The following is a 57,069-nucleotide window of genomic DNA, read 5'->3' on the forward strand; positions in this document are numbered from 1 at the left end:
CCGCAGATGCACCAGCCCGACCGTGCTCCGCGCGACCGCCCCGTTCCCGACGATCTTGAACATCGCGGCGGCGGCATCACCGAGCTCGGGCACCAGCCGCTGCGGGTCGGAGAAGCGGGAGGTGCCGGCGTCGTCCAGAGTCGCGTTCATGGAAATGTCCCTTCGGTGTGCGGGCTTTTTCGCGCCCGCCTGATCGGCTCGTTCATTGCACTGACGACCCCGATCGGGGGAAGGTGACCGGCCGGAGCGGATTTCTTCGGAATCTTTTTCGCGCGTACGGCCCAGAACATGCGACGGCCCCCTTTCCGGTGGCCGGAGCCGTCGGAAAGGGGGCCGGAAGAGGGGATCAGTCCGCGGCGGAGCCGAGGTCGAGCCGGGCCAGCCGCTCGGGGTCGGCCAGGATGTCGATGGCGGCGATGCGGCCGCCCGCGACGGTGAAGCTCATGACCGAGAACGGCTTCCCGTCGATGGTGTTCACCAGGCCGGCCACGCCGTTGACCAGGGCGGGGCTCGTGGTGGCCGCGGTGGCCATGCGCTGGAACGTGGCGGCCTGCCCGGCCACGGCCTCGGCGCCGCGGAGGACCCGCAGCCCGCCGGCGAGCACGCCGCCGTCCGCGCGCAGCACGACGTCCGGGTCGAGCAGGGCCAGCAGTCCGTCGAAGTCGCCCCCGCGGGCGGCGGTCAGGAAGGCGTCCACCACCCGGCGCTGGCCCGCCGGGTCCGGGTCCGGCGGCGGGCTCGCGCCGCGGACCCGCTGCCGCGCCCGGCTGGCCAGCTTCTTGGCCGTCGCGGGCGTGCGGTCGACGATCGGCGCGATCTCCTCGAACGGCAGCCCGAACATGTCGTGCAGCACGAACGCCAGCCGTTCCGCCGGGGTGAGCGACTCCAGCACCACCAGCAGCGCCAGCCCGACCGAGTCGGCCATCAGCGCCTGCTGCTCGGGGTCGCCCTGGCCCTCCCGGCTGACGACCGGATCGGGCAGCCGCTCCTCCAGAGACTCCTCGCCCCGGCGCCTGCGCGCCCGGAGCATGTCCAGGCAGACCCGCCCGACCACGGTGGTCAGCCACCCGCCGAGGTTGTCGATCTCCCGGTCGTCGGACCGGGCCAGCCGCAGCCAGGCCTCCTGGATCGCGTCGTCGGCCTCGGCCAGCGAACCGAGCATGCGGTACGCGACCGCCTTGAGATGAGGACGGTGCTCCTCGAACCGGACGGCCAGAAAATCGGATGAATCCATGGTCACAGACCCCTCACAGACGACGTCGCAGCCATGACGAACCGGGCCCCGCGAAGGTGACCGCGCCACCGCCTGGATGTGTCGTTCCTCGCGCCACCCGCCCGCCTATGCCTTTTCGGCGAGACCGTCGAGACGTGCGCGGTGGTCCTGGGAGAGCTCCAGGCCGGCGGCGGCGACGTTTTCCTCTAGGTGGGCCAGGTTGGCGGTGCCCGGGATCGGGAGCATCACCGGGGAGTGGTCCAGGAGCCAGGCGAGCACGAGCTGGGTGGGGGTGGCGTCCAGTTCGGACGCCATGGTGGCGATCTCGGACTGTTCGCCTGACTTGCCCCAGGCAACGGGGCGCCAGGGGAGGAACGCGATGCCCGCGTCCTCGCAGGCCTTCAGTACGGGCTCGTGTTCGCGGTCCAGGAGGTTGTAGCGGTTCTGGACGCTGGCGACGTCGATGATCTCGCGGGCGCGGGCGAGTTCATCGACGGTGATCTCGGACAGGCCGATGTGGCCGATCTTGCCTGCGGCCTGGATCTCGCCGAGGGCCCCGAGTTGGTCGGCGAGGGGAACGGCCGGGTCGATGCGGTGGAGCTGGACCAGGCCGATGCGGTCCACGCGGAGGCGGCGGAGGGCGCTGTCGACCTGGGTGCGCAGCGCGGCCGGGCGGGCGTTCTGCGCCCACTCGCCGCCGGGGTTGTCGATGCCGACCTTGGTGGTGACCAGGAGGTCGTCCGGGTACGGGTGCAGGGCCTCGGCGAGGATCTCCTCGTTGGCGCCCCAGCCGTACATGTAGGCGGTGTCGATCAGCGTGACGCCCAGTTCGACGGCGCGGCGGGCGATCGCGACGGCGTTCTCGCGGGCGGGCGCGGGTTCGGCGGGCAGGTGCATGGCGCCGAAGCCGAGCCGCCGTACGGAGAGGTCTCCGCCGATCTTGAACGTCGTCGAGGTCATGGCGGCAACGCTAACCGATCTTGCCCGGGGTGCGGTCAGGAGCCGGCGCCGGTCGCGGCCTCGATCGCGGTGAGCCGTCCCTCCCGGACGGTGTAGAGGACGCCGGCCGCCAGCACGGCGTGATCGACGGCGGTCTCCCTGCGCCAGATCTGCCTGCCGGTCCGCAGATCGAGGACGGTCAGGTAGTCGTCCTCCAGCAGGTTCAGGAAGTTGGACTCCGACGATCTGATGGCCACCACGTGGCGGTCGGCGGCCAGGACCTTCGGGCGGGGCTCGCGTTCCCAATCCCACAGCGGCCTCCTGGCGGCGAGGTCGTGGGCCTCGACGCCGATCAGCTTGTTCTCGGTGAGCGCGATGTCGCCCGTCGGGAACGGCAGCCGCCCGCCGACGGTCCAGGTCCCGCCGACGGTCCACGACCCTTGCCAGAGCCGGGCCCCGTCCTTCTTGGCCAGGGCCAGGGTGCTCGCCTTGTGGGTGACGAGCAGGGCCGAGGAGGTGAAGGTCACGATCCCGACCAGGCCGTCCAGGGGCACCGACCAGCGCTGCTCGCCGGTGCCGGCGGCGAATGCGCGAATGTGGCGCGAGCTCTGCTGGACGTCGGTCAACGGTTCGTCGAGGACGAAGGCGGTGGTGTCGTCGGCCGCCAGAAGGCGCAGGGACCGGTCCGAGCGGACGGACTCCGTCCAGACGCGCCCCGACTCGCCGTCGACGCTGGTCAGCCGCCTGGAGGTCTGCACGTACGCCCGGCCGCCCGTCACGGTCGGGCAGCCGTCCCCGTCCACGGAACGCGACCAGAGCGTGCGTCCGGACGCCGGGTCGATCCCGCGCAGCCGTTCCTCCTGCTGGGTGTCGCCCTTGCCGTACCCGTAGGCGGCGATGATCGATCCACCCGCGAGCCGGTCGGGCGGGCATGACCAGCGGTCGTCCGCCTTCTGCCAGCGTTGCGCGCCGGTGACCGCGTCGCCGGCGTGAACGGCTCCGTCGCGGTAGAGCAGCAGCGTCGAGCCGACCACCCCCAGCACCTCACCGCCGTACCTCCAGCGCACCCGGCCGGTCAGCGCGTCGTAGGCGGTGTCGCGGCCGTAGACGAGCCCGTTGGCCACCAGCGGCCTGGTCACCCCGACCTCGGCGGACCAGGGCCGGAAACCGGCGGGGGCGCGCGCGTTCCCCGGGCGGCCGTTCTCGTCGCCGGACCGCGGCACGCACTGGACGGCGAAGGTCGTGATCAGGCCCAGGGCGAGCAGGGAGAGGACGGCCGTCCTGACCGCGCGGGCCCACCGGCCGGGTGGCACCGGCGGAGGCGGCCGCCGACGCTGCTGCGGGATCGGGGGCGACCGGGGCGGATCGTCCGATGGCGCGGGCGCGGGACGCGTTTCAGCGGCGGGTGGGGACGGCGATGGTTCCGGGGCGTACTCCTCGATCATCGTGTCGTGCGGTGCGCCGAGCCAGCCGTGCCCGCCGGGCAGCGCGGGGCCGACCAGCGCCAGGATCTCCCGCGGTGACGGGCGCTCGCCGGGGTCCTTGGCCATGCAGCGGGAGACCAGGTCGCGCAGCCGGGGCGGTACGGGGCCCATGTCGGGGGTGTCGTGGACGACGCGGTACAGCACCACGGCCGGGCTGCCGGTGCCGAACGGAGGGCGTCCGGTCGCGGCGAAGTAGAGGGTGGCCCCCAGGGAGAACACGTCGCTCACCGGCCCCAGCGGCTCACCGTCCCCGTCGGCGGCCTGCTCGGGCGACATGTAGCCCGGCGTGCCGACGATGCCCGCCGTAATCCGGCTGTGCTCCAGGGTGTGCACAATGCCGAAGTCGATGACGCGGGGACCGTCGGCGGCCAGCAGCACGTTCGAGGGCTTGAGGTCGCGGTGCACCAGCCCGGCGGCGTGCACCGCCAGCAGGGCCTCGGCCAGGCCGGCGGCGAGGGCGAGCGACGCCTCCACCGGCAACGGCCCGTGCCGCCGCACCGCGGCGGACAGGCTCGGGCCGGGCACGTAGGCGGTGGCCAGCCACGGCGGCTCGGCGTCCGGATCGGCGGCCACCACCGGAGCGGTGAACAAGCCGCTCACCGCCTTGGCCGCCTCCACCTCCCGGCGGAACCGGGCGCGGAACCGGGGATCGTCGGCCCGTACGGACAGGATCGTCTTGAGCGCGAGCAGCCGGCCGCTGAGCGAGCGGGCCAGGTAGACCCGCCCCATGCCGCCCGCGCCCAGCCTGGCGACCAGCCGGTACGAGCCGATCGCGTCGGGATCGCTCTCGGCCAGCGGCTCCATGGGGAACACACTTCCGGAATCCGGGCGATCACGGCAAGCGCGATTCCCCGGCGGCGCGGCTCAGAAGAAGGCGGGGCCGCGGCGGAGGAGGGTGTCGTACAGCATCTGCTGGACGGTCTCGCGGACGTGGTCGGTGATGTCGAAGACGGTCATGGGGTCTTCGGCGGAGGCGGCGTCGTACTCCTCCAGCGGCATCGGCTCACCGAACTGGATCATCCACTTGGACGGCAGCGGCAGCAGGCCGGCCGGGCCGAGCAGGGGCCAGGTGGGGGTGACGGGGAAGTACGGGAGGCCCAGCAGCCGGGCGAGGGGGCGCAGGTCGGCGATCTTGGGGTAGATCTCCTCGGCGCCGACGATGGCGCACGGGATGATCGGGACGTTGGAGCGCAGCGCGGTGCCGACGAAGCCGCCGCGGCCGAAGCGCTGGAGGCGGTACCGCTCGCTGAACGGCTTCCCGACGCCCTTGAAGCCCTCCGGGAAGACGCCGACGAGCTCGCCCTTGTCGAGGAGGCGGCCGGCGTCGGCGTGGCAGGCGAGGGTGTGGCCGGCCTTGCGGGACAGGTGGCCCAGCAGCGGGACCTGATAGATCAGGTCGGCGCCGAGGAGGCGCAGGTCGCGGTGCGCGTGGTCGTGCGTGGCGACCGTCAGCATGATGCCGTCGAGCGGGAGGGTGCCGGAGTGGTTCGCGACGATCAGGGCGCCGCCCTCGGCGGGGATGTTCTCCAGGCCGGACAGCTCGACGCGGAACCAGTGCTCGTAGAACGCGCGGGCCAGCGGCAGCAGGACCGAGTCGTTGAACTCGGTGTCGAAGCCGAACTCGTCGACCTCGTACTCGCCCGCGATGCGGCGCCGCAGGAACGCCAGGCCGGACGCCAGCCTGCGTTCGAACCCGGACGGCTCGGGGGCGGGCCGCGCCGTCTTCAGGGGGATGACGCGCGCGCCCTCGTCGTACTCCTCCCGCGCGTTCATCATGTGCCCCTCCGACCGATCAGCCGTTCGATGATCCGGAGGGGGACTCCGCGGTCCGGCACCTGGGCCGAGAGGAAGTCCGCGAACGCCGCCTCCGTCGTGTACTTGGGCCGCCAGGACAGCTCCCCGACGAGCCGGCCGGTGTCCAGCACGCGGCCGTACGTCAGCCAGCGCAGCAGTTCCGGCGAGAAGCCCGACATACCCGCGAAACGGCGGCCCATGTCTCCGGCGACGGAGATGGAGGGGGACGGCAGCGGGACGTACGAGCGGCCCGCCCGGCGCAGCGCCTGCGAGAGCAGCAGGACGCCGTCGCCCGCGACGTTGAACGTGCCGGGGTGGTCCTCGACCGTCATCCGGCGCAGCACCTCGACCCCGTCGTCCTCATGGACGAACTGCAGCCGGGGGTCGAACCCCAGCACCGTCGGGACGACGGGCATCCGCAGGTAGCGGGTCAGCGGGGAGTCGACCCCCGGCCCCAGGAAGTTGGCGAACCGCAGCACCGAGACCGTCAGGTCGGAGCGGCGCCGGCACAGCCCGCGGACGAAGCCCTCGACCTCGCACGCGTCCTTGGCGTACCCGGACGTGGGCGGCTCGACGGGCTCGTCGTCCTCCCCGAACACCGCCGGGTCCATCGGCGAGGACCCGTACACGGCGGCCGAGGAGCGCACGACGAGCTTGCGCGTGTCCGGCGACCGCTGGCAGGCAGCGAGAAGCTGCATGGTGCCGATGACGTTGAATTCCTTCACCTTCGACCGCGGTACCGACGGCGACGTCACCAGGTTCAGGTGGACGACCGTGTCGACCTCGGCGGAGGAGATGACCTTCGCGATGCTCGGCGTGCGGATGTCGACGCGCACGAACTCGGTGCGGCCGAGCGGCGTCGTGGGTGGGACCGTGTCCACGCCGATGACCCGTTCGATGCCCGGGTCGGCCTGCAGGGTGTTGGCGACCCGGGCCCCCAGGAAACGGGACACGCCCGTGACGAGGACGACACGGGCCGCAGCGGAGGGCATGGAAGACACTGTGCGCCCCACCCCTTACGGCTGAGTGGCCGGTGTGTTTACTTCTTGTTGCGCCGCTGGATGCGCGTCTTCTTCAGCAGCTTGCGGTGCTTCTTCTTGGCCATCCGCTTGCGGCGCTTTTTGATGACAGAGCCCACGGGACCTCGCTCGGCGTATCGGGTGTCGACAGGAGTCGGCCGTGCGGCTCTTCATGAACGCGCACGGGCCGGGGCCCCAGCGTACCGCTGCATTGGTCGCGGTCAGGCCCCCGGCCGCCGCTAAGGCGCGCGCCGCCTCCCGGACGGCGCCCTTTCCGGTGCCCAGGGTGCCGCGGACATCGGAGATGCCCCCGGCTCCCCGGACACCGCGAACGGCCGCAAGACGGCCGCCGACCGGTCCTCGTCCTCTCTCGTTCCCCAGCTCCCCGCGCGGATCGCGTGCTCCGCGCGGACGCCCCCTGCACGGCCGGACGCCGAGTGTCGCGGCGAGGTCATGGGTCATGGCCCCGCAGTACCCCGTTATCCGGCTTCGATGAACGCTTCGCGCAGATAGTCGTGAACGGCCTGCTCGGGTACCCGGAACGAACGGCCCACGCGGATCGCGGGCAGTTCGCCTGAGTGGACGAGGCGATAGACGGTCATCTTGGACACCCGCATCACCGCCGCCACTTCGGCCACGGTCAGGAACCTGACCTCACTCAGAGGTCGCTCGCCTGAGCTCATCGGACGCCCTCTTCCACACGTGCCGCGCACCGGCCCTTTGGGTGACTTTGATCACGCACGTGTACTTCCCCCAGCGTAAATCGTGTATCGGTAGTCGCAAGAGGGGAGTTCCACCCATTTGCGTATCCCGACCTGTCTGAAGGGCCACAGTGTGCTTTCGACGGGAACCCGCCGTACGGGCACGCAGCGTGGGGCTTGACGGTACGTGGCGTAGCGCGACGACCGGTTGTCAACCCAGATCAGGCGATGACCTGCGACTCAGGCGTCGCCAGGGGCTTCGCGAGCACACGGCGGCCACGGTACGGACGTTCCATAACATTCAGTGACAGACCGGGACAAACCTCTGCGCTCAGCCGAGACCGGCCCGGCTGAGCAGGTAGGCCGTCATCGGTCCGTAGTGGTGCGGCGATATCCCGTCGTCCAGCGGGACCACCACGTCGATCTTGCCCTCCGCGGCGCCCGCGAACAGGGCGGGGTCGTTACAGTCCGCGAATCCGACGGTGTCGATCCCGGCCTGGCCGGCCGCCCCGGCCCAGCCGTGGTCCGCGATGGCCAGATCCGGCCAATCTGTTGATTCGGCTGCGAGCTCGCGGAGCATCGCCTCCATCGGGAAGGGGTCGTGGGTGTGGTGCGTGCGCCCCTCCTCCCCCTCCAGCATCGCCACGCCCTCGGGCGCGTACACGATCCACCGCCGCTCGGTGTCGTGGTAGCCGGTGTCGACCTCGTACGCCCAGCCCGCCGCCGGGGTGAGGATCGGGCAGCCCGCGGCGCGCAGCGCGGCGGCGACCGCCTGGTAGACGGGGGTCAGCGTGGCCGGATGCCCGGTGGCGAGCACGACCTTCTCCCGCGCGCGCGCCGCGCGGCCGATGCGGTCGCCCATCGCCTCCAGCATGTCGATGGTGATGTCGGGGTCGATGGTGTCGTCGCCGTACAGGTGCATCGGGTCGGGGTCGACGCCGCAGCGCTCGACCATCATCGACAGCACCTCGCGCTCCGTCCAGGAGGGCTTGAGGTCCAGGCCGAACTGGTAGTACGGGTTCCGCGCCGCCATCCGCCTGTAGTGCAGGAGGTTGTTCTGGCGGGGCGTGGCCACGTCGCCGGCGATCATCGTGCGGACCAGCTGCTCGCGCAGCTCCTCGCGGGTGGGGACCGCCGCCGCGGCGTCCGGCGCCATCAGAGGTCCATCATCGGGTCGAGGCCGTGCTCCGGGAACACCGCCCGCCGGGTCGCCAGCACCGCCTGGTCGACCGGGTTGTCCGGGTCGAAGCCGCTCTCCCACGTCATGACCTCCACCACGCTCCTGCCATCGGTCATCCGGCGCGGTGCGATCTCCTCGGTCCGCCGCCGTACGAACTCGCGCCACTCCTCCGGGCACGGTGTCTCCGGGTCGATCGGGGCGCCCGCCGCCTCGGCCAGCAGGTGCGTCCAGGCCCGCGGGACCACCTGGACGAGCTCGTAGCCGCCCCCGCCGGTGACCAGCCACTTCCCGCCCGCGTGGCGGTGCGCGAGGCGGTGCAGCCAGGAGTAGGCGGTGCGCTGGCCGTCCAGGGTCAGGATCAGGTGCGCGAGCGGGTCGAGGGCGTGCGCGTCGCAGCCGTGCTGGCTGACCAGCACCTGCGGCCGGAACGCCTCCAGCACCCGCGGCACCACCGCGTCGAACGCGCGCAGCCAGGCCGCGTCGCCGGTGCCGGGCGGCAGCGCCACGTTCACGGCGGTGCCCTCGGCGCCGGGCCCGCCGGTCTCGTTGGGGAAGCCGGTCCCCGGGAACAGCGTGCGCGGTGTCTCGTGCAGGCTGACCGTCAGCACCCGCGGGTCGTCGTAGAAGGCCGCCTGGACGCCGTCGCCGTGGTGGACGTCGATGTCGACGTACGCGACGCGCTCGGCGCCGTTCTCCAGGAGCCAGGCGATCGCGACGGCCGGGTCGTTGTAGACGCAGAAGCCGCTGGCCGCGTCGCGGAGCGCGTGGTGCAGGCCGCCGGAGATGTTGGCGGCGTGCTCGGCCTCGCCCGTCCAGACCGCCCGGGCGCCGGCCACCGAGGCCCCCGCCACCAGCGCGGACGCGTCGTGCATGCCCAGGAAGACCGGGTTGTCGGTGTTGCCGAGGCCGTACCGCTGCTCCGGCAGGCCCGTCGCCCCGGCGTGCTTCACGGCCGCGATGTACGCCTCGCCGTGCACCAGCCCGAGCAGGCCGTCGCCGGCCGCCTCGAACTTCTCGACCCGGACGTTGGGGCGCTCCAGGAGGCCGTACTCGCGGGCCAGGGCCATGGTCAGCTCGACCCGTACCGGGTTCATGGGGTGGCCGGGGCCGAAATCGTAGGAGATGAGCCGGTCGTCCCACAGGATCTGCAGCCCGCAGTCCTCGAACGACGCGGGCGATGGGGGACTGCTCATGGGGCTCACGCTACCGTCCCCGCCCAGGTGGTGGCCGTGTCCTGGATCACATCATCTGATACGCGGACATACCGGCCGGACCCGGCCGGAGCCCCGTGCCGTCCGCCGAACCGCCCCGTTACGAAGTTGTCAGGTGAACTACCGGCAAAAAACGGGCATCCATGAAATACGCACGAAACATTGCGAGCCTCGGAACACAGGGGGGTCGATGGAAGCGCATCACCCGGTCGCCCGCTCGGCGGAAGTGGTCATGCCCCTGCCGAGGAGCGCGGAACCGGATCCGGCCGGCGGCGGCCACGGAACCGGCCACGGAGCCGGCCCTGGAACCGGCCATGAAACCGGCTACGACGCCGCGTTCGACGGGATGCCGAGCGTCCGGAGCCGGATGGTCGCGGGAGCGATCCGGATGGGGATGCGGCCGTTCGTCCACCGCGTGCCGGGGCACGCGCGCGGCATCCGCACGGCGCGCTCCACGGTCGACGCGGCCTCGCTGCTGCTGCGCCCGAACCAGCGGGTCAAGGTCCGGCAGGTGATCGACCCGCGGGTCGAGTCGGGCCGCAGGCGGCGCTCCGTCCGCGGCGAGTGGATCGTGACGCGCGACGCCGAGGACGGCGGGAACGCCGAGAACGCCGGGAGTGGCGGGAGCGCCGCGTCCGCCGGGCCGCGCGGCGCCGTGCTCTACCTGCACGGCGGCGGGTACGTGTTCTGCTCGCCCCGCACGCACCGCTCGATCACCGCGCGGCTGGCGCTGGACACGGGCCTGCCGGTCTTCGCGCCCCGCTACCGGCTGGCGCCCGAGCACTGCTTCCCGGCGCCGCTGGAGGACGCCCTGGACGCCTACCGCTGGCTGCTGGACCGCGGCGTCCCGGCCGCCGGCATCGTGATCGCGGGCGACTCGGCGGGCGGCCACCTGGCGGCATCGCTGACCGCCGAGATCTGCCGGACCGGCCTGCCCCGCCCGGCCGGGACCGTGCTGTTCTCCCCCTGGGTCGATCTGACCTGCGAACTCTCCATCCAGGCGCAGCGGCGCGCCCGCGACCCGTACATCAGCGCCCGCTCGGCGCGCCGGGTCGCCCGCCTCGTAGTGGGGCCGGCCGGATTCGACGACCCGCGGCTGGCCCTGCTCGCCTGCCCCTGGACGGACACGCCCCCGTTCCTCATCCAGGTCGGCGGGGCCGAGGTGCTGCGCCCGGAGGCCGAGGAACTGGCCCGGGCCCTGAACGACGCGGGCGCGGACTGCGAACTACAGGTATGGAAGGGCCAGATGCACGTCTTCCAGATCCTGAACCGCGTCCTGCCGGAGGCCGATGCCGCGATGCGCGAGACGAGCCGCTTCATCCGTTCCGCGGTGGCCGCCGATCCCGCCGGCACCGAGGCGGCCTGAGTCCTTCCGGCCCGCGGACTTGAGGCATCTCCGCACGGTCGCCTGGCCCTGAGCCGTGGCCGTGCGGAGCTGCCTCGCCAACCCGGCGCCCGCTCTCAGGTGCGCTGCCGCTGTACGGGCCCTTCCTCGGACGGGGTGCCGTCCGTGCGCCCGCGGCCCGCCGTGAGCATGCCGGCCACGGCGGCGAGGGCCGCGACGGCCTCGCCGATCGAGCTGATCGTCTTCTCGGCGTACCAGGCGGGGTCGTACATGTCGGGGATCGGGCCGAGCGTCCCGAGATCGACCATGTAGTAGAGGATCACGGCGCCGAACGCGCTGGCCGCGACCAGGAACGCGATCGCGTACGTCCACCGGCGCGCCCACGCCAGCACGAGCAGCCCGGCCAGCGCCGCCACGACGGCCTGGGCGCGGAACAGCACGTCGCCGGTGACGGCGCCGCCCTCGCCCACGAAGGCCATGTCGGGCGCGAAGGTCCAGTGGATGTAGGCGTCGGCGGCCAGGCCGGCGAACACGAGCACGCGGAGCAGGAGTCCCATACCTACATCACGGTCATAACGCACGATTCGGATCAACCGTTCTCAGTCGTGATCATTTGGGCGACCGTACCACCCGCGGATCAGCCGCCGGCCAACTCCCGGCCCCGGTTGCGGGCCGCCTCGATCGCCTCCAGCACGGCGGCGCGCACGCCGTGCCGCTCCAGCTCGCGGATCGCCGCGATCGTCGTCCCGCCGGGCGAGGTGACCGCCTCGCGCAGCATCACCGGGTGCTCGCCCGAGTCGCGCAGCATCACCGCCGCGCCCACCGCCGACTGGACCACCATCTCCAGCGCGGCCGCCCGCGGCATCCCCAGCAGGATGCCCGCGTCGACCATCGCCTCGACCAGGTAGTAGAAGTACGCCGGGCCGCTGCCCGACAGCGCCGTCGCGCCGTCCTGGAGCGACTCCGGCAGCCGCAGCACCTTCCCGACCGGCGACAGCAGCTCCTCGGCCAGCTTCAGATGCTCCTCGCCGGCGTGCGAGCCCGCCGAGATCACGCTCATCGCCTCGTCCACGTGCACCGGCGTGTTCGACATGACCCGCACGACCGGGACGCCGTCCGGCAGCCGCTCCTCGACGAAGCCCGTGGTGATCCCCGCCGCCATCGAGACGACCAGCGTCCCCGGCCGCACCCGCTGCCCGACCTCGGCCAGCAGCACGCCCATGTCCTGCGGCTTGACCGCCAGGATCAGCGTGTCCGCGGTCGCCGCGGCCTCCTCGTTGCGGACGATCTCGATGCCGTACCGCTCGCGCAGCAGCGTCCCGTGCTCCTCGCGGCGCACGGTGGCCTTCAGCTCCGACGGGTGGCGCCCGGCCCGCAGCACGCCGGACAGCAGCGCCTCGCCCATCTTGCCGGCGCCCAGAATCGCGATCATTCGTACACCTTGACGTGGGGATCCATCGACGCCGCCAGCCTAGCGGCAGGGCCCGCCGTCAGGACTTGGTGGCCACCGAGCGCATGAAGAAGCCGAGGTTGCGGGGGCGTTCGGCCATGCGGCGCATGAAGTAGCCGTACCACTCGTCGCCGTACGCGACGTACACCCGCATCCGCGCCCCCTGCGCGGCCAGCCGCCGCTGCTCCTGGGGGCGGATGCCGTACAGCATCTGGTACTCGAAGCTGTCGGTGCCGCGGTCGTTGAGCACCGCGAGCGCGCCCGCGATGTCGACCAGGCGCGGATCGTGCGTGGCGAGCATCGGGTAGCCCTTGCCTGCCATCAGGACCTTCATGCACCGCACGTACGACTTGTCGATGTCGGTGCGGCCGGTGAACGCCACCGACTCCGGCGCCGCGTACGCGCCCTTGCACAGCCGCACGCGCGATCCCTCGTACGCCAGCTCGGCGCAGTGCTCCTCGGCGCGCCGCAGGTACGCCTGGACGACCGCGCCCGTGTCGGGGAAGTCGCGGCGCAGCTCGTGCAGGATCCGCAGCGTCGAGTCGACCCGCTCGTGCTCCTCCATGTCGATCGTGACCGTGGTGCTCGCCGAGCGCGCGGCCGTGCAGACGCGGCGGGCGTTCTCCAGCGTGAGGTCCTCGTCGAGCGCCTGGCCGATCGCGGTGAGCTTCAGCGACACCTCCGCCCGCGGGCCGAGGCCGGACTCCGCGATGCGCTCCAGCAGCTCGACGTAGTGCTTGACGGTCGCGCCCGCCTGCCCGGCGTCCTGGACGTCCTCGCCGAGCACGTCCAGGCTGACCAGCAGCCCCTCGGCGGCGAGGTCGCCGGTGACCCGCATCGCGTCGTCGATCGTCTCGCCCGCGATGAAGCGGCGGACGACGTCGCGGGTCAGGGGGGCGGTCTCCATGAGCTTGCGTGCGCCGCCGCTGCGCGAGGCGGCCAGCAGGGCCTGACGAAGCACTTCCATCCCCTTCTCCGTACGGGACGGCTCCGTCCCGCTTCTTCAGGTTATGCCCCGGAGATTAGGAAACGGTGCCGACCTTGTTCGTGCCGCCGTACTGCTGGACGTACTTGTCGACCTCGGCGGTCTTCACGGCCTCGAACAGCGCCGCCGACTTCGCCTTGTCGAGCAGCACCACGCTCTGCCGCCCGCGCTGGGCGCTGCCCCGGTTGGGCGTGGTCAGGAACTGCACGTCCCCGGGCCGCACGCCGCGCAGGCTGAGCGCGAGCGAGCGCAGCTTGCCGGCGCTGACCGAGTCGTCCACGCTGATCGACTTGGTGAACGCCGACAGGAACCGGTCCAGCTTCAGCGGGTTGCTGACGGTGCCGCCGTCGGCGGCCTTCTGCGCCAGCGCGCGCAGGAACGCCTGCTGGCGCTTGATCCGGTCGAAGTCGCCGTTCGGCAGGTTGTAGCGCTGCCGGACGAACAGCAGCGCCTTCTCGCCGTCCAGCTTCTGCCGGCCGGCCTCCCAGCGCACCTTGTTGGCGGTGTCGTACACGCTCTTGTCGATGTTGACCTCGACGCCGCCGAGCGCGTCGGTCATCGACTTGAAGCCGTTGAAGTCGATCGCCCCGAAGTGGTCGATCCGGATGCCGGTCAGGTTCTCCACCGTCTCGATCAGCAGCGGCGGGCCGCCGAACGAGAACGCCGCGTTGATCTTCTGCGGCCCGTACCCGGGGATCTGCACCCAGGAGTCCCGGGGGAACGAGACCACGTACGCCTTGCTGCGGTCGGCCGGCAGGTGCAGCAGCATGATCGTGTCGGACCGCTGGCCGCCCGGCTTCCAGACCCGCGCGCCCTCGCCGGTGGTGCCGACCTCGGCACGGGTGTCGGAGCCGACCAGCAGCCAGTTCTGGGTGCCGGAGCTGTTGGGGCCGGGCCGCTTGCCGGTCGGCATCGCGCTGGGCAGCCGGTCGATGTTGCCGTTGTACGACGACTGGCGCTGCCACAGCAGGCCCGCCGTGCCCACCACGATGAGCAGCAGGAACACGCCCACCGCGGCCAGGACCCGCGGCCACCGCCGCTTGCGCGGCCGCGCGCCGCCGGGCCCGTCCGGGCCGCCGGGGCCACCGGGCCCGCCGTCCCCGAAGAGCGCGTCCGGGCCGTCCGGGCCGGAGGCGAAGAGGCCCTGCGGCTTCCGGCCGGCGTCGGCGGTTCCGGCTCCCGGGCCGCCCGCGCCCGGCGCGGCGCTGGCCTCGTGGGGACCCTGCGGCTCATGGGGACTCATGCCGCGCGACATTATCAGCCGGAAACCGCGGACCCCGCCGTTATTCGGCCAGTCATCAGCAAGGGGACGGTCACGACTCAGCCGGTGCGGCGGCGCAGCGTGGCGGCCCCCAGCAGCAGCGAGAGCAGCACGCAGCCGGCGATGACCGCGACGTCCCGGGCGAGCGCGCCGCCGAACTCCGCCTCGGCGGTCACCCGCCGCATCGCGTCCATCGCGTACGACAGCGGCAGCACGTTCGAGATCGCCTCCAGCCAGCCGGCCATCTTCTCGCGCGGCACGAGCAGCCCGCACAGCAGCAGCTGGGGCAGCACGAACGCGGGCATGAACTGCACCGCCTGGAACTCGGTCCGGGCGAACGCGCTGGCCAGCAGCCCGAGCGCCACGCCGAGCAGCGCGTTCAGGAGCGCCACCAGCAGCAGCGACCAGACCGAGCCGGTCAGGTCGAGGTCCAGCCAGGTGAGGGAGACGCCGAGCGCCACCCCGACCTGGACGAGCGCGAGCAGGCCGAACGCGAGCGCGTAGCCGAGCAGCAGGTCGAGCTTGCCCATCGGCAGCGTCATCAGGCGTTCCAGCGTGCCGCTGGTGCGCTCGCGCAGGGTCCCGACGCTGGTGACCACGAACATGATCACGAACGGGAACAGCCCGAGCAGCATCGGCCCGATCCGGTCGAACGCGCCGGGCCCGTCGAAGACGTACCGCAGCAGGATCATCAGCAGCGTCGGCACCCCGACCATGAGCCCGATGGTGCGGTGGTCGTGGCGCAGCTGGCGGAGGATGCGGCGGGTCGTGGCAAGGGTGATGGAGGGCGAGATGGAGAGGGGGATCGAGCGGCTCATGCCGGGCTCCCGGCGGTCTCGGCGATCAGGTGCAGGAAGGCCGCCTCCAGGTCGCGCTCGCCGGTACGGGCGCGCAGCGCCTCGGGCGAGCCGTCGGCGAGGATCCGGCCCTCGCGCATCAGCAGCAGCCGGTCGGTGCGGCCCGCCTCGTCCATGACGTGGCTGGACACCAGCAGCGTGGTGCCCCGGTCGGCCAGCTCCCGGAACAGCTCCCACAGCTCCTGGCGCAGCACCGGGTCCAGGCCCACGGTGGGCTCGTCCAGGACGAGCAGCTCGGGCGCGCCGAGGAGGGCGGCGGCGAGGTTGGCGCGGCTGAACTGGCCGCCGGACAGCGTGCCGACGAGCTGGTCGCGGGCGCGGCCGAGGCCGACCTCGCCGATCACCCGGTCGGCGTCGGAGCGGGGCGCGCCGAGCACGGCGGCGAAGTAGCGCGTGTTCTCGCGGACGGTGAGGTCCGCGTACAGGGCGGGCGACTGGGTGGCGTACCCGACGCGGCGGCGCAGCCCCGCCGAGCCGGCCGGCTCCCCCAGCACGGTCACCTCGCCGCCCTTGACGATCTGCACGCCCACCACGCACCGCATCAGCGTGGTCTTGCCGCAGCCGCTCGGCCCCAGCAGGCCGACGACCGAACCGCGCGGCACCGCGAAGTCCAGCCCGTGCAGGACGGGACGGCCGCCGCGCTCGACCCGGAGGTCGCGGACCGCGACCGCCGGGTCCGGGCCGGCGCGGCCGGATCCAGTAGAACTCATCATGTGTTGAATTTAGGTCGGCGGGGGGCCGGGGTCAAGGGCCCGCGGCGACTTCCCGGGCATGCGGAAAGGGCGCCCGGCCGGCGGCCGGACGCCCTCAGGCGGAGTGGATCAGCCCAGGTAGTGCTGGACGGCCGGCGACAGCAGCTCGACCAGCTCCTCGGACGACGCGGAGGCGATCGGCTCGACCCTCAGCACGTACCGGAAGATCATGACGCCGACCATCTGGCCGGCGGCGGCGTTGAGCCGCAGCATCGGGATCCCGTGCGTCTCGGCCGCGCGGCCGAACAGCGCCGACGTCACGAACTGGCGCATCATCGTGGCGGCCTGCTCGTTCGTCATCGCCGAACGCAGCATCGCGAGGATGGGCGCGCGCCGGTCCGCGTCCTCCCAGACGCTCAGGAAGACCCGGACCATCGTCTCCCCCAGCCGGTCCCGCGGCGTCGCCATGATCTTGGGCACCAGCTCGGACGGGTCCACCGGGAAGCGCATCGCCGCGACGAACACGCCCTCCTTGTTGCCGAAGAAGTGGTGCACCAGGGCCGGATCGACCCCGGCGGTACGGGCGATGGCGCGCAGCGAGGCGCCGTCGTACCCCTTCGCGGCGAACAGCTCGCGGGCCGCCGCGAGGATCGCCTCGCGGGTCTCGGTCGGCCCCGGCCGGCGGCCCGGGCCGCGCCCGCTGCCCCGCGCGGTCTCGGTCACGGCGCCGTCCCGCTCACAGCAGGCCCCGCGGCGAGACCTCACCGCCCGGCGTGACCTCCCAGGCCCGCGGTACGGCGCCCTCGGCGGCGGCCAGGTGCAGGCGGGCGAAGGCCAGCGCCTCGGCGAGGTCCTCCATCCGCTCCGCCCGGCTGGCGGCGCGGCGGGTGTTGACCTCCAGGCAGATGTGGCCGCGGTAGCCGTTCTCGGCCAGCCGCTCCAGCATCGGCCCGCACGGCTGGTTGCCCCGGCCGGGCACCAGGTGCTCGTCCTTGTTGGTGATCCCGACGCCGTCGGCCAGGTGCACGTGCCGCAGCCGGTCGCCGAGCGCCCCGGCCATGCCGAGCGCGTCGGAGCCGGACACGGCCGTGTGGGACAGGTCGAGCGTCACGAACGGGTAGTCCTGGTCGACCGGGTTCCAGTCGGGCAGGTACATGCCGGCCTCGGCGCCGCGCGCCTTGAGCGGGAACATGTTCTCCACCGCGAACAGGACGTCGGTCTCCTCCTGCATGCGGGCCAGGCCCTCGACGAACTCCCGGGCGTACTCGCGCTGCCAGCGGAACGGCGGATGGACGACCACGACGTCCGCGCCCAGCTCCTCGGCGACGTCCTTGGATTTCACGAGCTTGCCCCAGGGCTCGCGGCCCCAGACCCGCTGAGTGAGCAGCAGGCAGGGCGCGTGGATCGACTTGATCGGGACCTGGTGGTAGTCGGACAGGCGCCGCAGCACGTTCAGGTCCTGCGAGGAGGCGTCGGTCGAGACCATGACCTCGACGCCGTCGTACCCGAGCAGCGCGGCGATCTCGAAGGCGCTCGGCACCTTCTCCGGATAGACCGACGCCGTGGACAGCGTGACCGGCGCGTCCGGGACCCGGACGGCCGGGGCTGCGGCGCCGTTGTGCTGCGGGGTCAAGGCTCCCTCGCCAAAGTGATCGGCTCAGCGGACTTCATCGCGGGCTCCGTTGGGCAGGGCCTTCCGGCACCCTGCCCCGCCCGGCGGGGCGCACGCAACGGAAAGCCTATGCGCCCGGAGGCCCGGTGAAACCCGCGGGCGGCACGGATCCTGATTTCTTGCCCGCGGCCTTGACTACCCTGGGTCTCCGTGGCCGAGATCGCACCCGGGGCCGTACCGAGCCCGAACATCTGGAACTCGCCGCGCGTGTACGAGATCGAGAACCGGGCCGTCGACCCGGACGGGACGCTCGACTCGGCGATGCGCGCGATCCGCCCGTGGACCGGGGCGACGGTGCTCGACCTGGGCTGCGGAACGGGCTTCCACCTGCCGTTCTTCGCCCGCGAGGCGGCCCGGGTGGTCGGGGTCGAGCCGCATTCGGGGCTCGCCGCCGCGGCCCGGCACCGCGTCCGCGACGTCCCGAACGTCACCGTCCGGGTGGGGGCGGCGCAGGCGCTGCCGCTTCCGGACGCCTCGATCGACGTCGTGCACGTCCGCTGGGCCTACTTCTTCGGGCCCGGCTGCGAGCCCGGGCTGGCCGAGCTCGACCGGGTCGTCCGGCGCGGCGGCACGATCTTCATCATCGACAACGACGCCACCCGGTCCACGTTCGGCGGCTGGTTCCGGCGCGGCCTGCCCTCGTACGATCCGGGCGCCGTCGAGCGGTTCTGGGCGCGGCACGGGTTCCAGCGCGAGGCCCTGACGATCCGCTGGTCGTTCGGGAACCGCGCCGACCTGGCCGCCGTGCTGAACATCGAGTTCCCGCCCGAGCTGGCCGAGGCCGCGCTGCGCGAGCACGAGGGCACCGAGGTCGACTACGCCGTCAACCTCTGGTGGCGCCACCGCTGACGTTCCCGCGAGCGGTTCCGGCGGGGGCGGCGCGTGCCTTTTCTGGGTGATTGACCGAGAATGGTCCGCCACCGACATCCCGGACGCCTCGGGGCATCGCCGCGGGCGTACCGGCCGGAAGAGGAGGGCCACCAGCATGGGCCATGCCGCCAGGACGAGCCGTACCATCCTCACCGCCGGCCTCACCGCCACCGCGCTCGGCGCGGGCGCGGCCGGCGCCGGGCTGGCCGTGCAGCGGCGCGCCGTCCGGCGGCTCCAGCTGCGCCCCGACCCGTTCGCGGGCGAGCCGTTCGGCACGCTGCGCGGGCGTCCCGTACCGGTGCAGGCGAGCGACGGCACCCGCTTGTACGCCGAGGTCGACGGCGCGGACCGCACCGACCTGGCGGTCGTCTTCTGCCACGGCTGGACGCTCACCCAGGACTCCTGGCACTTCCAGCGCAAGGCGCTGCGCGGCCTCGGCCGGCTCGTCTTCTGGGACCAGCGCGGGCACGGCCGCTCCCAGGGCGGCGAGCGCGCCGGGTACGCGCTGGACCGGCTGGCCGCCGACCTCGCCGCGGTGATCGACCAGACCGTTCCGGCGGAGACGCCGGTGGTGCTGGTCGGGCACTCGATGGGCGGCATGACGATCATGCGGTACGCCGACGAGAACCCGGAGCTGATCGGCCGCAAGGTGCTCGCCGCCGGGCTGCTGTGCACGTCCTCCGGCGGGCTCGGGCAGGTCACGCTGGGGCTCCCGGCCGCGATGGCGCGCCTCACCCAGCGGGTCCTGCCGCGCGCGCTGCGGGCCGCGGGCGCCGGCTCCCCCGCCATCGAGAAGGTGCGCCACCTGGGCCGTACGGGCTCGATGCTGATGGAGGACATGGTCGCGTTCGGTCCCGAGGCCGGCCCGCACGCGGTCGCGTTCGCCGAGCAGATGATGGCCGACACCCGGATGGACGCGTTCCTCGGCTTCCTGCACTCGATGGTCACGACCGAGGTGATCAGCGACTGCACCGCCCTCGGCGCGGCCGACACGCTGGTCATCGGGGCCGAGCGGGACCTGCTCACCCCGGTCGCGCACAGCCTCAAGATCTCCGAGTGCGTGCCGTCCGGCCGGCTGGAGATCGTTCCGGCCGCCGGGCACATGGCCATGATGGAGCGCCCCGGCATCGTCTCCGACCACCTCGGCGACCTGATCGAACGCGCCCGCAAGGCGATCCCGGCGGCCTGACCCGTCACGTACGGTCAGCACCGCGCCCGTCCGGCCCGGCGGGCAAAAGTAAGCAACGTCACATCCCGGGAGACTGTCGGGGGCGGCCTCTACGCTTCGACGCATGGCGAAGGCGAAGACGGCGAAGCCGACCTACCGCTGCACCGAGTGCGGCTGGCAGACCTCCAAATGGGTCGGGCGCTGCGGCGAGTGCCAGGTCTGGGGCTCGGTCTCCGAGGCCGGCTCGGCCACCCCGGCCCGGGTCGTGGCGGCCGGCCCGGTCAGCTCCCCGGCGCGGCCGATCGGGCAGGTCGACGTCCGCTCCTCGCAGACCAGGCCGACCGGGCTGGACGAGCTCGACCGCGTGCTGGGCGGCGGGATGGTGCCGGGCGCCGTCGTCCTGCTGGCCGGCGAGCCCGGCATCGGCAAGTCCACGCTGCTGCTGGAGGTCGCCGCCCTCGCCTCCACCCCGCACGGGGCCGCGCCGCCCGACGCCGCCGCGGCGGCCAACGGGAACGGCGCCGCGCCCTCGGAAGGCCGCGGCTCCGGGGTGCCCTCCCCGAACGGCGACGGTCCCGCGCGCGCCCGCGGCGCCTCGGCGGGTGGCGCCGCGAGCGGCGACGGCGCGGCGGGCGGGCGGCGGCCGGTGCTCTACATCACCGGGGAGGAGTCGGCCGAGCAGGTCCGGCTGCGGGCCGACCGGGTCGGGGCGATCACCGACGACCTCTACCTGGCCGCCGAGACCGAACTGTCGGCCGTGCTCGGGCATGTCGAGGACGTCGAGCCCGTCCTGATGGTGGTCGACTCCATCCAGACGATCGGCACGTCCGAGGCCGACGGCGCGCCCGGCGGGGTGACGCAGATCCGCGAGGTCGCCGCCAACCTCATCCGGGTGGCCAAGGAGCGCGGCATCACCGTCGTCCTGGTCGGGCACGTCACCAAGGAGGGCGCGATCGCCGGGCCGCGGCTGCTGGAGCACCTGGTCGACGTCGTCCTCTACTTCGAAGGCGACCGGCACAGCCGGCTGCGGATGATCCGCGCCGTGAAGAACCGCTACGGCCCCACCGACGAGCTGGGCTGCTTCGACCTGTCCGAGGTCGGCATCGTGGGGCTGCCCGACCCCAGCGGGCTGTTCCTGACCCGCCGCGAGGAGCCCGTCCCCGGCACGTGCGTGACCGTGACGCTGGAGGGCCGCCGCCCGCTGGTCGCCGAGGTCCAGGCGCTGGTCGCCAAGTCGCACCTGCCGTCGCCCCGGCGCGCCTCGTCCGGCCTCGACACCTCCCGCGTCGCGATGGTGCTGGCCGTGCTGGCGCAGCGGTGCAAGATCTCCATGCACGAGCAGGACGTGTACGTCTCCACCGTCGGCGGCGTCCGGCTGTCGGAGACCTCCGTGGACCTCGCGCTGGCCCTGGCCGTGGCCGGGTCGACGGTGGAGCAGTCGCTGTCGAGCAGCCTGATCGCGCTGGGCGAGGTCGGGCTGGCGGGCGAGGTGCGGATCGTCCCGGGCGTGCAGCGCCGGCTGGCCGAGGCGACCCGGCTCGGGTTCAAGTACGCCGTCGTGCCGCGCGGTTCGCTGGAGCTGGGCGACGGCTCGCCGCTCAAGCGCGCCGACCCGCAGCTGAGCAGCTACGAAGGGATGAAAGTGATGGAAGTGGACAGTTTGAGTCAGGCGCTCCAGGTGGCCTTTACGGCCCCCTAACAGGCGTCCCGGCAGACTCTCGCGTCACACGGCTCACGCTTATGGCCAGGTGGGGAACCCGCGAAGGGCAGCCTCTCGGTAAACTGACGCCGTCCAGCGACCTCCGGGGGCCAGGTGCCAGCACACGACAAGGGTCATGACGAACGACGCCGCGCCACGCTCGCCGCGGTCGCCCCGGGCACGGCGATCCGCGACGGGCTGGAACGGATCCTGCGGGGACACACCGGCGGGCTGATCGTGCTCGGCTACGACAAGCTCGTCGAGGAGCTCTGCTCCGGCGGCTTCGAGCTCGACGTGGAGTTCTCCGCCACACGGCTGCGCGAGCTCGCCAAGATGGACGGCGCGATCGTCCTCGACGGCGACCACGCGCGGATCGTCCGGGCCGCCGTCCACCTCGTACCGGACTCCACCATCCCCACCGAGGAGTCGGGCACCCGGCACCGCACCGCCGAGCGGGTCGCCCGCCAGACCGGCTACCCGGTCATCTCGGTGAGCCAGTCGATGCACATCATCGCGCTCTACCTCGACGGCATCCGCTACGTCCTGGAGGACTCGGCGGCCATCCTGTCCAAGGCCAACCAGGCGCTGGCCACGCTCGAACGCTACAAGCTGCGGCTCGACGAGGTCTCCGGCACGCTCTCCGCCCTGGAGATCGAGGACCTGGTGACCGTGCGGGACGTCAGCGCGGTCGTGCAGCGGCTGGAGATGGTCCGCCGGATCGCCGACGAGATCGAGGGGTACGTCGTCGAGCTGGGCACCGACGGCCGGCTGCTGTCGCTCCAGCTGGACGAGCTGGTCTCCGGCGTCGACGTCGACCGGGAGCTGATCGTCCGCGACTACCCGTCGCAGGACGCCCGCGAGCGCGGCTTCGACGCCGTGCTGAACGATCTCGACCTGCTGTCGGCGAACGAGCTGCTCGACCTGTCCACGGTGGCCGAGGTCATGGGCTTCGCCGGGCCGGACGCGCTCGACCTGCCGGTCAGCCCCAAGGGCTACCGGCTGCTCGCCAAGGTCCCCCGGCTGCCCGGGCTCGTGGTCGAGCGGCTGGTGGAGCACTTCGGCGGCCTGCAGAAGCTGCTGGCCGCCAGCATCGACGACCTCCAGGGCGTCGGCGGCGTGGGCGAGTCCCGGGCCCGCAGCGTCCGCGAGGGCCTGTCCCGGCTGGCCGAGTCGTCGATCCTCGAACGCTACGTCTGACGCTCCGTCTGACCGGGGCCTGGTCGCCCGGTTTTCGCCCGGACCGTATTCACCCGCCGGCGCGGTCCGCCGTACCGGGCGGACGGGTAGGTCTCACGCCCGCAGCAGGAAGACCTGCGCAGGGCTCTTGACGTTCGCCGCGTCGATCGTGGCCACGTAGGTGCCGGGCCGGGCGGCCGGGCGGGGCCCCTCGCAGCCCTCGGCGGCGCGCCTGCGGTCCCAGGTGACGACGGTGACGTACGGGACGCCCTTCCGGAGCGTACGGACGCGGGAGCCGGAGCCGCGGGCGCAGGCCGCCGACGACCAGACCTTGTCGCGGCCCGAGGTGACCCGGATCTCCAGCCCGCCCGGCCCGACGTCGAACCGGCACGGCCGCGCCCCCGTGCTCACCGCGATCACCCGGAACCGCGGCTTCCGCCCGGCGCCGTAGGAGGCGCTCACGGTCGTCATCGTCACGGTCACGGCCTCGGGATCGCACCCGCCGCCCCACCCGCGCCTCGCGGACGCGGACCCGGACCCGCGCGGCCGGGACGGCGTCGCCGTCACGGTGACGGTCGGCGCGGCCGCCGGGATCGGCGGTCCCGGCGGCGGGGACGCCGGGCTGCCCGCCACGCCGCCGTGCCCGCCGCCGGCGCCGCACGCCCAGGCCAGCAGGCCGACCGCCGTCAGGATCCCGGCGAGCGCGACCGCGCGCCGCCGCCAGTACCGCTCGGCGTCCAGCTCATTACTCCGGGTACCCGAATCCATACGCTCAGTATGCGATCTTTGACGTCCGTTGCCATGCCGACCCGCCGCGCGGGGCACCCGCGGGGGAAGTCCCTACCACTTCCATGCCTCGCCCTTGCCCCGCCCATGCCAGAATGGCGGCCGACCATGGACTCCCCGTACACCGACCCGATCCTCGACTGGTACGACGCGAACGCCCGGGACCTCCCCTGGCGCGCCCCGGACGCCTCCCCCTGGGGCGTACTGGTCAGCGAGATCATGCTCCAGCAGACGCCCGTCGCCCGCGTCCTGCCCGTCTGGCACGCGTGGCTGGAACGCTGGCCGGAACCCGCCGCGCTCGCCGCCGAGGCGTCCGGAGAGGCCGTACGGGCCTGGGGGCGGCTCGGATACCCGCGGCGCGCCCTGCGGCTCCACGAGAGCGCCAGAGCGATCGTGGAGCGGCACGGCGGGCGCGTCCCCGAGTCCCACGAGGATCTGCTCGCCCTGCCCGGCATCGGCGCGTACACCGCCGCCGCGGTCGCCAGCTTCGCCTACCGGCAGCGGCACGCCGTCCTGGACACGAACGTGCGCCGCGTCCTGGCCCGGCTCTGCACGGGCGAGGAGTACCCGCCGAAGTCCCAGACGCGGGCCGAGGTCAGGCTGGCCGAGTCCCTCCTGCCGCTCGACCCGCCCACGGCCGCGCGCTGGTCGGTCGCGGTCATGGAGCTGGGCGCGCTGGTCTGCACGGCCCGCTCGCCCCGCTGCGCGGACTGCCCGGTCCTCGACCGGTGCGCCTGGCAGGACGCCGGCCGCCCCGCCTACTCGGGCCCGCCCCGGCGCGGCCAGACCTACGCGGGGACCGACCGGCAGTGCCGCGGCCGCCTCCTGGCCGTTCTCCGCGACGCCGCCGGCCCGGTGGAGAAGCCGCTGCTGGACGTGGTCTGGGCGGACGCCGTCCAGCGCGAGCGCGCCCTCGACGCCCTGATCAGCGACGGCCTGGTCGACCCGCTGGACGACGGCCGCTACGCCCTGCCCGCCTGACCCCCGGCCGTCCGGGCGGCGAGAAATCGGGTGGAACGGGCGCGTACGCGGTGGCTAGCGTTGCCCGGTGCGCGATCTGCTCGGCCTGCCCAAGGCCCATCTCCACGTCCATCTGGAAAGCACCGTGCGGTGGCCGACCCTCGCGGAGATCGGGCACGCCAACGGCGTCGAGGTCCCCGAGCATCTGGCGGCCGGCCACGCGTTCGGGGGCTTCGCCGACTTCTTCGTGCAGAACGACCTCGTCCGGGCCTGCCTCCAGAAAGCGGACGACTTCCGCCGCATCGCCTACGAATACTGCGAGGACGAGGCCGCGCAGGGCACCCGCTACGCCGAGGTCTCGTTCACGGCCGCCGGGCACGGCGAACGGCTCGGCGACCTCCGGATGCCGCTGGACGCCGTACTCGAAGGGCTCGCCCGGGGACGCGAGGACTTCGGCATCGACTGCCGGGTGATCCTCGACCACTCCCGTCGGCGCTCCGTGGAACGCGCCCGCCGCACCCTCGACCTGGGCCTGCGGTACGAGGAGGTCGTGGCGATCGGGCTCGCGGGGGACGAGGCGTTCCCCGGCGAACCGTTCACGGAGGTCTTCGCGGCGGCGCGCGAGAGCGGCCTGCACGTCGTCCACCACGCGGGCGAGGCGGAGGGCGCCGCCAGCATCCGCCAGGCCATCACGGACGGCCGCACGGAGCGGCTCGGCCACGGCATCCGCGTCCTGGACGATCCGGACCTGGTCGCCGAGGTGCGGGACCGGCGCATCCCGCTCGAGGTGTGCCCGTCCTCGAACGTCGCCCTCGGCTTCGCCCCTTCCATGGCGGAGCATCCGTTCCAGCGCCTCCGCGAGGAAGGGCTCGCCGTCACGCTGAACACCGACATCCCCTGCATGACCGGGATCCCGCTGGCGGCGGAGTACGCGCTCGTCCGGGACGCGTTCGGCTACGACGACGCCGTGCTCGCCGGGCTGGCGCGGGCCGGGGTGGACGCGTCCTTCGCTCCCCCGGACACGAAGGCGCGGATCCACGCGGAGATCGACGCCTGGCTCGCCCGCGCCTGACCCCGGACATGGGAAGGGCCCGTACCGCAGTGGTACGGGCCCTTCTCACAGGCGCTCAGCCGCGCAGGCGGGTCAGTCCTTGTCGGTCCTTGTCAGTCCTTGTTGAAGTTGACCGCGCCCTCGATCGGCGGCGGGCTGTCCGGCACGGTGGACGGCTTCGGCACGCCCTTGAAGGTGAACTTGGCGTCCTCGCCCGAGCCCTGGGTGCCGACGATGACGATCTGTCCGGACTTGACCTCGTTGTAGAGGATCTTCTCCGACAGCTGGTCCTCGATCTCGCGCTGGATGGTGCGGCGCAGCGGCCGCGCCCCCAGCACGGGGTCGTAGCCCCGCTCGGCCAGCAGGTCCTTGGCCTCCTGCCGCAGCTCGATCCCCATGTCGCGGTCCTTCAGCCGCTCGTCCACCTTGGCGATCATCAGATCCACGATCTGGATGATCTCCTTCGGCGTCAGCTGGTGGAACACCACCGTGTCGTCGACACGGTTCAGGAACTCCGGCCGGAAGTGCTGCTTGAGCTCCTCGTTGACCTTGGACTTCATCCGGTCGTACGAGCCCTGCTCGTCGTTGGCGCGGGTGAAGCCCAGCGACTGGCCCTTGGAGATGTCCCGGGTGCCGAGGTTGGTGGTCATGATGATGACCGTGTTCTTGAAGTCCACGACCCGGCCCTGGGCGTCGGTCAGGCGACCGTCCTCCAGGATCTGGAGCAGCGAGTTGAAGATGTCCGGGTGGGCCTTCTCGATCTCGTCGAAGAGGACCACGGAGAACGGCTTGCGGCGGACCTTCTCGGTGAGCTGGCCGCCCTCCTCGTACCCGACGTAGCCGGGCGGGGAGCCGAACAGCCGCGAGACGGTGTGCTTCTCCATGAACTCGGACATGTCCAGCTGGATCAGTGCGTCCTCGTCCCCGAACAGGAACTCCGCGAGGGTCTTCGACAGCTCGGTCTTACCGACACCCGACGGGCCGGCGAAGATGAACGAGCCGCCGGGACGCTTCGGGTCCTTCAGGCCGGCGCGGGTACGCCGGATCGACTGGGACAGCGCCTTGATGGCGTCCTCCTGGCCGATGACGCGCTTGTGGAGCTCGTCCTCCATGCGGAGCAGGCGGGCGCTCTCCTCTTCGGTGAGCTTGAAGACCGGGATGCCGGTGGCGGTGGCCAGGACCTCGGCGATGAGCTCCTCGTCCACCTCGGCCACGACGTCCATGTCGCCGGCCTTCCACTCCTTCTCCCGCTGCGCCTTCTGGCCCAGGAGCTGCTTCTCGGAGTCGCGGAGGGCCGCGGCCTTCTCGAAGTCCTGCGCGTCGATCGCCGATTCCTTCTCGCGGCGGACGTCGGCGATCTTCTCGTCGTACTCGCGCAGGTCCGGCGGTGCGGTCATCCGGCGGATCCGCATCCGCGACCCGGCCTCGTCGATCAGGTCGATCGCCTTGTCGGGCAGGAACCGGTCGCTGATGTAGCGGTCGGCCAGCTGCGCCGCCGCCACCAGTGCCGCGTCCGTGATCGACACCCGGTGGTGCGCCTCGTAGCGGTCCCGCAGGCCCTTGAGGATCTCGATCGTGTGGCTCAGCGACGGCTCGGCCACCTGGATCGGCTGGAAGCGCCGCTCCAGCGCCGCGTCCTTCTCCAGGTGCTTGCGGTACTCGTCCAGCGTCGTCGCGCCGATCGTCTGCAGCTCGCCGCGGGCCAGCATCGGCTTGAGGATGCTGGCGGCGTCGATCGCGCCCTCGGCGGCGCCCGCGCCGACGAGCGTGTGCAGCTCGTCGATGAACAGGATGATGTCGCCGCGGGTGCGGATCTCCTTGAGGACCTTCTTCAGCCGCTCCTCGAAGTCACCGCGGTACCGCGACCCGGCGACCAGGGCGCCGAGGTCGAGGGTGTAGAGCTGCTTGTCCTTGAGGGTCTCGGGCACCTCGCCCTTGACGATCTTCTGGGACAGGCCCTCGACGACGGCGGTCTTGCCGACGCCGGGCTCGCCCACGAGGACCGGGTTGTTCTTGGTACGGCGGGACAGCACCTGCATGACCCGCTCGATCTCCTTGTCCCGGCCGATGACCGGGTCGAGCTTGCCCTCCCGGGCCGCCTGCGTCAGGTTGCGGCCGAACTGGTCGAGCACGAGGGAGGTGGACGGCGTGGACTCGGCCGGCCCGCCCGAGGCGGCCGGCTCCTTGCCCTGGTAGCCGTGCAGCAACTGGATGACCTGCTGGCGGACCCGGTTGAGGTCGGCGCCCAGCTTCACCAGCACCTGCGCCGCCACACCCTCGCCCTCACGGATGAGCCCAAGGAGGATGTGCTCGGTGCCGATGTAGTTGTGGCCCAGCTGCAACGCCTCGCGCAGCGACAGCTCCAGCACCTTCTTGGCACGCGGGGTGAACGGGATGTGTCCCGACGGCGCCTGCTGGCCCTGGCCGATGATCTCCTCGACCTGCTGGCGGACCGCCTCCAGGCTGATCCCCAGGCTCTCCAGCGCCTTGGCGGCAACACCCTCGCCCTCGTGGATCAGGCCAAGGAGGATGTGCTCGGTACCGATGTAGTTGTGGTTGAGCATCCTGGCCTCTTCCTGAGCCAGGACGACAACCCGCCGCGCACGGTCGGTGAACCTTTCGAACATCTCGTCGCTCCTCACAGAGCGGTTGGGCAGAGTCCGGGATGTCCGAACCTGTCCTTCCGCAGGTGCTGGCACCTAAGTCAAACTAGCCCGCCCCGAGGAGGCCGCCCGGTCACTCCCACCAGGAGACGTTCCCCAGCTAAGCGCTGTTCAGTCTCATCCAACTACCGCCCCGGGGCGTCATGTTCCCGCTACGCCGCGAGCGAACGGGCGCCTTTCCGCAGGTGGTTCACGCCTCGTCACATGGACCACACCGGCACCGGGGGATCGCCGATGAGAACCTGTCTACCTCGCTCGGGCCGGTACAACCCACCTTTCGCTACGCCACAAGCGAACGGCCCGTTCTCCCTCAAGGGAGACGGGCCGGTCACGGGCGAGGCGTCTCAGTGGGCGGCCTCGTACTTCTCGATCACATTGGCCGGGATGCGGCCGCGCTCATTGACCTTGATGCCATGGTCCTTGGCCCAGGCACGGATCTCGGCGCTGCGCTCGCGGCTGGAGGCGCCGCGCTGGCGACGGCGACGGGTGGTGGCGCCGGCCTTGCGGGACTTCTCCACGAACGGCTGCAGAGAATCCCGCAGCTTCTTTGCGTTGGCGCTACTGAGGTCGATCTCGTAGGAGGCGCCGTCGATCGAGAACGCTACGGTCTCGTCCGCCTCGCCACCGTCGAGGTCGTCGACGAGAAGCACCTGAACCTTCTGTGCCATGGGGACAGACCTTTCAGCTGGAGCAAACTGCATTCGGTTGACAAAGATATACCGCGATCCTTGCCGATGACAATTCAACACTCGCGCTGAACTAGCTTCCCCCGGGGTAACGCCGCGTAATCAGCACCCCGCGGAATCCGCCGCGCGGGCGATACGCGGCGGCAAGGGGCGATACGCGCCGCCTCAGGACGCGAGCCCGCGCGGGCGGCGGGACGGTGTATCTATTTTGTCCCGCCGCGGGCCCGCGCCCGGATTTCGGGGTGACCGAGGTCACCTCGCGGCCGCTGACCAGGGTGGTCGATCTTGCATTGGACCGGTTTCCCGGCCCCGGGCGGCCGGCCGCGTAATTCGGCCGGTGACCACCTTAACCGGGACGGCATCACCCACCCCGCGGCCATCGATTAACCCTGACGTAACGGCACTAACCATGCCGTCTCGGCTGAATGAACGGCAGGCCGCGCCGCCCGGACGGGCATGGCGATCATCCCCGGCGAGCCCGGTCCGCGCCCGCACCGGCCCGGCGGGGACCGTACATGGATACCGTCCGGAGCGGCGCCGCCGAAATCCGTTGCCGCCGCGCGGTCACGGGCCGGAAGTGCTCCGTAGTCGGGTACGGCGCGGGCGACTCTACTGCATACCGATAACAGCGGATAAGTCCTCAATGTCGTTACACAAGCCCGGAGCCGCTCAGCGCGCCCCGCGCTTCACGACCGCGGTGCCGGCAAGGCGGTCGTGCAACGCCCGGCGCGCGCCGCCCTCGTACATCAGAGCCGCGTTCCCCACCCAGAAGAGACCGGCGATCAGCCCCAGCACGGGCACTGGCCGTACGCCAATAGGAAGCGCATAGAGCGCCGTCCGCAGCAGGGAACGGGCCGTCCCGAGACGATCCCGCCGTCTTAGTCCCGGTTCCGCGCCGGGATCCACTTCTGTTGAGGCCTCTATGTCTTCTGGCGCGGCGCCTATGTCTTCTCGTACGACTTGGATACCGGCGAACCTCTTGCCCAGAGTGCGGCCCCACAGGGCGAGTTGAATCCACTCGTACAAGAGCAGGAACGCCGCCACGGCGGGCGGTGCGGCCACATCGACATCGGTTCGCGGGACCACTTCCCGGACGACCACGACGACGGGCAGCCCCACCACGAGGGTGTCGACGATCCGGGCCAGCAGCCGCTGTCCCGGCTCCGCCAGGACCGTCCCCGCCGGCCCCGGCGGCGCCTCGGCAGGCTCCTGAGCCCGCCCCTGAGCCCGCTTCTCCGGTCCTTCCGGCCCCGGACCCTCCTCCGGCGGCTCCGGCCCGTCCCGTCCCGGCTCCGGCCGCCCGGCGGCCGCATGAGGAAGCCCGGGCCCTCCTTCGGGGTACCCGGGCTCCTCCTCGGGAAGCGGGCCGGACTTCGGTGCCTGATCCGCCGCCGCCATACCGCGCCCTTACTCCTCGTACTCGGTGTACTCGACCCGCTCGTCGATCACCAGCGTGCCCGCGAAGCGGTCGTGCACGGACTGGTGCAGAGGCTGGTCCCAGATCGCCCACAGGTGCGCCATGACGACGCCGATGGCGACCAGGAGCACGCCGTACGCGAAGTACTCCCACACCATCACGGCCAGCACCAGGAAGAAGAAGATGCCGAGCTGGTACGCCACATGGACGATCCCGGCGCGCCATACGGCCTGCGTCGTCGTCACGGCGTCGCCCGCGGGCCGTACCTGGACGACGCCCAGGTGCGTCACGCGCTTGCCGATGGTGCGCCCCCACATGGAGAGCTGCACCGCCTCGTAGATGAACGGCAGCACGGACATGACCGCGAACAGCGTGAAGATGATGGGCCAGTTCCAGACGCCGCCCTCGGTGTCGGTCTTGCTGCCGGCGCTGCCCAGGCCGATCGTCCCGATCGCGACCGGCAGGACGAGCGCGAACCCGAACACCGCGACGAGCGCGTTGTCGATCAGCCGCGCGCCCGCCCGCCGCATGATCGGCGCCAGCGGCAGGCTCGCGGCCTCGGCGACGTCGTCGTACCCGCCGCCGCCGTAGTAGTCGTAGCCCTGGTCGTACTGGCCGGGGGTCTGCTGCTGCCAGTTCTGCTGCTGCGGCGGCGGCGCCTGGTTCTGCCACTGCGGCGCCGGCTGCTGCGGCTGCTGCCACTGCGAGCCCTGGTAGGGAGGCGGCGGCCCGTACGAGCCGGGCCCCTGAGGCTGCCGGCCCGGCGGCGGGTACGACCTGCCGCGGCGGGGGGATCTACTCATCGGTCAGTCCTCCAGGCGAAGCAACATCCGGGTATTGCCCAAGGTATTCGGCTTGACCCTGTCGAGGTCCAGGAACTCTGCCACGCCTTCGTCGTAGGAACGGAGGAGTTCTTCGTACACCTCGGGGGAGACGGGGGTCCCCAGGATCGGGCGGAACCCGTGGCGGGCGAAGAAGTCCACCTCGAAGGTAAGACAGAACACCCTTTCCACGCCCAGTTCGCGCGCCGTGTCCAGCAGCCGGGCCACGATCTTGTGTCCGATCCCGTGCCCCAGCCTGGCGGGGTCGACCGCGACCGAGCGCACCTCGGCCAGGTCCTCCCACATCACGTGCAGGGCGCCGCAGCCGACGATCGCGCCGGTGGCCCGCTCCTCGGCCACCCAGAACTCCTGGACGTCCTCGAAGAGCTTGACGGTCGTCTTCCTGAGCAGGCGGCGCCCCGAACCCGCGTACAGGCCGACGAGCCGGCCGATCTCCTGAACGTCGGCGGTACGGGCACGCCTGATCACGACTTCCACAAACAACCCACGTTATAGGAGGTGACGGCCGGACCTTCGACTCAGCGTTCGCGTGCTGTGCCACAAAGTGACCCAAAACACAGCAATAACGACTGGATACATGCCGACACACTTCGCAAATCCCCGTGTTTCTCCTGTGATTTCCGGGGTTCTGGTTGGCATCGGGTTCCGACTCCGTTAGTGTCCTGCGCTGGCATCGGCCGAGCGGCGTCAGCGACCGCGGCCGGTGCGCGTCCGGTCCCCAGAGTCCGCGGCGGCCCGCTCCCGTTCGGCCGTCCCGGCAGGTGGACGAGGAAAGGAGAACCCGGTGGAGTCACCGCGTCCTGGATCCCTTCCGCGCCGCTCCCGGACGGGCCTCGCCCGCCCGGGCACGGCCCGCGCGGGCGCCCTCGCCGCGGCCGTCGCCGCCTCGCTCGTGACCGTCCCGGCCGTCCTGGCCGTCCCGGCGCACGCCGACCCCGAGCCGTCCACCAAGGAGCTCCAGGCCGAGGCGCACAAGCTGGCCGACCAGCTGGAGCGGCTCACCGAGCAGTACAACGGCCTGCGGGTCAAGCTCCAGCAGTCGCAGCGGGCGGCCAAGGTCGCCACCGACAACGCCAAGCGGCAGGAGGAGTCGCTGCGGGGCGTCCGGGAGAAGGTCGGCAGCCTGGCCGCGACCAGCTACATGCAGGGCGGCACCGACCCGACCGTCTCGTTCCTGGCCGCGCAGGACCCGCAGGCGATGCTCGACCAGGCCGCGACGCTGCGCTACTTCGCCGAGCAGGACGGCACCCGCGCCGCGAGCATGCTGAAGGCCATGCAGGCCGCCCAGCGCGCCCGCAAGTCCGCCGAGGACCGTTCCAAGCAGGTCGAGAAGCTGCGCGGCGACCTGGACAAGCAGCGCGAGAAGGTCACCACGCTCTACGAGAAGGTCCGCGGCAGGCTCGTCAAGAAGGACCCCACGCAGCTCGCCAAGCTCCCCGTCGTCGGCACCGGCAAGGCCGCCCAGGCGCTGCGGCTGGCAATGGGCAAGATCGGCCGCCCCTACGTGTGGGGCGCGGCCGGACCCAACAGCTTCGACTGCTCCGGCCTGATCATGTGGGCGTACGGGAAGGTCGGCATCAGCCTGCCGCACTACACCGGCAGCCAGTGGAACGCCGGAACGCACATCTCGCGCGACCAGATGCAGCCGGGCGACCTGGTGTTCTTCTACAACGACCTGCACCACGTGGGCATGTACGTGGGCGGCGGCAAGATGCTGCACGCGCCGCAGACGGGCGACGTGGTGAAGATCGCCCCGATCGGGGGCCGCCCGTTCGCCGGCGCGGTACGGGTCGCCTGAACGGACCCCGGCCCGGCGCGGGAGCTCGCGGGGGTGTTTCGGCGGGGGGCCTTAGCCCAGGGGGTCAGGGGAACAACGTCCGCGGCGACGCCTCGCAGAACGCGCCTGCCAGGGGACGGCGCCGCCGCAACGGGGGGACGGAGTCCTCGGTTTCGGTTCGGTTCATGTTCCACCCGCTTCCCTCCAGGCGGGCGGAGCGGGACGCTCCCGAAGGAGGCGGCCCCTAGATGAGCTGCCTACGGGCCGCCCACACAACGGCCTCGATAGGGGTGTTGACCTCGAGCCGGTCGCAGATGGTCCGCAGCCGGCGCCGCAAGGTCCGGGCGCTCAACTCCAGCTTGCGTGCCGCCACATCGGCTGTGACACCGCTGGCGATCTGCGCGAGCAGGCGGATCTCCTCCTCGTTCAGTCGCGAATCGTCGGTGACACGACGTGCGAGTGTGGCCTGTTCCACTCCGTCCTCCCTCGTCCGTGGTGATGACCGCGGGGATGCAGCCGTTCGCTACACAGGCACGGGTAGGCCTCGATCTGTACGCGTTGGTTGCCGGGTCCGGGCTCTCCGGACGTTGATCATCGGATCTCGCTTCGAAACGGTCACTTGGCCGGAGGTGGCCGATGGGCCCGTTGCCGGGCGCCACCGGGGAACTCCGGGTGACGATGCACACGTTGGCCAACCGAACGGAAACGCACCCCAGGGTGCGGAGGGCGCGCCCACGAGGACGTGGACGGCGACCCCGCTGGGAAGGAGAGCGCCTTGCCAGAGACGGGTCCCGATCGCCAGCCATCCGCACCCGTCCCCTCTCGACCGATCGCCCGACATCTTCGTTCCGGCCGTTGAACGAAGATCGTGAATCGTTTCAAGCTACGCTTCGGCTCGGAACGCTAGGCGGCCGGATCCGGCCCGTCAAGCGCCGGTTAGGCACTATGTGTACGCGTATACGTGCATGCTGTGACCCGTCACTGGGGGGTTACCGGCGGGAAACTCGATAACCTGCGAAAACAGACCCCGGGGCCGACGAGGAGTGAGTTGCCACAGACCAGCATCCGCGAGGTCGCGAGGCGAGCCGGAGTTTCAGTTGGGACGGTTTCGAATGTCCTAAACCGGCCAGACCTCGTGGCCGAAGCCACCCGTGACCGCGTTCGCGCGGCGATCCAGGAGCTCGGTTTCGTCCGGAACGAGTCGGCTCGCAGGCTCCGCCAGGGCCCCGGGCGGGCGGGCTCGGATCGCCGTTCGGCACCGCCGCGCCCCCGGGCGTTCGGCATCGTCGTGGAGGACCTCACCAACCCGTACGCGACCGACGTCGCCCGCGGCGCCGAGCTGACGCTCAACGAGGCCGGGCACGACGCGCTGTGGCTCAGCAGCGACTGGTCGGCCGACAAGGAGCGGCGCGGGCTCGACCTCCTGGTGGAGCACCAGGCCGCCGGGGCGCTGATCGTCCCGATCGGGCTGGACGCCGTCGGGATCGAGCGGCTGCGCGCGGCCGGCGTGGCCGTGGTGCTGATCGACCATGCCGCGCCCGAGATGTGCTCGGTGCAGGTCGACCATGTCGCCGGCGGCGACATCGCGGCCGCGCACCTGATCGAGCGGGGCCGCGAGCGGCTGGCCTTCGTGACCGGCCGCCCGCAGCCGCTGCCGGTCGTGGAGCGCGGCGAGGGCGCGGCCCGGTCGCTGGCCAAGGCCGGCGGCGGGGAGCTGTACACGCTGACACAGGAGGCGCTGTCGCCGACCGCCGGCCGGGCCGCCGCCGAGCGGCTGCTGGCGCTGTCGCCGGTGCCGGACGGGGTGTTCTGCGCCAACGACCTGCTCGCGATAGGGCTGACGAACGAGCTGCTGCGGCGCGGCGTGCGGGTCCCCGAGGACGTCGCCGTGGTCGGCTACGACGACATCGAGCTGGCCAGCAGCTCCGCCGTGCCGCTGACGACCATCCGGCAGCCGCGGCTGGCGGTCGGCGAGGAGGCCGCCGAGCTGGCGCTGGCCGAGTACGGCGAGGGCGAGTCGCACCTGCACCGGCAGGTGATCCTGACCCCCGAGCTGATCGTCCGCGAGTCCACCTGAAGCGAACCGCGATCCGGGAGTCTTCCCAGCCCCGGATCGCCTGGGCCTCTCCCGCCGCGCGGAAGAGGCCCAGGCGGCCCTCAGACGGCTTTTCCAGAGCGAAACACCCTGACCGGGGCCCCGCTTACTTATCGGGACGATCTCGTCCTACGGGGCCGTTCCGGCCCTCCCGCCGCCGTCACTCCGGCTTGACGAGCGGGAACAGGATCGTCTCGCGGATGTTCTTGCCGGTGAACGCCATGATCATCCGGTCGATCCCGGCGCCCATCCCGCCGGTCGGCGGCATCGCGTACTCCAGCGCCCGCAGGAAGTCCTCGTCCAGCTGCATCGCCTCCGGGTCGCCCCCGGCGGCCAGCAGCGACTGCTCCGTCAGCCGGCGCCGCTGCTCGACCGGGTCGACCAGCTCCGAGTACGCGGTGCCCAGCTCGGTGCCGAACCCGATGAGGTCCCACTTCTCGGTGAGCAGCGGCTCCTCGCGGTGCTGGCGCGTCAGCGGCGAGGTCTCCAGCGGGTAGTCCATCACGAACGTCGGCTGGACCAGCGTGTGCTCGACCAGCTCCTCGAAGATCTCCTGGACGAGCTTGCCCTGGCCCCACTTCGGGTCGTACTGGATCCCGCGCCCGTCGGCGTGCTTGCGCACGTCCTCCAGCGGCGTGTGCGGGGTGACCTCCTCGCCGAGCGCCTCCGAGACCGCCCCGTACAGGGTGATCCGCGGCCACTCGGCCCGCCCCAGGTCGACCTCGCGGCCGTCGTTGACGACCACCGTGGTGCCCAGCGCGGCCACGACCGCCTTCTGGTACATCCGCTGCGTCAGGTCGGCCATGTCGTTGTAGTCGAGGTACGTCCCGTACGCCTCGAGCATCGTGAACTCGGGGTTGTGCGTGGAGTCGGCGCCCTCGTTCCGGAAGTTCCGGTTGATCTCGAAGACCTTCTCGATGCCGCCCACGACCAGCCGCTTGAGGTACAGCTCGATCGCGATCCGCAGGTACAGGTCCATGCCGTACGCGTTGATGTGCGTCTGGAACGGCCGGGCCGCCGCGCCGCCGTGGATCGGCTGCAGCATCGGGGTCTCGACCTCGAGGTACCCCTCCTCGTGCCAGAAGTCGCGGACCGCCCGCACTGTGGCGCTGCGGATCCGCGCCATCTCGCGGGCCTCGTCGTTGACGATCAGGTCCACGTACCGCTGCCGGACCCGGGCCTCCGGGTCGGTCAGCCCCGCGTGCTTCTCCGGCAGCGGCCGCAGGCACTTGGACGTGATCGCGAACGAGTCCGCCATGATCGACAGCTCGCCCCGCCGGGACGTGATGATCTCGCCCTCGACGCCCACGTGGTCGCCGAGGTCCACCTCGCGCTTCCAGAAGTCCAGCTGCTCCTGCCCGACGTTCGCGAGCGAGAGCATGACCTGCAGGTCGCCCGAACCGTCCCGGAGCGTGGCGAAGCACAGCTTGCCGGTGTTGCGGATCAGCATGACGCGACCGGTGACGCCGGCTTTCTCGCCCGTCTCGGTGCCCGGCTCAAGCTCGGGGTATTTCTCCCGCACCTCGGCGATGGTCGCCGTGCGGGGGAAGGTCACCGGGTACGGGTCGATCCCGCTCTCGCGGAGCCGGTCGAGCTTCTCCCGGCGCACCCGCATCTGCTCCGGAAGATCGTCGTAGGTCTCGTCACTCACGCCGTCCAGGCTATCGACCGGCCGCCACCGCTCGCGTCGGTTATTCAGGGGGTGTTCCGCTGGTAGATCAGGCGGAGGCCGACGAGGGTGAGCCAGGGCTCGAAGACGTCGATGCTGCGGGACTCCTCCAGGACCAGCGGGGCCAGGCCGCCGGTGGCGAGGACCTTGACCTCGTCGGGCTCGGCGGACAGCTCCTCCGACATGCGCTCGACGATGCCGTCGACCTGGCCGGCGAAGCCGAAGATGATGCCGGACTGGAGGGCCTCGACGGTGTTCTTGGCGATCACGTTGCGGGGGCGGACCAGCTCGATCTTGTGCAGCTGGGCACCGCGGGACGACAGGGCGTCTATCGAGATCTCGATGCCGGGGGCGATGGCGCCGCCGACGTACTCGCCCTTGGCCGACACCGCGTCGAACGTGGTGGCGGTGCCGAAGTCGACCACGATCGCGGGGCCGCCGTGCAGGTGCACGGCGGCCAGCGCGTTCACGATGCGGTCGGCGCCGACCTCCTTGGGGTTGTCCATCCGGACCGGGACGCCGGTCTTCACGCCGGGCTCGACGATCACCGCCTGGACGTCGCCGTAGTAGCGGCGGCACATCTCCCGCATCTCGTGCAGGACGGACGGGACGGTCGAGCACAGCGCGATGCCGCTGATGTCGGTCTCGGCCAGCAGGGGGCTCTGCTGGACGAGCCCCTGGAGGACCACCGCGATCTCGTCGGCGGTGCGCCGCGGGTCGGTGTTGATCCTCCAGTGCTCGATCACCTCCTCGCCCTCGAACAGGCCGAGGACGGTGTGGGTGTTACCGACGTCGATGGTGAGCAGCATCAGGTCCCCGCTGGTCAGGAGAAGTCAAGGCCGATGTCGAACACGCGCGCCGAATGTGTCAGCGCGCCTACTGCAAGGTAGTCGACGCCGGTCACGGCCGCGTCTCGGGCCCGGTCGAGAGTGAGGCCGCCGCTGGCCTCCAGCTCGGCGCGGCCGGCGACGCGCCGTACCGCCTCGGTCATCTCGGCGTCGGTCATGTTGTCAAGGAGGAGCGCGGTGGCGCCGGCCGCGATCGCCTCGTCCACCTGGTCGAGGGTGTCGCACTCGACCTGGACGTGCAGCACCGGGTAGATCGCGCGGATCGCCCGGTACGCGGCGGTGACCGAGCCGGCCGCGGCGATGTGGTTGTCCTTGATCAGCGCGGCGTCGTGCAGGCCCATCCGGTGGTTGACGCCGCCGCCGAGGCGCACCGCGTACTTCTGCAGCTCGCGCAGGCCGGGGAGGGTCTTGCGGGTGTCGCGGACCCTGGCCTTGGTGCCCGCGATCGCGTCGGCCCAGCGGCGGGTCTCGGTGGCGATCCCGGACAGGTGGGTGACCAGGTTCAGGGCGGTGCGCTCGGCGCGCAGGACGGCCCGGGTGGGGCCGTGGACGGTCAGCAGGACCTGGCCCCTGCTCACCCGGTCGCCGTCGGCGACCTTGGCCGCGTGCTCGACCTCCAGCAGCTCGAACACCACCCCGGCCACCGGGACGCCGGCCACGACGCCGTCCTCGCGGGCGGTGAAGTCGCCGCTCGCGACGTCGCCGGGGCCGAAGATCGGCTCGCTGGTGACGTCCGCCTCCCCGTCCTCGGCCAGCGCGACCCGGACGAGGTTCTCCACAGCCTGTGGATCCAGCCCGGCGTCCCACAGCCTCCCCTCCAGTTCGGGGGTCATGGGGTCTCCTTCCGCACGTAGGTGGTGGTCAGGGCCGTGCCGGACATCCTGGTGACCAGGTGGCCGGCCCAGGCCGCGTCGTCGCGTTCGGGGAAATCCTCCCGCCAGTGGCTGCCGCGGGTCTCCTCGCGGCGGCGCGCGGCGGCCACGATCGCGGTCGCGACCGTGTGCAGGTTGGCGGCCTCCCACGCCTCCGGCCCGGCCGGCCCGGTCCGGGCGGCCAGGGCGGCCAGCTCGCGCTCGGCGGCGGCGAGCCCGGCGGCGTCGCGCAGGACGCCGACGTGCGCCGTCATGATCCGCTGGATCTCGCCGCGCGCGGCCGGGTCGATCAGCGGGCGGGCCGTGACGGGAACGGGGCCGCCCGGCGCGGCCGTATCGGCGGCGAGGGCCTCGGCGATGCGCTCGGCGAAGACCAGGCCCTCCAGGAGGGAGTTGGACGCCAGCCGGTTGGCGCCGTGGACGCCCGTGCACGCGACCTCGCCGCACGCGTACAGGCCGGGCACCGACGTGCGGCCGTACAGGTCGGTGCGGACGCCGCCGCTGGCGTAGTGGGCCGCCGGGACGACCGGGATCGGCTCGGTCACCGGGTCGATGCCGTGGTGGCGGCAGGCGGCCAGGATGGTGGGGAAGCGGCGCTCCCAGCCGCGGGCGCCCAGGTGGCGGGCGTCCAGGAGCATGCGGGGCGCGCCGGTCTCGCGCATCCGGTTCATGATCCCCTTGGCGACCACGTCGCGCGGTGCCAGCTCGGCCAGCTCGTGCCGGCCGAGCATGAACCGCTCGCCCGCGTCGTCGACCAGGTGGGCGCCCTCGCCCCGGACGGCCTCGGAGATCAGCGGCTGCTGCCCGGTCGCGCCCTCCCCCAGCCACAGCACGGTGGGGTGGAACTGGACGAACTCCAGATCGCTCACCTCGGCCCCGGCCCGCAGCGCGAGCGCGACGCCGTCGCCGGTCGACACCTCGGGGTTGGTGGTGGCGGAGTACACCTGCCCGAGGCCGCCGGTGGCCAGGACCACGGCCCGCGCCCGCACCTCGACCTGTTCGCCGGGCCGGCCGCCGCCGAACGCGTGCAGCACGACGCCCGCCGCCCGGCCCGCGGCGTCCTTCAGCAGGTCGAGCGCCAGCGCGTGCTCGCACACCTGGACACCGGAGTCCTTGAGCGCGTCCAGCAGCGAACGGCTGATCTCGGTGCCGGTGGCGTCGCCGCCCGCGTGCGCGATCCGCCGCCGGTGGTGGCCGCCCTCCCGGGTCAGCGCGATGCCGCCCGCCTCGTCCCGGTCGAACTCGGTGCCGTACGCGATCAGCCGCCGGACGGCCGCGGGCCCCTCGGTGACCAGCGTGCGCACGGCGGCCTCGTCGCAGAGCCCGACCCCGGCCGTCAGCGTGTCGGCCAGGTGCTCCTCGGGGGTGTCGTCGGGCGCCAGCGCCGCCGCGATGCCGCCCTGCGCCCAGCGGGTCGAGCCCTCGTCCAGGAAGCCCTTGGTGACGAGCAGCACCCGCCCGTGCCGGCGGTGCCGGAGGGCGACGCTCAGCCCGGCGATGCCGGAGCCGATCACGACGACGTCGGTTTCGAGGGTCCGTACGGGCAGCGGCGTCATGGCGCCCTCCTCAGGAGGTTGATTCTCGTCATTCTGACATTAACCCCTGAGGAGGGCGTCGCGCGGGGTCCGTTCAGCGGTGGGCCAGGTCCCCGCGCAGGTCCGGGGAGCCGGGTACGGGCTCGGCGAGGTCGGCGCCGACCGAGATGATCGAGTTCGACCGGTCGACGTGCACGACCTTCGGCTCGAACGCGCGGGCCTGCTCGTCGGTCATCGCGGCATAGCTGATGATGATCACCAGGTCGCCGGGCTGGACCAGCCGGGCCGCGGCGCCGTTGATGCCGATCACGCCGGAGCCGCGCTCGCCCGCGATCAGGTACGTCTCCAGCCGGGCGCCGTTGTCGATGTCCACCACGTGCACCTGCTCGCCGGGCAGCAGGTCGGCGGCGTCCATCAGGTCCTGGTCGATCGTCAGCGACCCGACGTAGTGCAGGTCGGCCTGGGTCACGGTGGCGCGGTGGATCTTCGACTTGAACATCGTCCGGAACATCAGGACTCCTTGGGCGAGAACCGGAGGGGCAGGTTGTCGATCAGGTGGGTGGCGCCGACCCGGCCCGCGACGGCGAGCACCGCCGGGCCCGAGTGGGCGTCGTCGATCTCGCCGAACGTCGACGGGTCGACCAGGACCAGGTAGTCGAGGGCCAGCGGCGGCTCGGCGGCCGCGGCCCCGTCCAGGACATCGCGGGCGGCCCGGACGACCGCGGCGGGTCCCGCCGGGACGGCGTCCTCCCCCGCCCGCAGCGCCCGGGAGAGGAACAGCGCGGTGACCCGTTCCTCGTCCGACAGGTAGCGGTTGCGGCTGGACAGGGCCAGGCCGTCCGGCTCCCGCACGGTCGGCGCGCCCACCACGTCCACCGGGACGTCCAGGTCCAGCACCATCCGGCGGATCATGGCCAGCTGCTGGGCGTCCTTCTCGCCGAAGACCGCCACGTCCGGCCGGACGAGCTGGAAGAGCTTCATGACGACGGTCAGCATCCCGTCGAAGTGGCCGGGCCGGGCGGCCCCCTCCACCACCTCGCCCATCGGGCCGGACGCGATCGTCACCTGCGGCCGGGACGGGTACATGACCGACCCCGACGGCGCGAACACCAGGTCGGCGCCCTCCGCCGCGCACGCCGCCAGGTCCTCGTCCAGCGTGCGCGGGTAGCGGTCGAAGTCCTCGTCCGGCCCGAACTGCAGCGGGTTGACGAAGATGCTCACCGCGACCATGTCCGCACGCTCCCGCGCGTACCGGATCAGCGACCGGTGCCCCTCGTGCAGCGCGCCCATGGTCGGCACCAGCGCCAGCCGGCCCCGCACGTCCGCCCGCGCCGCCGCGAGCTGCTCCCGCGTCCGCGCGACGACCGGCCCCCCGCCGACCTCCCCGCGCCCGCGCACGGCCCCAGGCACGGCCGTCCCGTGCCGCGGCTCAACCACCTCACTCACAGCGTCTCCGCTCGCCTTCGGGGCGCCTTCAGGCGCCGCCTTCCCTCATCACTCGTCCCTCGCTCCTCAGTCCAGGCCGCGCCGCGCCCCTCCAGCTCGCTCACTGTGTCTCCCGCTCACCTTCGGGGCGCCTTCAGGCGCCGCCTTCCCTCGTCACTCGACCCTCGCTCCTCAGTCCAGGCCGCGCCGCGCCCCTCCAGCTCGCTCACTGTGTCTCCCGCTCGCCTCCGGGACGCCTTCAGGCGCCGCCTTCCCTCGCTCACAGTGCCTTCGCTCCTTGCTCGTTCAGTCGGCCAGGGCTTCGAGGAGGCGTTCGGCGTCCTCGGGCTTGAGGAGGCCGGCCGCGAGGGCGCGGTCGGCCGTCAGGCGGGCCAGGGCCACGTACGCGCCGCGGCCCTCGGGCGAGACGCGCTCCAGTTCGGCGACATGGCCGGCGACCGTGCCGGCGTCGCCGCGGGCGACCGGGCCGGTGAGGCCGTCGATGCCGAGGCGGAGGGCGTTGTCCAGGGAGGCGCCGAGCAGCGGGCCGAGCATCCGGCCCGGCTCGGGGACGCCGGCGCGGCCCAGCAGGTCCATCGACTCCACGACCAGCGTGACCAGGTGGTTCGCGGCGCCGGCCAGGGCGGCGTGGTAGAGCGCGCGGCGGTCCTCGGCGATCCAGGCGGGCTCCCCGCCCATCTCCAGGACGAGCGCCTCGGCGACCGGGCGCAGCGTGTCCGGGGCGGTGACGCCGAACGAGATGCCGGACAGCCGGTTCACGTCGTCGGGACGGCCGGTGAACGTCATCACCGGGTGCAGCGCCAGCGGCAGCCCGCCGGCGCGGGCGATCGGGTCCAGGACGGCGGTGCCGTACCGGCCGCTGGTGTGCGCGACCAGCTTGCCGGTGACCGGCACGTCCGTGGCGACCAGCCCGGCGGCCAGCTCGGGCAGTACGTCGTCGGGGACGGTGAGCAGGACGAGATCGGCGGCCGCCACCACCTCCTGCGGGGTGACGAGCGCGGCGCCGGGCAGCCGCTCCTCGGCGCGGCGCAGCGAACGGTCGGAGACCGCGGCCGCGGCGACCACGCGGTGGCCGGCCTGCGCGAGGGCCGCGCCGAGCGCCGTGCCGACGCGGCCGGCGCCGACCACGCCGACGCTCAGCCGGGCGGGCCGGTCCTCGGGGCGCGCCGGGTTTCCGGGCGCGCCGGAAGAGGCCGTGCGCTGTGGATCCATGAATTCGTTCCAGTCCTCAAGGTGGGTACCGGACGTGCGCGACCCAGCGTACCCGGGCGTGCGGCGGGGCACAGCACCCGCGGGGGGCCTCACGTGCCGGCGATGATTCGACTACCGAACGTTACGTAAGTGTCGGCGCCGGCGCCACACTCCCGCGAGGTTTCCGCAGATGACTTGCCGCGAACGGACCCCGCGCGGTAACTCTGAGTAGCGCTGGTCGCGCGGAGTGATGACAGTCACTCCGCCAACGGCTCCGCCCCCGCCGCTCATCCCGTACGAGCGGCGGGGGCGGAGTCCGTCCCGGTCCGGCGGATCAGTCGAAGGACAGCGACTCCACGATCGAGGCCTTCGCCGCGCGCCGGGCCGGCAGCACGGCGGCGAGCATCCCGGCGACCCCGGCCAGCGCCATGAAGCCGAGGATCTGCAGGTACGGCAGCGAGAACACCGCCGTCTCGCCCATCGACATCGTGGCGGCCCAGCCGAACCCGACCCCGAGCACGACCCCGGTCAGCGCCCCGATCACGGCCATGACCAGCGCCTCCACCGACAGCATCCGGCGCAGCTGGCGCTTGGTGAGGCCCAGCGCGCGCAGCAGGGCGGACTCGCGGGTGCGCTCCACGACCGACAGCGTCAGCGTGTTGGCGATCCCGAACAGCGCGATCACGATCGCCAGCCCCAGCAGCGCGCCGAACACCATCAGCATGGTGTCGATGGCGCTGCCGAACTCCTCGCGCAGCTCGGCGGCCGAGGTGAACTTGACCGCCGGGTACGGCCGGGCCGCGTCCTCGACGGCCGCCCGCGCCTTCCCGGCCGCGACCCCGTCGGCGGCCTTGGCGAAGATCCGGTACGGGTCCGTCGCGGGCCCGTACACCTTGGCGTAGTCGGCCTCGCTGAGCAGCAGCCCGTGGATCGGCACGTCGCCGCCGTAGACGGCGCCGATCCGCACCTGGTTTCCGGGGCGGGAGACGCCGGGGGCCGTTCCCGCGGCGGTGCCGGGGGTCTTCGCGGACTCGTCCGGCGCGGCCGTGACCGTGACGGTCTGGCCGACCCGCAGGTTCCACGTCTTGGCGGTGTCCTCGTCGATCAGGGCGGACCCGGGCCGCAGGTCGCGCACCGAACCGCTGCTGAACTCCGGCTTGACGAGGGTGCCCAGCGCGGACTGGGTGATCGTGCCGGCCCCGGCGTCGCGGCCGGAGACGTCGGCGTCGCCCTCGCGGAGCTCGACCACGGCGGCGATCTCCGGACGCTTGCGCAGGCTCTCGCCCAGCGCGCGCGGGACCGCCTGGTCCTCGCTGCCGTACTGGGTCTGGAGCTGGAAGTCCATCGGGAACTGGTCGGCCAGCCGCTGGTCGGACGTGGCCTTGCTGCTCGCGCCGATGACCGCGAACAGGCTCATCAGGCCGACCCCGATGGTGAGGGCGATCGTGGTGGTGGCGGTGCGGCGGGGCGAGCGGCGGGCGTTCTCCACCGCGAGCCGCCCGGGGACGCCGGCCGCGCGGCCGGGCAGCGCGCCGACGATCCGGCCCAGCGGGCGGACCAGCGCGGGCATCAGCGCGATCACGGCGAGGAACACCAGGGCGCCGGCGGCCGCGACCACGTACATCGAGGTCTCGCCCTTCTCCATGAAGAGCGCGCCCGCCGCGGCGAGGGCCACGCCCATCAGGCCGAACAGCACCGTCAGGACGGTACGGACCCAGCCGAGCCGGAACCGGCCGCTGCCGGGCTCCAGGTCGGAGCGGAGCGCCGCGATGGGCGCGACCCGGGTGGCGGCGCGGGCCGGGAGCAGCGCGGACAGGACGGTCACCACGACGCCGACGCCCAGCCCGATCAGGATGGTGCGGGGCGCGAGCGTGACGTCCGAGACCGACATCGCGGGACCGGCGGGGCCGGCCACGCCGAGCCCGTTCAGCAGGCCCAGCGTCCCGGCGCCCAGGCCCAGCCCGGCCAGCAGGCCGAGCAGCGAGCCGACGAGGCCGACGGCGAAGGACTCGGCGACGACGCTCCCGAAGACCTGCCGGCGGGTGGCGCCGACGCAGCGCAGCAGCGCCATCTCGCGCATCCGCTGCGCGATCAGGATGGAGAACGTGTTGTAGATGACGAGCGCCGAGACCAGCATGGCGACGAAGCCGAACAGCAGCAGCCCGGTACGGATGACCTTCGTGTCGGCGCCGGCGGCGGTGGCGAGGTCGGCGGCCAGCTCCTCACCGGTCATGACCCGGTGGTCGCCCTTGCCGATCGCGGCGCTGACCGCGGCCTCGCTCGCACCCTTGACGTCGATCTCCACGTACGTGCGCTCGCCGGTCATCCGCAGCGCGGTGGCGTCGTCGAAGCCGGTCATGCCGCGGAAGCTCGCGTCGCTGTCCAGCCCGATGCCGATCAGGCCGACCACGGTGAACCGGTGCGGCGCCTTCTTGGCGTCCATGACGGTGACGGAGTCGCCGACCTTGAACTTCTCGCGCTCGGCGAGCCGCGAGTCCAGGACGACCTCGCCCGGCCCGTTCGGCGCCCGGCCCTTGTCGAACTCGTACCGCAGCATGGAGCCCCGGGGGATCGACAGGCCCACCGTCGGCATGTCGCCGGCCACCTTGCCGTCCCGGCCGATCAGCGGCGCGTCGCCGCGGACCAGGCCGCGCGCCTCGGTCACGCCCGGCACCGAGCGGATCTTGGTGAGCAGCTCCGCCGGCAGCTCGTCCTTCTCGGCCTGCTCGGACGGCAGCACCGCCACGTCCACCTTCCCGGCGGACTTCGCGAACGTCTTCTGGACGCCCTTGTCCATCGTGTCGGTCAGGACGAACGTCCCGCCGATGAACCCCACCCCGAGGGTGATGGCCACCGCGGTCAGCAGCAGCCGCAGCTTGTGGGCCCGCAGGCCCGCCAGTGTCGTCTTCAGCATCGGTCAGCCGCCCAGGCTCTTGAGACGGTCCAGGACGGTGTCGGGCGTCGGCCCGTGCAGCTCGGTGACGATCGCGCCGTCGCGCAGGAACACCACCCGGTCGGCGTACGAGGCGGCCACCGGGTCGTGGGTGACCATGACGATGGTCTGGCCCATCTCGCGGACGGAGGTGCGCAGGAAGCCGAGGACCTCGGCGCTGGAGGACGAGTCCAGGTTGCCGGTCGGCTCGTCCGCGAAGATCACCTCGGGCCGGGAGACCAGGGCGCGGGCGCAGGCGACGCGCTGCTGCTGGCCGCCCGACAGCTCGTTCGGCCGGTGGTCCAGCCGGTCCCGCAGCCCGACCACGTCGATGACCTGGTCGAACCAGGCCCGGTCAGGCTTGCGGCCGGCCAGCTGGGAGGGGAGCAGGATGTTCTGCTCGGCGGTCAGCGTCGGCAGCAGGTTGAACGCCTGGAAGACGAACCCGATCCGCTCCCGGCGCAGCAGCGTGAGCTGCCGGTCGTTCATCCCGGTGATCTCGGCGTCGCCCAGCATGATCCGGCCGCCGCCGACGGTGTCGAGTCCGGCCAGGCAGTGCATGAGGGTGGACTTGCCGGAGCCGGACGGGCCCATGATCGCGGTGAACGCGCCGCGGGCGAACCCGACCGTGACCCCGCGCAGCGCGTGCACGGCCGCGTCGCCGGACCCGTACACCTTGGTCACCTCGGTGGCCAGCGCGGCGGGCGGGGCCGTGCCCGCGCTCGGCGCCGGCCCGGGCGGGTTGGTGAACGTACTGGTCACGGTGGCTCCTTCGGTGTCGCTTGCGGTGTCGCGGCGGGGTGCCGGGCCGGGTCTCTCCGGCCATGGACAACGCTAGGAACGGCGGCCTTCCGTGCCATCGACCGCGCGGCCACGCTTGGCGTCAGCATCAGGAGCGGGTCGCGGGGCCGCCGTACGACCTGAGTCGTACGCGCCCGTAGCCGCCTCGGCTGATCAAGCGTGGCCGCGCGCACGCGAAAGCGCCGGCGGCCCCCGGAGCGGGGCCGCCGGCGCTTTTCACCGCGGGGTGTTGCGGGGTGTTACGAGTGGTGGCCCTTGTGCGGCGTGTTGACGTCGTTGGTGCCCTCGCAGCCGGCGGCCGCGTCGCTCAGCACCGCGATCACCTGGACGGCGTTGCCGCAGACGGTGGCCGGCACGGTGACGGGGGCGACGACCTGGTTGCCGGAGACGGCGCTGTCGTTGTTGTGCGTGTGGGTGTCGGCGCTCGCGGCACCGGCGGCGGTCATGATGGCGCCGGAGACGGCGAAGGTCAGCAGACCGGTCGCGGCGATCTTCTTGAGCACGTGGATCCTCCCGTACGTGGGGGCCGGAAACGGCCCTTCCTGCATTCACATGCGCTGTCCGCCGCGGTGAACGCGGCGTCACGTACGGTAGTTATTCAACTACTGATTGGTAATGCAAACGGTAGTCCGGGTTCGCGCACCAAAAGTCATCTTACGGTAATCAGTACGTTACACAACGTCATCGCTTTGTCCGCTCTTGACCAGACCCGTCTCATAAGCGAAGACCACCGCCTGGACCCGATCCCGCAGGTCCAGCTTCATCAGGATCCGCCCCATATGCGTCTTTACTGTGGCTTCTGACACGTAGAGGCGCTCCGCGATCTCGGCGTTGGACAGCCCGCGGGCCACCAGCCGCAGCACCTGGCCCTCGCGCGCGGTGAGCGACTCCAGCGCCCCGTGCGCCCGCTGCTCGTCCGCCGCCGGCAGGTGCACCGCGAACCGGTCGATCAGCCGCCGCGTCGTGCTCGGCGCCACCACCGCGTCGCCCGAGTGCACCGACCGGATCGCCTCGATCAGCTGGGCCGGGCCGGCGTCCTTGAGCAGGAACCCGGCCGCGCCCGCCTTGATCGCCGCGAACGCGTACTCGTCCAGGTCGAACGTGGTCAGGATGATCACCTTGGCGGTACCGGCCGCGGTGATCCGCCGGGTCGCCTCGATCCCGTCCATCCGGGGCATCCGCACGTCCATCAGCACCACGTCGACATCGGCGTGCCGCAGCCGCTCCAGCGCCTGCGCGCCGTCCCCGGCCTCGCCCGCGACCTCGATGTCCGGCTGGGCGTCCAGCACCATCGTGAAGCCCGTCCGGACCAGCTCCTGGTCGTCCACCAGCAGCACCCGCACCGGCCGCGGGACCTCGTACTCGCCGGTGGACCCGTACCCCTCGTTCATGCCCTGACCTCCTCGCGTACCGGAATGCGCGCGACCACCTCGAAGCCCCCGCCCGGGCGCGGCCCGGCCTCGACACCGCCGCCGTAGACGGCGGCGCGCTCGCGCATCCCCAGCAGGCCGTGCCCGCGCCCGTCGTCGCGGGCGGCGGCGCCGCGGCCGTCGTCGGTGACGCGGATCTCGATCGCGTCGTCACCGTAGTGCAGGCATACCCGCGCCGTGGCGCGCGGGCCACCGTGCTTGAGCGTGTTGGTCAGCGACTCCTGGACGATCCGGAAGATCGTCAGCTGGCGGCCCTCCGACATCTCCAGCGGCACGCCCTCCACCGCGAACTCCAGCGGCAGCCCCGACTCCCTGATCTGCTCGACCAGCTCGGCGAGCTGCTCCACGCCCGGCTGCGGCGCGTACGACCCGGCGTCGTCGCTCTCCCGCAGCACGCCCAGCATCCGGCGCATCTCGGCCAGCGCCTGGCGGCCGGTCGCGGAGATCGTCTCCAGCGCCTTGCGGGCCCGCTCGGTGTCGGTCTCGATCGCGAACGAGGCGCCGTCCGCCTGCACCACGATCACGCTGACGTTGTGGGCGACCACGTCGTGCAGCTCGCGGGCGATCCGGGCGCGCTCGCCCGCCATCGCGATCTGCACCTCGGTGTCGCGCTCGCGCTCCAGCCGCTCGGCCCGCAGCTCCACCGAGCGCAGGTACTCGCGGCGGGTCCGCATGTACAGCCCGAGCAGCCACACGCCGGCGACCACGACCGTCAGCGTGAACAGCCCGATGCGCTGGTCCTCCCAGCCTGTGATGAAGGCGAACGTCGCGATGAACGCGCCGGCCTCGGCGACCACGGCGGCGGCGATGCTCCAGCGGAGCGCGCAGGTGGCCGCCATCGTGTACAGCGCGGGCAGGAGGGCGATGTCGGCCGAGATCGGCGGCTGGCCGGCCATCGCCTGGCCGAACGCCACCAGCGAGATCACCGCGAAGACCGCGCGCGGGTACGTCCGCCGCAGCAGCAGCGGCAGCAGGAGCGCGGCGGAGAGGGACAGGTAGGCCGGGCGGGACATGTCCCAGCCGTCCGCGGCGTACCCCGAGGCCACGAGAAGCACGAGCGGTATCGCGAGGAACGCGTCCACGAGCGGCTTCTTGCCGCGAGCCCAGTTCCACCATCGGACCACCATGCCGACGAGACTATTTCGCCTTTCCGGTCCCCGGATCAGCCCCAAGTCGGACGCCCGTACGCCGCGAGGATGGCCGCGCGCGGGCCCGGGCGCGGTAACGTCGCAGGCGTGGCGGCGTGGGTGACATGGCGGACCGCGATGGAGCGGGCCCTGTACGGTCCGGACGGCTTCTACCGGCGCGGCGAGCGTCCCGGCGAGCACTTCCGCACCTCCGTGCACGCCTCCCCCGGGTTCGCCGCCGCGCTGGCCCGGCTGCTCACCGAGGTGGACGCCGATCTCGGCCGCCCGCCCCGGCTCGACCTCGTGGACGTCGGCGCGGGCGGCGGCGGGCTGCTCGCCGCGATCACCGCGAACGTCCCGCCCGACCTGGCCGGACGCCTCGCGCTGACCGCCGTCGAGGTCGCGCCGCCGCCCGCCGGGATCCCGGACCGGATCCGCTGGCGGGACACCCTCCCCGGCGAGATCACCGGCCTGGTCATCGCGAACGAGTGGCTCGACAACGTCCCGCTGGACGTGGTCGAGCAGACCCCGGACGGGCCCCGTACCGTCCTGGTCGACCCCGCCACCGGCACCGAGCGGCCCGGCCCGCCGCCGACCGGCGAGGACGCCGACTGGCTGGAGCGCTGGTGGCCGCTGCGCGAGCCCGGCGACCGCGCCGAGGTCGGCCATCCCCGCTGCGACGCCTGGGCCGCGGTGCTGCGCCGCCTCCGCCGCGGCGTCGCGGTCGCCATGGACTACTCCCACAGCCGCGCCACCCGCCCCGTGTACGGGACGCTGACCGGCTACCGGGACGGGGCGACCGTGCCCGCCGTGCCGGACGGCTCGTGCGACGTGACCGCGCACGTGGCGCTGGACGCCTGCACCCGGGCCGGCGAGCAGGCGGGGGCGACCGCCTCGCTGTTCACCACCCAGCGGGCGGCGCTGCGGGCGCTGGGCCTCACCGGCGAGCGGCCGCCGGCGGCGCTGGCCGGCCGGGACCCGCGCGGCTACGTCGCCGCGCTGTGCGCCGCCGGCGCGGACGCCGAGCTGATCGACCCGGCCGGGCTGGGCGGGTTCGGCTGGCTCGTCCAGGCCGTGGACGTGCCGCTGCCGGCGTCCCTGGCGGGCGTTCAGATCTCGACGTGAAGCGCCGTGAGGCCGCGCAGGACGAACCCGGGCTTCCACTCCGGCTCCCTCGCCGGGCGCATGCCGGGCGCCAGGCGCAGCAGCGCGCCGTACGACTCCGCCAGCTCGATCCGGGCCAGCGGCGCGCCGAGGCAGTAGTGGATCCCGAGGCCGAACGTGATGTGCGGGTTCGGGTCGCGGCCCAGGTCCAGGCGGTCGGGGTCGGCGAAGACCTCCGGGTCGCGGTTGGCGGACGCGAACTGGAGCGCGATCTCGGCGCCGCGCGGGATCGCGACGCCGCCCACCTCGATGTCCTCCAGCACCCAGCGCTCGAACATCGGCGCCGGGGTGTCGTACCGCATCAGCTCCTCGGCCGCCGACGGCACCAGCGAAGGGTCGTCCCGCAGCCGCTCCAGCTCGCCGGGGTTGCGGAACAGCGACCACCAGCCGTTGCCGGTGGCGTTCACGGTCGCCTCGTGCCCGGCGTTCAGGAGGAGCACGCAGGTCCCGATCAGCTCGTCCTCGGTCAGCCGGTCGCCGCCCTCGTCCACCACCTGCGCCAGCGCGCTGATCAGGTCGTCGCGCGGCGCGGCCCGCCTGGAACGTGCCAGCCCGCGTAGATAGTCGGAGAACTCCACGGCCGCCCGGACGGCCGCGCGCTGCGCCTCCTCCGGCGGGTTCAGCTCGTACATGCCGCAGATGTCGGCCGACCAGGGGCGCAGCAGCGGCCGGTCCTCCCGCGGCACGCCCAGCATCTCGGCGATCACGTTCACCGGCAGCGGCTCGGCCACCTCGGCCAGCAGGTCGCCGCCGCCCGCGGCGGCCAGGTTCCCGGCCAGCTCCTCGGCCAGCCCGCGGATCATCGGCCGCAGCCCCTCGACCATCCGGGCCGTGAACGCCCTGGACACCAGCCGCCGCAGCCGGGTGTGCGCGGGCGGCTCCACGTCCAGCATCCCGGCCCTGACCAGGTCCCAGAACGGCGCCAGGAACGCCGCCTCAGGCTCCCGCCCGAACTCCTCGTGCGTCGCCACGTGCAGGTACGACCGGCCCAGCCGGCGGTCCCGCAGCAGCGCGTTCACGTCCGCGTAGCGCGAGACCACCCACTGCCCGGTCGGCTCGTGGAAGAACACCGGGCGCTCCGCGCGCAGCGCCGCGAGCGCGGGATAGGGGTCCGCCACGAACGCCGCGGACCAGGGGTCATAGCCGAGATCGCTCATACCCGGACAATATGCCCGACCTGGAGGGATCAGCGCGCCCAGCGGCCGGGGTCCTTGGACGTGCGGCGGGCGGCCAGGGCGCGGTACGCCGTGGACTCGACGATCGCGCGGGCCTCGCCCAGCTCCCGGTCGGCCGCCGCCACCTGGACCGGGCCGGGCGGGGCGTCCACCCGGACGGTCGCCAGGCGCAGCATCCGCTGCAGCGGGTTGACCGTCATCCGCACGCTCTGCGCGCGGGCGTGCGCGATCACGTCCGTCCGGCGGCAGAGCCAGCCGCGGCGGGTCACGAAGACATGGTCGTCCGTGCCCGCGCCGTCCGCCCGCTCCAGCGCCACCGAACGCGACGACGCGGGCAGCAGCGGCACCGCGTCCACGTTCGCGCCCGGGAAGATCTGCGAGATCAGGTGGACGGCCACCGGGCGCGGCGCCAGCGGCAGCAGCACCGACGACAGCGCCTGCCGCTCCCCCGCGTACCCGGCCACGGTCACGTCCAGGCGGGCCCAGCCGAACGGCCGCCACAGCAGCGGCTCGACGAGGCCGACCGCCTGCACCCGGCCCGGCGGCAGCGTCTGCATGCGGGTCTCCAGCAGGCCGTACCGCAGCCGCACGCCGTCCGGCGACATCGCGACCGAGTGGTTCACGTACATGACCATCGGCGCGATCACCGCCCGGATCAGCCCGAGCAGCAGCAGGATCAGCACCACCAGCATCCCGCCCTCGACGAACAGGAGCAGGAAGAACAGCGACGCCAGGAACGCCAGCGCGGTGCCGATCACCGGCAGCTTGAGCACCAGCGAGCCGAGCAGGGCACCGAACGGCACCTTCCACAGCGGCCGCTCGGGCGCCTCCGGCGTGTGGCCGGGCAGCCCGGCGGCGCGGGCGAGCAGCTCGGCGCGCAGCTGCTGCGCGGTGTGCCGGCCCAGGTAGCGCAGCACGATCCCGCTGGCCTCGCCGCCCGCCAGCTCCACCCGTACCTCGGCGAGCGCGAACATCCGCGTCACCAGCGGCCGGACCAGGTCGATCGCCTGGACGCGCGACAGCGGGATCCGCCGCTTGCGCTTGCGCAGCAGGCCCGTCTCCACCACCAGGTCGTCGCCGTCCACCCGGAAGCGCAGCGCCAGCCAGCCCCACAGGCCCGCGGCCACCGCGATCACGCCGATCACCGCGGTCACGACCGTGAACCTGACCACCACCTCGGGCGACAGCACCAGCGCCACGCCCTGGTCGGTCTGCGTCAGCAGCAGCGGGAAGCCCAGCAGCACGAAGTAGATGATCAGGATGACGAGGGCGCGCAGCGGCGCCGTCGCCCAGTGCAGCCGGTGGGTGCCCTCCGAGAACCGCACCGGCGGCGGCGCGGGCCGGTAGCCGCCCGGCGGCATCCCGTAGGCCGGCTGCCCGTACGGGCCCTGCGGCGGACGCTGCGGGCCGTACGGGCCGTACCCCGGATGCGGGGACGGGCCGTACGGCGGCCGTCCCGGCGGCGGGCCCGGGTGCGGACCGTACGGCGGGCGCGGACCCTGCGGCGGTGGCGGGCCGTACGGGCCGCTCACAGGCCCATGCTCCGTTCCTCGCCCTTCCGCGCCAGCCGGTCGCGCAGCTGCGCGGCCTCGGCGGCGGGCAGCCCCGGGATCCGGGCGTCGGTGGCCGCGGCCGCGGTGTGCATCCGCACGGTCGCGATGCCCATCCACCGCTCCAGCAGGCCCGCGGTCACGTCCACGAACTGCATCCGCCCGTACGGGACGACGATCAGCCGCTTGACGAACACGCCCTGGGTGACGATGAGGTCGTCGCCGCGCTCGGCGTAGCCGTACGAGCGGTACATCAGCTCGGCCACGATCCACGCGAGCACCACCGACAGCAGCACCGCGGCCGCCCACAGCACCATCGCGACCGTCCCGCCGCCGCGGAACACCACCAGCGCCCCGATCAGCCCCACCGGCACGGCCGTCAGCAGGCTGGACACGCGGCGGTGCCACGTGAAGCGCCGCGAGACGGGCGCCCAGGACAGGCCCCCTCCGGGCGCGAAGGCATGGTCGGCCGGGTAGCCCTGGTGGGCGCCCGCCGCGTGTACGGGGACTGCCGCGCCCGGCTGCGCGGGCGGCGGCTGCGCCGGCGCCTGCGGCGGCGGCTGCTCGTGGCCCGGGTTCATCTCACTCCGGCGGTGGTCGGTCGGTTGCTTCCGATTACAGGGCCAGTCAACAGGAAACGGACCCGGTACCGCGAGCCTTGAGCATGGCACGATATGACGTGTGACGCGTTGGTACCCGGGGAAGCGGGACGGGGCACGGCCATGACCACCGAACGGATCGTCGGGGTCGGCGCCGGCGCCGGCGCCGGCGAGCTGGCCACCGAGGACATGATCCTCAACATCGGCCCGCAGCACCCGTCCACGCACGGCGTGCTGCGGCTGCGGCTGGCCCTGGACGGCGAGCGGATCAAGGCGGCCGAACCGATCATCGGCTACATGCACCGCGGCGCCGAGAAGCTGTTCGAGGTCCGCGACTTCCGGCAGATCATCGTGCTGGCCAACCGGCACGACTGGCTGTCGGCGTTCTCCAACGAGCTCGGCGTGGTGCTCGCCGTCGAGCGGATGCTGGGCATGGAGGTGCCGCCCCGCGCGGTCTGGACGCGGACGCTGCTGGCCGAGCTGAACCGGGTGCTCAACCACCTGATGTTCCTCGGCTCGTACCCACTCGAAGTGGGCGCGATGACGCCGATCTTCTACTCGTTCCGGGAGCGGGAGACGCTCCAGCGGGTGATGGAGGAGATCTCCGGCGGCCGGATGCACTACATGTTCAACCGCGTCGGCGGGCTCAAGGAGGAGCCGCCGGCCGGCTGGCGCGACCGCGTCCGGACCGCGGTCGCGGGCGTGCGGGCCGGGATGGCCGACATCGACGAACTGATCATGGGGAACGAGATCTTCCGCGCCCGCACCCGCGGCGTCGGCGTCCTCACCCGCGAGCAGATCCTCCAGTACGGCGTCTCCGGCCCGATCGCGCGCGCCGCCGGCGTAAACTTCGACCTGCGCCGGGACGAGCCGTACCTGGCGTACGGCGAGCTGGACACGCGGGTCGTGACCCGTACCGAGGGCGACTGCCTGGCCCGCTTCGAATGCCTCCTCGACCAGGTGCACGCCTCGCTCGACCTCGCCGACGCCTGCCTGGACCGACTCGCCGAGCTGCCGCCCGGGCCGATCAACCAGCGGCTGCCGAAGGTCCTCAAGGTCCCCGAGGGGCACACCTACGCCTGGACGGAGAACCCGCTCGGCATCAACGGCTACTACCTCGTCTCGCGGGGCGAGAAGACGCCGTGGCGGCTGAAGCTGCGCTCGGCCTCGTACAACAACGTCCAGGTGCTGTCGGAGCTGCTGCCCGGCAACCTGGTCGCCGACATGATCGCCATCCTGGGCTCGATGTTCTTCGTCGTCGGCGACATCGACAAGTAGCTCAGGCGCGGGAACGGCCGCGGTCGCGCGCCTCGTCCTCCGGGTCCTTGGGGACGCGGCAGGCGTACTCCAGGAAGTACGCCGCGCCGACCAGCACCATCGCCGACAGGAACGTGCCGACGCTGACGAAGAAGTCCTCGCGCGGCGTCTGCTTGTCGAGCGAGTCGGCCAGCGCCAGCGCGAACCCGCCGAACACGCCGCCCAGCACGGCGGCCGCGTGCGCGCTGGCCTTGGCCAGCGCCGCCATCCGCGCCACCACCATCGGCTCCACCGGCCGGGTGCCCGGCTTGCGGCGGATGCGGCGCAGCACGTTCCAGCCGCTGAAGCCCTCCCCCAGGGCCAGCAGCAGCAGCGTCGGCACCGCCGTCCACGGCAGCGGTGGCAGCGAGACATAGGCGGTGTCCAGCACCGCCCAAGTGATCGCCGCCGCGACGACCACAAGAGCGAGCAGGAAAACCGGACGAGTAGCGCTCATGCAGGTGGTTGAAGGCTCAGGTCGTCGCGGCGGCGGAGTTCGGGGGTGCCGGTGTCGGCGGCCACGGCCGCGGCCAGGTCGCCGACGCGGCCGTGCCCGGCGAGCAGCACGTCCGGCTCGATGTCGGCCCACGGCACCAGCACGAACGCGCGCTCGTGCGCGCGCGGATGCGGGAGCGTCAGGTCGGGGTCGTCGGAGGTCACGTTGCCGAACACCACGATGTCGATGTCCAGCGTGCGCGGGCCCCAGCGGACCTCGCGGACGCGCTGCATCGAGTTCTCGATGTTGAGCACCCGCTCCAGCAGGTTCTCCGGTGGCAGCCGGGTGTCGGCCACCAGGATGATGTTCAGGAAGTCGCCCTGGTCGGGGATCTCCTGGCCGGGGGGCGCGAACGGCGCGGTCTCGTACACCGGTGACATCGCCACGAAGGAGAGCCCGGGCGCGTCGAACAGCGCGTCCACGGCCTCCTGGATGTTGTCCAGGCGATCGCCGAGGTTGCTGCCGAGCGAGAACACGACGCGGTGCGCGACGAGCATGTGGCCACCGGTCGCGGTGCGGTCGGGCATGCGATCGGACGCTGTCATGGGCGACTCCTCCTGATCCTCACGGCCACGTCCGTGAAGGGGTGCGGCACCGGGGCGCCGGGCTTGTGGACGGTGACCTCGGCCTCCATCACCGCCGCGTCTTGCAGGCAGACCGCGGCGAGCCGGTCGGCCAGGGTCTCGATGAGGTTGACGGGCTCCCCCTCGACGACGGCGACCAGCCGGCCCGCGAGCGATCCATAGTCGACCGTACGCGACAGGTCGTCGCCGGCCGCGGCCGGACCGGTGTCGAGGCCGAGCGACACGTCCACCACGAACTCCTGGCCCAGCTCACGTTCTGCGGGCAGGACACCGTGCCGCCCCCGGGCGCGCAACCCGCGCAGCTCTATGCGGTCGAGAGTCATTCTTCCTCTGTGCCGTTCAGGATGGGAGACCCATGGTGCAGCAAAAGCCGCCATTCACCGTCGTAACGAACGAACACGTTCGTGGACACGATGCTTCCCCCGGCGAGGAACCCCGAGTCGGTGCCCTCTTCGGCGGTGAGGATGTTCTCGTTGCACGTGATCACGGCCTGGTCGCCGTAGACGGACGTCTGGACGTCGGTGAGGACGAACTGGATGTAGCCGGTGTTCGCCATGATCAGCGCCCAGGAGCGCAGCACCTCGTCCCGGCCGCGCAGCATCGCCCAGCCCGGGTGGACGCAGCTCACGCCGGAGGCGTACGGCCCGTCCGCCCACACCGCGGACATCCGGTCGTAGTCGCCCTCCTCGAACGCGGCGTAGAACTCGGCGTTGACCTCCTCGACCTGGCCGCGGTCGACGGCGTTGCTCATCGGGCGGCCCCTTCACGGCGGTCCGCGGCGGCCAGGACGGCGGCCGCGACCCGTACGGCGTCGGCGTTGGGACGGACGCGGTGCACCCGGACGCACCAGGCGCCGGCCGCGGCGGACAGCGCCGTGACCGCGACGGTCGCGTCGTCGCTGTCGGTGAACGGGCGCGGCGCGCCGTCCGGGCCGGCGAGCAGCCTGCCCAGGAAGCGCTTGCGGGACGCGCCCACAAGGACCGGGTGACCCGTGCTCGTCAGGGCGTCCAGTTCGGCCAGGAGCGACCAGTTGTGCCCCGCCTCGGGGCTCTTGGAGAAGCCCAGCCCCGGATCCAGGACGATCATCGAGGGGTCGACGCCGCAACGCAGTATCGATTCGACCCGGCGCAGCAGCTCCTCGCGGACCTCGCGGACGACGTCGGCGTACACGGCGCGGGACTGCATGTCGTGGCTGTGCCCGCGCCAGTGCATGACCACGTACGGGACGCGCGCCGCCGCCACCGCGCGCGGCATGTCGGGATCGGCGAGCCCGCCGCTGACGTCGTTGACCAGCCTCGCGCCGGCCGCGACGGCCGCCGCGGCCACCTCGGCGCGCATGGTGTCGACGCTGACCGGCACGC

52 protein-coding genes and 2 pseudogenes (1 of these 54 only partly in view) are annotated in these 57,069 nt (G+C 72.5%); 11 read left to right on the forward strand and 43 right to left on the reverse strand.

What is annotated here, in order from left to right:
- Window positions 1-346 precede the first annotated feature (346 nt).
- The 9 genes from sigJ to AB0881_RS21295 all read right to left on the reverse strand — a co-directional run bounded on the left by sigJ (window position 347) and on the right by AB0881_RS21295 (window position 9,475).
- Window positions 347-1,234 carry an RNA polymerase sigma factor SigJ gene (gene sigJ, locus AB0881_RS21255; RefSeq protein WP_366619040.1) on the reverse strand — a complete coding sequence of 296 codons (888 nt, stop codon included), beginning with the start codon at window positions 1,232-1,234 and terminating at the stop codon, window positions 347-349.
- A 105-nt stretch (window positions 1,235-1,339) separates the two neighbouring features.
- Entirely contained in the window at window positions 1,340-2,173 is an 834-nt protein-coding gene (locus tag AB0881_RS21260; protein ID WP_366619042.1) for an aldo/keto reductase, read from the reverse strand.
- A 35-nt stretch (window positions 2,174-2,208) separates the two neighbouring features.
- On the reverse strand, window positions 2,209-4,440 hold the full coding sequence (locus tag AB0881_RS21265; protein WP_366619044.1) for a PQQ-binding-like beta-propeller repeat protein: 2,232 nt from the start codon (window positions 4,438-4,440) through the stop codon (window positions 2,209-2,211).
- 60 nt (window positions 4,441-4,500) lie between these two features.
- Window positions 4,501-5,412, reverse strand: a complete 912-nt coding sequence (locus tag AB0881_RS21270) for a lysophospholipid acyltransferase family protein (RefSeq protein WP_366619046.1) — start codon at window positions 5,410-5,412, stop codon at window positions 4,501-4,503.
- The gene (locus AB0881_RS21275; RefSeq protein WP_366619047.1) at window positions 5,409-6,422 is read right to left on the reverse strand and encodes an NAD-dependent epimerase/dehydratase family protein; all 1,014 of its coding nucleotides are present in this window, start codon (window positions 6,420-6,422) and stop codon (window positions 5,409-5,411) included. Before AB0881_RS21275 ends, AB0881_RS21270 begins: the two co-directional genes overlap by 4 nt.
- Before the next feature lie 47 nt (window positions 6,423-6,469).
- On the reverse strand, window positions 6,470-6,568 hold the full coding sequence (locus tag AB0881_RS21280) for an AURKAIP1/COX24 domain-containing protein (RefSeq protein ID WP_018654693.1): 99 nt from the start codon (window positions 6,566-6,568) through the stop codon (window positions 6,470-6,472).
- Window positions 6,569-6,928: 360 nt separating this feature from the next.
- Complete coding sequence (locus tag AB0881_RS21285) at window positions 6,929-7,132, reverse strand: helix-turn-helix domain-containing protein (RefSeq protein ID WP_030163775.1); 204 nt, start codon at window positions 7,130-7,132, stop codon at window positions 6,929-6,931.
- Window positions 7,133-7,481: 349 nt separating this feature from the next.
- Window positions 7,482-8,306 (reverse strand): phosphatase, encoded by an 825-nt coding sequence (locus AB0881_RS21290; protein ID WP_366619052.1) that lies wholly within the window; start codon window positions 8,304-8,306, stop codon window positions 7,482-7,484.
- On the reverse strand, window positions 8,306-9,475 hold the full coding sequence (locus AB0881_RS21295; protein ID WP_366619204.1) for an acetoin utilization protein AcuC: 1,170 nt from the start codon (window positions 9,473-9,475) through the stop codon (window positions 8,306-8,308). The genes AB0881_RS21290 and AB0881_RS21295 overlap by 1 nt, the downstream gene beginning before the upstream one ends.
- 298 nt (window positions 9,476-9,773) lie before the next feature.
- On the opposite strand from AB0881_RS21295, the gene AB0881_RS21300 reads away from it, so the two are divergent.
- Complete coding sequence (locus tag AB0881_RS21300; protein WP_366619054.1) at window positions 9,774-10,907, forward strand: alpha/beta hydrolase; 1,134 nt, start codon at window positions 9,774-9,776, stop codon at window positions 10,905-10,907.
- Between the two features lie 95 nt (window positions 10,908-11,002).
- Here AB0881_RS21300 and AB0881_RS21305 read toward each other — a convergent pair whose 3' ends face one another.
- The 8 genes and pseudogenes from AB0881_RS21305 to AB0881_RS21340 form a co-directional block, all read right to left on the reverse strand.
- On the reverse strand, window positions 11,003-11,443 hold the full coding sequence (locus tag AB0881_RS21305; protein ID WP_366619055.1) for a hypothetical protein: 441 nt from the start codon (window positions 11,441-11,443) through the stop codon (window positions 11,003-11,005).
- Window positions 11,444-11,523: 80 nt separating this feature from the next.
- A pseudogene (gene proC, locus AB0881_RS21310) lies at window positions 11,524-12,327 on the reverse strand (pyrroline-5-carboxylate reductase); the annotation flags it as partial.
- A 49-nt stretch (window positions 12,328-12,376) separates the two neighbouring features.
- Entirely contained in the window at window positions 12,377-13,297 is a 921-nt protein-coding gene (locus tag AB0881_RS21315) for a proline dehydrogenase family protein (RefSeq protein WP_366619205.1), read from the reverse strand.
- A gap of 61 nt (window positions 13,298-13,358) precedes the next feature.
- A complete protein-coding gene (locus tag AB0881_RS21320; RefSeq protein ID WP_366619056.1) occupies window positions 13,359-14,564 on the reverse strand; it encodes an LCP family protein in 1,206 nt (401 codons plus the stop codon).
- A gap of 77 nt (window positions 14,565-14,641) precedes the next feature.
- The gene (locus tag AB0881_RS21325) at window positions 14,642-15,400 is read right to left on the reverse strand and encodes an ABC transporter permease (protein ID WP_366619058.1); all 759 of its coding nucleotides are present in this window, start codon (window positions 15,398-15,400) and stop codon (window positions 14,642-14,644) included.
- On the reverse strand, window positions 15,397-16,149 hold the full coding sequence (locus AB0881_RS21330) for an ABC transporter ATP-binding protein (protein WP_366619060.1): 753 nt from the start codon (window positions 16,147-16,149) through the stop codon (window positions 15,397-15,399). The genes AB0881_RS21325 and AB0881_RS21330 overlap by 4 nt, the downstream gene beginning before the upstream one ends.
- 111 nt (window positions 16,150-16,260) lie before the next feature.
- Window positions 16,261-16,854 (reverse strand): TetR family transcriptional regulator, encoded by a 594-nt coding sequence (locus AB0881_RS21335; protein ID WP_366619062.1) that lies wholly within the window; start codon window positions 16,852-16,854, stop codon window positions 16,261-16,263.
- A 13-nt stretch (window positions 16,855-16,867) separates the two neighbouring features.
- Window positions 16,868-17,764: a sugar phosphate isomerase/epimerase gene (locus AB0881_RS21340; protein ID WP_366619064.1), complete on the reverse strand. Its 897-nt coding sequence runs from the start codon at window positions 17,762-17,764 to the stop codon at window positions 16,868-16,870.
- A 189-nt stretch (window positions 17,765-17,953) separates the two neighbouring features.
- Between AB0881_RS21340 and AB0881_RS21345 the strand changes: the two genes are divergently transcribed.
- The 4 genes from AB0881_RS21345 (at window position 17,954) to disA (ending at window position 22,737) form a co-directional block, all read left to right on the forward strand.
- Complete coding sequence (locus AB0881_RS21345) at window positions 17,954-18,652, forward strand: class I SAM-dependent methyltransferase (protein WP_366619066.1); 699 nt, start codon at window positions 17,954-17,956, stop codon at window positions 18,650-18,652.
- A 136-nt stretch (window positions 18,653-18,788) separates the two neighbouring features.
- Entirely contained in the window at window positions 18,789-19,862 is a 1,074-nt protein-coding gene (locus AB0881_RS21350; RefSeq protein WP_366619068.1) for an alpha/beta hydrolase, read from the forward strand.
- Window positions 19,863-19,965: 103 nt separating this feature from the next.
- A complete protein-coding gene (locus tag AB0881_RS21355; protein WP_366619070.1) occupies window positions 19,966-21,540 on the forward strand; it encodes an AAA family ATPase in 1,575 nt (524 codons plus the stop codon).
- A gap of 114 nt (window positions 21,541-21,654) precedes the next feature.
- The gene (gene disA / locus AB0881_RS21360) at window positions 21,655-22,737 is read left to right on the forward strand and encodes a DNA integrity scanning diadenylate cyclase DisA (protein WP_366619072.1); all 1,083 of its coding nucleotides are present in this window, start codon (window positions 21,655-21,657) and stop codon (window positions 22,735-22,737) included.
- A 93-nt stretch (window positions 22,738-22,830) separates the two neighbouring features.
- Here disA and AB0881_RS21365 read toward each other — a convergent pair whose 3' ends face one another.
- On the reverse strand, window positions 22,831-23,484 hold the full coding sequence (locus tag AB0881_RS21365) for a hypothetical protein (protein WP_366619074.1): 654 nt from the start codon (window positions 23,482-23,484) through the stop codon (window positions 22,831-22,833).
- A 126-nt stretch (window positions 23,485-23,610) separates the two neighbouring features.
- Between AB0881_RS21365 and AB0881_RS21370 the strand changes: the two genes are divergently transcribed.
- Window positions 23,611-24,483 (forward strand): A/G-specific adenine glycosylase, encoded by an 873-nt coding sequence (locus AB0881_RS21370; protein WP_366619076.1) that lies wholly within the window; start codon window positions 23,611-23,613, stop codon window positions 24,481-24,483.
- 67 nt (window positions 24,484-24,550) lie between these two features.
- The gene (gene add / locus AB0881_RS21375; protein ID WP_366619078.1) at window positions 24,551-25,534 is read left to right on the forward strand and encodes an adenosine deaminase; all 984 of its coding nucleotides are present in this window, start codon (window positions 24,551-24,553) and stop codon (window positions 25,532-25,534) included.
- A 92-nt stretch (window positions 25,535-25,626) separates the two neighbouring features.
- On the opposite strand, the gene AB0881_RS21380 is transcribed toward add, so the two are convergent.
- The 5 genes from AB0881_RS21380 to AB0881_RS21400 form a co-directional block, all read right to left on the reverse strand.
- Entirely contained in the window at window positions 25,627-28,140 is a 2,514-nt protein-coding gene (locus AB0881_RS21380) for an ATP-dependent Clp protease ATP-binding subunit (protein WP_366619079.1), read from the reverse strand.
- Window positions 28,141-28,520: 380 nt separating this feature from the next.
- A complete protein-coding gene (locus tag AB0881_RS21385; protein ID WP_197009256.1) occupies window positions 28,521-28,844 on the reverse strand; it encodes an Lsr2 family protein in 324 nt (107 codons plus the stop codon).
- 687 nt (window positions 28,845-29,531) lie between these two features.
- On the reverse strand, window positions 29,532-30,032 hold the full coding sequence (locus AB0881_RS21390; protein WP_366619207.1) for an RDD family protein: 501 nt from the start codon (window positions 30,030-30,032) through the stop codon (window positions 29,532-29,534).
- A gap of 237 nt (window positions 30,033-30,269) precedes the next feature.
- Window positions 30,270-31,082 (reverse strand): RDD family protein, encoded by an 813-nt coding sequence (locus tag AB0881_RS21395; RefSeq protein WP_366619081.1) that lies wholly within the window; start codon window positions 31,080-31,082, stop codon window positions 30,270-30,272.
- Between the two features lie 3 nt (window positions 31,083-31,085).
- Window positions 31,086-31,604, reverse strand: a complete 519-nt coding sequence (locus tag AB0881_RS21400) for an amino-acid N-acetyltransferase (protein ID WP_366619083.1) — start codon at window positions 31,602-31,604, stop codon at window positions 31,086-31,088.
- A 301-nt stretch (window positions 31,605-31,905) separates the two neighbouring features.
- Here AB0881_RS21400 and AB0881_RS21405 point away from each other — a divergent pair, with 301 nt between their 5' ends.
- Window positions 31,906-32,919, forward strand: a complete 1,014-nt coding sequence (locus AB0881_RS21405; RefSeq protein ID WP_366619085.1) for an NlpC/P60 family protein — start codon at window positions 31,906-31,908, stop codon at window positions 32,917-32,919.
- Window positions 32,920-33,142: 223 nt separating this feature from the next.
- On the opposite strand, the gene AB0881_RS21410 is transcribed toward AB0881_RS21405, so the two are convergent.
- On the reverse strand, window positions 33,143-33,373 hold the full coding sequence (locus tag AB0881_RS21410; protein ID WP_366619087.1) for a LuxR family transcriptional regulator: 231 nt from the start codon (window positions 33,371-33,373) through the stop codon (window positions 33,143-33,145).
- A 495-nt stretch (window positions 33,374-33,868) separates the two neighbouring features.
- Between AB0881_RS21410 and AB0881_RS21415 the strand changes: the two genes are divergently transcribed.
- Window positions 33,869-34,975, forward strand: a complete 1,107-nt coding sequence (locus AB0881_RS21415) for a LacI family DNA-binding transcriptional regulator (RefSeq protein WP_366619089.1) — start codon at window positions 33,869-33,871, stop codon at window positions 34,973-34,975.
- Window positions 34,976-35,153: 178 nt separating this feature from the next.
- Here the strand turns inward: AB0881_RS21415 and lysX are convergent, their stop codons facing one another.
- The 11 genes and pseudogenes from lysX to AB0881_RS21470 all read right to left on the reverse strand — a co-directional run bounded on the left by lysX (window position 35,154) and on the right by AB0881_RS21470 (window position 48,844).
- Window positions 35,154-36,644 (reverse strand): bifunctional lysylphosphatidylglycerol synthetase/lysine--tRNA ligase LysX, encoded by a 1,491-nt coding sequence (lysX, locus tag AB0881_RS21420; protein WP_366619091.1) that lies wholly within the window; start codon window positions 36,642-36,644, stop codon window positions 35,154-35,156.
- Between the two features lie 44 nt (window positions 36,645-36,688).
- Window positions 36,689-37,471 (reverse strand): type III pantothenate kinase, encoded by a 783-nt coding sequence (locus AB0881_RS21425; RefSeq protein ID WP_366619093.1) that lies wholly within the window; start codon window positions 37,469-37,471, stop codon window positions 36,689-36,691.
- 14 nt (window positions 37,472-37,485) lie between these two features.
- Window positions 37,486-39,938 (reverse strand): annotated as a pseudogene (locus AB0881_RS21430) (L-aspartate oxidase).
- A gap of 73 nt (window positions 39,939-40,011) precedes the next feature.
- Window positions 40,012-40,428, reverse strand: coding sequence for an aspartate 1-decarboxylase (panD, locus tag AB0881_RS21435; protein WP_366619095.1), 417 nt, complete (start codon window positions 40,426-40,428; stop codon window positions 40,012-40,014).
- Window positions 40,428-41,315, reverse strand: coding sequence for a pantoate--beta-alanine ligase (panC, locus tag AB0881_RS21440; RefSeq protein ID WP_366619208.1), 888 nt, complete (start codon window positions 41,313-41,315; stop codon window positions 40,428-40,430). Before panC ends, panD begins: the two co-directional genes overlap by 1 nt.
- Before the next feature lie 333 nt (window positions 41,316-41,648).
- A complete protein-coding gene (locus AB0881_RS21445) occupies window positions 41,649-42,575 on the reverse strand; it encodes a DUF2520 domain-containing protein (protein WP_366619097.1) in 927 nt (308 codons plus the stop codon).
- Between the two features lie 313 nt (window positions 42,576-42,888).
- The gene (locus AB0881_RS21450; protein WP_366619099.1) at window positions 42,889-45,468 is read right to left on the reverse strand and encodes an FtsX-like permease family protein; all 2,580 of its coding nucleotides are present in this window, start codon (window positions 45,466-45,468) and stop codon (window positions 42,889-42,891) included.
- A 3-nt stretch (window positions 45,469-45,471) separates the two neighbouring features.
- Entirely contained in the window at window positions 45,472-46,248 is a 777-nt protein-coding gene (locus tag AB0881_RS21455) for an ABC transporter ATP-binding protein (protein ID WP_366619101.1), read from the reverse strand.
- Between the two features lie 278 nt (window positions 46,249-46,526).
- A complete protein-coding gene (locus AB0881_RS21460) occupies window positions 46,527-46,790 on the reverse strand; it encodes a chaplin (RefSeq protein ID WP_366619103.1) in 264 nt (87 codons plus the stop codon).
- Between the two features lie 168 nt (window positions 46,791-46,958).
- The gene (locus AB0881_RS21465; protein WP_366619105.1) at window positions 46,959-47,678 is read right to left on the reverse strand and encodes a response regulator transcription factor; all 720 of its coding nucleotides are present in this window, start codon (window positions 47,676-47,678) and stop codon (window positions 46,959-46,961) included.
- Window positions 47,675-48,844 carry a sensor histidine kinase gene (locus AB0881_RS21470; protein ID WP_366619107.1) on the reverse strand — a complete coding sequence of 390 codons (1,170 nt, stop codon included), beginning with the start codon at window positions 48,842-48,844 and terminating at the stop codon, window positions 47,675-47,677. Before AB0881_RS21470 ends, AB0881_RS21465 begins: the two co-directional genes overlap by 4 nt.
- 108 nt (window positions 48,845-48,952) lie before the next feature.
- On the opposite strand from AB0881_RS21470, the gene AB0881_RS21475 reads away from it, so the two are divergent.
- Entirely contained in the window at window positions 48,953-49,969 is a 1,017-nt protein-coding gene (locus AB0881_RS21475) for an SAM-dependent methyltransferase (protein WP_366619109.1), read from the forward strand.
- Here AB0881_RS21475 and AB0881_RS21480 read toward each other — a convergent pair.
- Genes AB0881_RS21480 through AB0881_RS21490 form a run of 3 tightly spaced genes read right to left on the reverse strand, consistent with a single transcriptional unit; the run spans window position 49,954 to window position 53,314 of the window.
- Window positions 49,954-51,165, reverse strand: a complete 1,212-nt coding sequence (locus AB0881_RS21480) for a cytochrome P450 (RefSeq protein ID WP_366619111.1) — start codon at window positions 51,163-51,165, stop codon at window positions 49,954-49,956. The genes AB0881_RS21475 and AB0881_RS21480 overlap by 16 nt on opposite strands.
- Before the next feature lie 29 nt (window positions 51,166-51,194).
- Window positions 51,195-52,715, reverse strand: a complete 1,521-nt coding sequence (locus tag AB0881_RS21485) for a PH domain-containing protein (RefSeq protein WP_366619113.1) — start codon at window positions 52,713-52,715, stop codon at window positions 51,195-51,197.
- Window positions 52,712-53,314, reverse strand: coding sequence for a PH domain-containing protein (locus tag AB0881_RS21490; RefSeq protein ID WP_366619115.1), 603 nt, complete (start codon window positions 53,312-53,314; stop codon window positions 52,712-52,714). Before AB0881_RS21490 ends, AB0881_RS21485 begins: the two co-directional genes overlap by 4 nt.
- Before the next feature lie 141 nt (window positions 53,315-53,455).
- On the opposite strand from AB0881_RS21490, the gene AB0881_RS21495 reads away from it, so the two are divergent.
- Entirely contained in the window at window positions 53,456-54,610 is a 1,155-nt protein-coding gene (locus AB0881_RS21495; RefSeq protein ID WP_366619117.1) for an NADH-quinone oxidoreductase subunit D, read from the forward strand.
- Between the two features lies 1 nt (window position 54,611).
- Here the strand turns inward: AB0881_RS21495 and AB0881_RS21500 are convergent, their stop codons facing one another.
- The 5 genes in view from AB0881_RS21500 to folP are tightly spaced (each overlapping or abutting the next) and all read right to left on the reverse strand, a layout consistent with a single transcriptional unit that may run on beyond the window.
- Window positions 54,612-55,085, reverse strand: a complete 474-nt coding sequence (locus AB0881_RS21500) for a DUF3180 domain-containing protein (protein ID WP_366619119.1) — start codon at window positions 55,083-55,085, stop codon at window positions 54,612-54,614.
- Window positions 55,082-55,669: a 2-amino-4-hydroxy-6-hydroxymethyldihydropteridine diphosphokinase gene (folK, locus tag AB0881_RS21505; protein WP_366619121.1), complete on the reverse strand. Its 588-nt coding sequence runs from the start codon at window positions 55,667-55,669 to the stop codon at window positions 55,082-55,084. Before folK ends, AB0881_RS21500 begins: the two co-directional genes overlap by 4 nt.
- On the reverse strand, window positions 55,666-56,031 hold the full coding sequence (gene folB, locus AB0881_RS21510; protein ID WP_366619123.1) for a dihydroneopterin aldolase: 366 nt from the start codon (window positions 56,029-56,031) through the stop codon (window positions 55,666-55,668). Before folB ends, folK begins: the two co-directional genes overlap by 4 nt.
- The gene (locus tag AB0881_RS21515) at window positions 56,028-56,459 is read right to left on the reverse strand and encodes a nuclear transport factor 2 family protein (protein WP_366619124.1); all 432 of its coding nucleotides are present in this window, start codon (window positions 56,457-56,459) and stop codon (window positions 56,028-56,030) included. The genes folB and AB0881_RS21515 overlap by 4 nt, the downstream gene beginning before the upstream one ends.
- Window positions 56,456-57,069, reverse strand: partial view of a dihydropteroate synthase gene (gene folP / locus AB0881_RS21520; RefSeq protein WP_366619210.1) — the 3' portion only. 214 nt of this gene lie beyond the right edge of the window; the window shows 614 of its 828 coding nt (coding positions 215-828); its start codon lies off the right edge, out of view; it ends in the stop codon at window positions 56,456-56,458. The genes AB0881_RS21515 and folP overlap by 4 nt, the downstream gene beginning before the upstream one ends.

The organism is Spirillospora sp. NPDC029432, from assembly GCF_040703975.1.
In the GTDB taxonomy this organism is placed as follows: Bacteria; Actinomycetota; Actinomycetes; order Streptosporangiales; family Streptosporangiaceae; genus Spirillospora.

Bases quoted from the DNA above. Each gene is read 5' to 3' on its own strand.
- sigJ (WP_366619040.1), bottom strand. From the start codon at position 1,234: ATGGATTCATCCGATTTTCTGGCCGTCCGGTTCGAGGAGCACCGTCCT.
- AB0881_RS21260 (WP_366619042.1), bottom strand. From the start codon at position 2,173: ATGACCTCGACGACGTTCAAGATCGGCGGAGACCTCTCCGTACGGCGG.
- AB0881_RS21265 (WP_366619044.1), bottom strand. From the start codon at position 4,440: ATGGAGCCGCTGGCCGAGAGCGATCCCGACGCGATCGGCTCGTACCGG.
- AB0881_RS21270 (WP_366619046.1), bottom strand. From the start codon at position 5,412: ATGATGAACGCGCGGGAGGAGTACGACGAGGGCGCGCGCGTCATCCCC.
- AB0881_RS21275 (WP_366619047.1), bottom strand. From the start codon at position 6,422: ATGCCCTCCGCTGCGGCCCGTGTCGTCCTCGTCACGGGCGTGTCCCGT.
- AB0881_RS21285 (WP_030163775.1), bottom strand. From the start codon at position 7,132: ATGAGCTCAGGCGAGCGACCTCTGAGTGAGGTCAGGTTCCTGACCGTG.
- AB0881_RS21290 (WP_366619052.1), bottom strand. From the start codon at position 8,306: ATGGCGCCGGACGCCGCGGCGGCGGTCCCCACCCGCGAGGAGCTGCGC.
- AB0881_RS21300 (WP_366619054.1), top strand. From the start codon at position 9,774: ATGCCCCTGCCGAGGAGCGCGGAACCGGATCCGGCCGGCGGCGGCCAC.
- AB0881_RS21305 (WP_366619055.1), bottom strand. From the start codon at position 11,443: ATGGGACTCCTGCTCCGCGTGCTCGTGTTCGCCGGCCTGGCCGCCGAC.
- AB0881_RS21320 (WP_366619056.1), bottom strand. From the start codon at position 14,564: ATGAGTCCCCATGAGCCGCAGGGTCCCCACGAGGCCAGCGCCGCGCCG.
- AB0881_RS21325 (WP_366619058.1), bottom strand. From the start codon at position 15,400: ATGAGCCGCTCGATCCCCCTCTCCATCTCGCCCTCCATCACCCTTGCC.
- AB0881_RS21330 (WP_366619060.1), bottom strand. From the start codon at position 16,149: ATGAGTTCTACTGGATCCGGCCGCGCCGGCCCGGACCCGGCGGTCGCG.
- AB0881_RS21350 (WP_366619068.1), top strand. From the start codon at position 18,789: ATGGGCCATGCCGCCAGGACGAGCCGTACCATCCTCACCGCCGGCCTC.
- AB0881_RS21355 (WP_366619070.1), top strand. From the start codon at position 19,966: ATGGCGAAGGCGAAGACGGCGAAGCCGACCTACCGCTGCACCGAGTGC.
- AB0881_RS21365 (WP_366619074.1), bottom strand. From the start codon at position 23,484: ATGGATTCGGGTACCCGGAGTAATGAGCTGGACGCCGAGCGGTACTGG.
- AB0881_RS21370 (WP_366619076.1), top strand. From the start codon at position 23,611: ATGGACTCCCCGTACACCGACCCGATCCTCGACTGGTACGACGCGAAC.
- AB0881_RS21380 (WP_366619079.1), bottom strand. From the start codon at position 28,140: ATGTTCGAAAGGTTCACCGACCGTGCGCGGCGGGTTGTCGTCCTGGCT.
- AB0881_RS21385 (WP_197009256.1), bottom strand. From the start codon at position 28,844: ATGGCACAGAAGGTTCAGGTGCTTCTCGTCGACGACCTCGACGGTGGC.
- AB0881_RS21395 (WP_366619081.1), bottom strand. From the start codon at position 31,082: ATGAGTAGATCCCCCCGCCGCGGCAGGTCGTACCCGCCGCCGGGCCGG.
- AB0881_RS21425 (WP_366619093.1), bottom strand. From the start codon at position 37,471: ATGCTGCTCACCATCGACGTCGGTAACACCCACACCGTCCTCGGCCTG.
- panD (WP_366619095.1), bottom strand. From the start codon at position 40,428: ATGTTCCGGACGATGTTCAAGTCGAAGATCCACCGCGCCACCGTGACC.
- AB0881_RS21445 (WP_366619097.1), bottom strand. From the start codon at position 42,575: ATGGATCCACAGCGCACGGCCTCTTCCGGCGCGCCCGGAAACCCGGCG.
- AB0881_RS21450 (WP_366619099.1), bottom strand. From the start codon at position 45,468: ATGCTGAAGACGACACTGGCGGGCCTGCGGGCCCACAAGCTGCGGCTG.
- AB0881_RS21465 (WP_366619105.1), bottom strand. From the start codon at position 47,678: ATGAACGAGGGGTACGGGTCCACCGGCGAGTACGAGGTCCCGCGGCCG.
- AB0881_RS21470 (WP_366619107.1), bottom strand. From the start codon at position 48,844: ATGGTGGTCCGATGGTGGAACTGGGCTCGCGGCAAGAAGCCGCTCGTG.
- AB0881_RS21480 (WP_366619111.1), bottom strand. From the start codon at position 51,165: ATGAGCGATCTCGGCTATGACCCCTGGTCCGCGGCGTTCGTGGCGGAC.
- AB0881_RS21490 (WP_366619115.1), bottom strand. From the start codon at position 53,314: ATGAACCCGGGCCACGAGCAGCCGCCGCCGCAGGCGCCGGCGCAGCCG.
- AB0881_RS21495 (WP_366619117.1), top strand. From the start codon at position 53,456: ATGACCACCGAACGGATCGTCGGGGTCGGCGCCGGCGCCGGCGCCGGC.
- AB0881_RS21500 (WP_366619119.1), bottom strand. From the start codon at position 55,085: ATGAGCGCTACTCGTCCGGTTTTCCTGCTCGCTCTTGTGGTCGTCGCG.
- folK (WP_366619121.1), bottom strand. From the start codon at position 55,669: ATGACAGCGTCCGATCGCATGCCCGACCGCACCGCGACCGGTGGCCAC.
- folB (WP_366619123.1), bottom strand. From the start codon at position 56,031: ATGACTCTCGACCGCATAGAGCTGCGCGGGTTGCGCGCCCGGGGGCGG.
- AB0881_RS21515 (WP_366619124.1), bottom strand. From the start codon at position 56,459: ATGAGCAACGCCGTCGACCGCGGCCAGGTCGAGGAGGTCAACGCCGAG.